Below are 57,223 nucleotides of genomic sequence, written 5' to 3'. Positions count from 1 at the left end.
TGCAGGTAATGTCGCCGTAACCGACGAAACGGATCAATGCTTGCTGGCCCACGGCGATGTCATGGATGCCGGTCGCATTGCCACTGGCGATCAGATCGCCGGCCTTCAACGGGCGGCCACGCTGCGCCGAGCGGCCCAGGGCGAACGCATAGGCGGTGCGCAGGCCACCGGGCAGCAGGGTCGCGCCACCGGTGCCGACCACCTGGCCTTCGATGCGGGTTTCCGCGCGCAGGTCGGCGTCATCCAGGCGCGTCCAGTCCGGGATTTCCGGGCCGAGCACCAGGCCGTTGTTGTTGCCGAAGTCCGACACCACCACGCGCGGGCCGAGCTTGTTGATCGTTGCCAACGGGCTGCTGGCCACTTCAACGCCGATGAAAAGCTTGGCGGCCAGCGCCTCGGCTTCTTCCGGGGTCCAGTGCAGCTTGTCGGCCGGGGCGTCTTCCTGCAGCTGGATCACGTACTCGGCCTCGACCGCGCCGAACCCGCCGACAAACACCGGAATCTCTACTGTTCCACCGGTAGCATTCCAGAGCTGACGCGAGAAGATCGGCCCCAGCAGACGGTCGTCGCCGGAGACATCGCGGCGCTCGGCAGCGATGTAGCCGACCTTCCAGCCCACCACCTGGTCATCCCACAGCGCGATGGCCTGGTCCTGTACCTGGTAGGCGGTAACGAGATCTTCCGGGATGTTTCCCGGGAAGTCCGGCAGGGATTGGCCTTGTTGGCGGGCGCTGACGAAGTGGCGGGCGATCTCGCCCAAACCCTGGTCTGGCAGGTCCTGTTTGCCGTGTTCGTTGCTCAAGCGGGTCTCCCGGAAAAATTGTTGCACTGCCAATCGACAGTGGCTGGATGAGCTGTATATGGTAAACCGGTGTCATTGGCAATGTGCAGCGCATCAGAAGTGCTGCCGGTCGGGCACGATGGCCGTTCCCACCCAGCCTGGAAGGATCCTATGCGGATGCCCCGCACCGTGTTGATGCCCCTGTTGACCCTCGCATTGCTGGCCTGCAGCGTGGCCCATGCCGCCGACCGCGCCGTTCCGGATACCGAGCCGCTGCCCGGTGCGCCCGACCGCATCGCACTGTGGCCGGAGGGCCAGGTGCCCGGCGAAGCCGGCCAGGGCACCGCTCCCAACGTGATCGAGCGCAGCCCTGATCCAGCCCTGCCGGACCGCTACATCGACAACGTCAGTGCGCCCTATCTGGTGGTGTACCGTCCGACGCGCCCGAACGGGAGCGCCCTGCTGGTAGTACCCGGCGGCGGCTATCAGCGCATCGTGCTCGACAAGGAGGGCACCGCGCTGGTGCCGGCGTTCGTCGATGAGGGCGGGGTGACCCTGTTCGTACTGCGCTACCGGCTGCCGGCAGGCCGCAGCGATCGCCAGGCCGCCCTGGCCGATGCGCAGCGCGCGATGCGGGTGATCCGCGCCGATGCCGCGCGATGGCAGATTGATCCGCAGCGCATCGGGGTGATGGGCTTCTCGGCCGGCGGGCATGTCGCCGCGCGGTTGAGCAACGGCTTCGATGCACCGGTGTATCCGCACCGCGACGCGATCGATGCGCTCAGCGCACGGCCGGGTGTCGCACTGCTGATCTACCCGGTGATCGACATGGGTACGCATGCGCATAGCGGCTCGCGCGAGCGCCTGCTCGGACCGCGTCCGGATGCGGCGCTGCAGCAGCAGTTTTCCATGCAGGATCAGGTCCGCGCCGATGCGCCACCGACCTTCCTGGTGCATGCGCAGGACGACAACGTGGTCCCGGTGCACAACAGCCTGGTGTATTACCAGGCGCTGCTGCGCGCCGGTGTCACCACCGAAATGCATCTGTTCCCGTTCGGCGGCCACGGCTTCGGCGTGCGCATCCCGGCCGGTCTGACCGTCGCGCAGTGGCCCGAGCTGGCGCTGCGCTGGACTTCTTCGCGCCACACGGAGCCTGCGCGCCATGACTGATTCCCCCGGCGATCTGCAGCGGCGCCGTTTCCTGCGCGACAGCGCGCGCTATGCGCTGATGCTCGGTGCGACCAGCCTGCCGCTGCTGCCCGCCTTCGCCGGCGTGCCCGGCCCGCGTCACGATGCCGCGCCGCTGGCGCGCGTGCGCAGTGGCCGCGTGCGCGGGCAGCTGGAGCAGGGCATCCACGTGTTCCGCGGCCTTCCCTACGGCGCCGATACCGCGCCCCGGCGCTTCCAGCCGGCCGCGCACGAATCGGCCTGGCGCGGCGTGCGTGATGCACTGGCGTACGGCAATGCCGCACCGCAGGGCGGCAGCGAAGGGCCGGGCAGCGAAGACTGCCTCTACCTCAATGTGTGGACCTCGGCACTGCGCGATGGCGGCAAGCGCCCGATCGTGTTCTACATCCATGGCGGTGCCTACAACAACGGCTCGGGCAGCGACCCGCTGTACGACGGCAGTGCCTTGTGCCGGCGCGGTGACGTGGTGGTGGTCACGGTCAACCATCGCCTCAATGTGTTCGGCTATCTGTACCTGGCGCAGCTGGGCGATGCGCGTTTCGCCGATTCGGGCAACGTCGGCCAGCTCGATCTGGTCCAGGCGCTGCAGTGGGTCCGCCAGCATGCACACGAGTTCGGTGGCGATGCGGGCAACATCACCGTGGTGGGGCAATCCGGCGGCGGCGCGAAGATCGCCACGCTGATGGCCATGCCCGCCGCGCGTGGCCTGTTCCAGCGGGCGTGGACCATGAGCGGGCAGCAGGTGACCGCGGCCGGCCCGCGGGCGGCCACCCAGCGCGCGCAGATCGCGATGCAGGCGGTCGGGGCGGCCGATGCCGAGGCGCTGCGCACGATGCCGATGGAAGCACTGCTGGCCGCCACCCGTGCGCGCGACCCTTCGCGCGTGGAGAACAGCAGCCTGTATGTCGGGCCGGTGCTCGACGGGCGTTCGTTGCCGGTGCATCCGTTCTGGCCGGAGGCGCCCGCGCAGTCCGCCGGGATTCCGATGGTGATCGGCAACACCCGCGATGAAACCCGCGCCTTCCTCGGCAACGACCCGGCCAACTTCGCCCTCACCTGGCAGACGCTGCCGGCCAAGCTGGAGAAAGAACAGTACGTGGACCTGCTGCCCTCGGTGGTGATCGCCGAGTACCGCCGCCTGTATCCGCACTACACGCCATCGGAGGTGTTCTTCGCGGCTACCACCGCCGGTCGCTCATGGCGCGGTGCGGTGGAGGAACTGGAGGCGCGTGCGCGCCAGGGCGCACCCACCTGGGCCTATCAACTCGATTGGGGCTCGCCGCTGGACGGCGGCAAGTTCGGTGCGTTCCACACGCTGGATATCCCGCTGGTGTTCGATACCACCGATCGCCCCGGCTCACGCACCGGTGACGGCGAAGCGGCGACCCGCGTGGCGGCGACGATGAGCGAGGCCTTGATCGCCTTCGCCCGTCATGGCGATCCGAATCATGGCGGACTGCCACGCTGGCAGACCTATTCGCTGGCCCGCCGCGAAACGATGCTGTTCGATACCACCCCGCAGCAGGCCGACGACCCGCGCGGTGGCGAGCGTCGTCTGTATCAGCAGGCCCCCTTCATTCAACGAGGTACGTTCTGATGCGGTGTACGTCCTGGCTGCTGGGCAGCGCGCTGTTCGGCCTGATGAGCGCGGCGCAGGCCGCCGTGGATCCGGCGGTGATGGACCGCCCGGCACCGACCCCGATCCGGGCCAGCAAGATCGTGCTGGTCGGTGATTCCACCACGGCCGTGCAGGGCGGCTGGGGCCCGGCGTTCTGCGCACGGCACGTGACCTCGTTCCTGACCTGCACCAACCTGGCCCGTGGCGGCCGCAGCACTTACAACTACCGGGCCGAAGGCTCGTGGGCGTTGGCCGACGCGGAGATGCGCACGCCCGGCTATGCCACCACCTGGGTGCTGGTCCAGTTCGGCCACAACGACCAGCCCGGCAAGCCGGGCCGTTCCACCGATCTGCAGCGCGAGTTCCCGGACAATCTGCGCCGCTATGTGCATGAGATCCGTGCCGCCGGTGCGCAGCCGGTGCTGCTGACCCCGTTGACCCGCCGCCAGTTCGCCGATGGCGTGCTGATCGATGACCTGGCGCCGTGGGCCGAGGCGGTGCGGACCGTGGCGCGCGAGATGAAGGTCCCGCTGGTCGATCTGCACGCGCGCAGCCGCGCGGTGGTGCAGGCACTGGGGCCGGTGGCTTCGATGCCGCTGGCGCAGGCGGCCGCCACGCCCGCCCAGGTCAGCGCGGCGCTGGGCGGCACGACTGTGGGCGCAGCGCCCGTGGCTGGCGTACCGGCTGCGCAGAACAACGCCGTCACCGAGCCCATGGGGCAAGCCAAGGTCGCCTTCGATTACACCCACCTGGGCCCGGATGGCGCGGCGCTGTTTGCCACGCTGGTCACCGAGGAACTGGCCCGGCAGGTCCCGTCGTTGCGGCCGATGCTGATTCCCTGATCGATAGGAAGACCATTCGAACACTCGCGAATGGATTGCTACGTCGGGGATTGTGGGTCGATTGGATGTGATTCAGGTCAAACACGCTGTTCACCGGGATCGCCTAGACTCGGGGTATGCAAGAGCAATGCAACCCGTTTCCTCCGTTCCATGGCCGTGATCGATTGATCGCCGCCGTCGACCATGCCGTCCAGCACGAGCACGCGCACCAGATCGCCGCAACGCTGCGCGCGGCGTTGCGCGAAGCGATCGCCGACAGCCGCATCCAGCTGCCGGCCTGCGTGCACCATCCGATCGAGGATCACTACGCCCGCCGCGAGCTGTACCGCAGCCCGGTGCACGGCTACAGCATCGTCGCGATGAGCTGGGGGCCGGGGCAGGGCACGCCGCTGCACGACCACAGCGGGCTGTGGTGCGTGGAGGGGGTCTGGCTGGGCCAGCTGGAGATCACCCAGTACCAGCTGCTGGAGCGCGACGGCGAGCGTTTTCGTTTCCGCCCGGAGCCACCCGTGCTGGGCGACTGCGGCAGTGCCGGCAGCCTGATCCCGCCGCACGAGTACCACACCATCCGCAACACCAGCGACGATGAGCTGGCGATCTCGGTGCACGTCTATCAGGGCGAGATGACCCGCAGCGCCGTCTTCGAGCCCGAGGCCGACGGCTGGTACCAACGCCGCGTGCAGGTGATGGAAACCGACGCGGCCTAGCGCCGGCGGGGTGCCGGCGCGACAGCAGCCCTGCATGGCATGGCGCTACTGGTCGAGCGCCACCACGTTGTTGCGCTGGGTCACTTCCGCCGCACCATCGGCCTGCATGACACGCACGCGCAGGCCACGCTGATCCCCAGCCGGCAGCGGCAGGTTGACGGTCGTGGTCTTCGGCACCAGATCGCTTGGCGCGGCCAGGCTGGGGATCTCGACGCGGGCCAGCTCACGGCCCTTGGCGTCTTCCAGCACCGCCGCGCCCACACCGGTCGCGACATGGCCCAGGCTGTGCACGGTCACCTGCACCTGACGCCCGTCCACACGCACATCGCCGCGCCCGATGCCGAGGTCGGCACGCTGTTCGACCGGCGTGCCGGCCTGCACCAGCTCGAACTCGAACACTTGGCTCTGGCCCGGCACGAACCGCAGCGTGGTCGAGGCACTGCGCTCCAGGGTGAGCTCACGCGTGGTGGCCTTGCCGTCGATGGTGTCATCGCCGTCGCGGTCCACCCCGCTGGTCATCCGCCATTGCCCGGCGGTGACGTTCCAGGTGCTCATCTCCGCATCCACTGCGTGCTTGCCCAGGTTGTAGGCGATCACCTTGAAGCGGTCCGGCGAGGGTGCATGTACCAGCAGCGCGACCTGCTCGGCCGCCTCCGGCTGGACGAAGCGCCAGCTGACGGTGTGGCCCGGCCAGCTCTGGTTTCGCTTCAGCGCGATGCCGCCCAGGCGCGCACGCTGCAGGAACTCGCTCGGCGCTTCGACACGGTCGGACCACCAGTGGCCTTCGGTGTTCATGTATTCGCGCTGCGCCTTGGCCTGGATGCCATCGGCATGCAGCGCCTCCAGGTACTTCTTGTCGCCGGTGGCCTGCCACGCCATCAGGCTGGCGAAGCCGGTGCTGCCGCCGTCGGCATCGCTGATGAAGCGCGGGTTCCACTCGGCGCCGCGGCCGAGGGCCTCGACATAGTTCTCGCCCAGGTTGGACAAAGCGCCCGGGCCACCCCGCTCGACGCGGTAGTCCAAGGCCTTGAGGTACTTGTCATCGCCGGTCCAGCGCCATGCCGCCCAGAAGGTGTGCATGATGTCGCCGCTGCCCGAGCCGTTGTTGAGCTCGCCGCCACGGGTCTTGCCGGTGGCCCAGTTGATCTCGTTCGGCAGTGCCCAGCGGCCCTTGTCGTCGGTGTAGGCGTGGGCGAGGTAGCCATCGGCCAGACCGGTGACCAGCTTGCGGCCGGTCGGATCGGCGTTGTACTGGCCGATCAGGAACGCTGGGTGCAGCACCGGGAAGGAATACGGCTTCTGCCATTGCCAGTTCGGTTCGCGGTAGACCTTGTTGCCGCCGAACCAGTTGCTGGAGAACAGCAGATGGCCCTGCGGGTTGGGCAGGATGATGCGCTCGTCGAAGGCCTTCACCGTCTCCATCAGGCGCTCGACGGTGAGCGGATCGCCCCAGTTGAGGTAGAGCATCGCGCTGTTGGTGTTGATGCCTTCCTCGTAGGCGTGCAGCTCATCGGTTTCGATGGTGCTCAAGCCGTTGCTGAACATGCCATTGCGGTACACCGCATCGGACAGCGCGGTCAGCGAGGCATTGAGCTTGTCCGGCTGCACGCCCATCAGCGCAAGACCGGGCCACTGCTGGGTCAGATCGGAATCGTCGGAAATGCCGCCGCCGAAATCACCGTAGGCGATCTGCCGATGGTCGATCCACCACTCGATGAAGCGGCGCACGTAGGTGAGGTCTTCGGTCTGCCGGAACGCCCACAGCGGTACGTCCTTGGGCGCCTCGGGCTGGGTGAACGGCGGTTTGCCCTGGCTGTTGTAGCTGATGTAGTTCCAGTACAGGCGGCCGAGCTCGTGGTCCGGGTCCACCCGCAGCAGATCACTGAGATCGGCATACACGCGCGCGTACAGACGCTGGCGCTTGGAGGTGGTGTGCTCTTCGACCAGGAAGCCCCAGTTGTCGCGCACCTGGTTGAAGCGGTCGGCGATGTGTTCTTTCTTCGCCTCGTCGCGGTCCTTGTAGACCATGCGGATTTCTGCGCCGTCCAGCGAGGTGGCATTGAACCCCGGTGCGGCCGACGCGACGGAGATCCACAGGCTGTCGGCGGTCAGGATGCGATCGCGCAGGTCCAGCCACAGCGTGCGCTTCTGGCCCGGCTTGACCGAAACCGACACGTCGATCATGTCGCGCGCCGGCCACAGCGGGTCCTTGATGCGGATGTTGAGCGGGATCAGGCCGTCATGGGTCGCCGGCAGGTCCAGCTTGGGCAGATCGATCGCGATGCCGTCCAGGCCGTCATACATGTTCTCCCAGCTGTGCGCCCAGCTGCGGATCAGCGGCTGCGCGGCCGGTGCGTCGCTCACGCCGGAGGGAATCAGCACGTGCACGATCGGCATCGGCTGCGCGGGCAGCGTGTCGGCCGTGCGCTTGCGTGAGCCGGCACCCTTGGGCAGCGCCATCACCGTGCTGCGTTCGGCCGCCGGGTAGCGGCCGTCGATGTACTCGCGCAGCGCGGCGATGTTGGTGTAGTCCGGCAGGGCCTGGCTGTCGATCAGGTAACGCTGCTTGACCGTGCCCTCCGGCTCGGCGGCATCGCTTACCTGGTAGGCCCAGATCTCCTGGATCGGGGTTTCCTGCGCCGTGTTGCGGAAATGCAGCACGCCACCGTCCTTCGCGGGAATCGGGTTGACGCTGCGCACCACACCCTGCGGACGCTCGAACAGCGCCTGCGCTGGCTGGCCGTCCACGCTGTGGCTCAACCCGCCGAAGGCGGCGCCGCGTACTTCGATGCGGTTGACGGTCTCGCCGGCCGGCAGGGTCAGGTCGAGCTGCTGGCCACCGTCGACGTACGTATTCCAATCGGGCAGCTGGAAGTAATCATCGCGCCCGGCCAGCCGCGAGCGGTTGTACACGCCAGGCCAGGTGGTCTCGGCGATGCCGTCGGTCGCCTTCCACATCCACTGCTTGTGGTCCTTGGTATCGGCGAACTCGATCTTGCGGATCGTGGTGGTCGGCGCGGTCAGCGCCGGCGGCGGCGCAGCGTCCCAGCCGTGGCGATGGCGCCAGGCGCGCATCGGGTCCGGCTCAGCCACTGCAGTGCGGGGGGCCGCGTTGCGGGCCAGCGCGGCCATGCCGGCCGGGTCGAGCAGGCGGTCATAGACGCGGATCTCGTCGAAATCGCTGCCGCGCAGGAAGTTGTAGCGGCTCTGCACCTGGTAGGGCGCCATCACGCGACCGGCCAGGCCGAGCTGATCGAGTGCGGCGTCGTAGTCGGCGGTGGTCTCCTGGCGGGCGACCTCCTTGCCATCCACGTACAGCCGTACGCCGTGGTTCTCATCCCAGCCGAAGGCGATGTGCTGCCACTGTTGGGGCGAGGGGTTCTGGTCGAGTTTGAACGACACGCGCGTGCGCGCCAGGTTGGCATCGGTGACAAAGGCATCGAAGCCGTGGCCATTCCAGTCGATGCGCAGCCAGGCCATGTCCCAGCTGCTGTGGTCGGCATAGCCAACCCGGAAGATCACGAACGGCGCTTCACCCACCGCATACCGCGAGCGCCAGAAGAAGCCGAGTGTGCCGCGCTGGGCCTGGATGTTGCCCGGTGCGTTCCACGACAACACGCCGTCATCGGCCCATTCGATCGCGCTGCCGTGCGCGCCGTTGGGCACCCGCTTCACCTTGTCCTGGAAATTCGGGACCGGATCACCCGCGGCGGTATCGGCCTGCAGACTCTGGTCGGCCGACACGTGGAACAGCAGCTGCGGCGCGGTCTGCGCCCAGGCGGTGCCACTGCCCGCGAGCAGCAGCGCCAGCAGGCTGGCGGACAGGCGGGAGGGGCGGATCGAGGCGGCGACAACGCGATGCATGAGACCTTCCTTTCGACAGCAGAAACAGTACAGCGGAACCAGCAGCGGAGGTCAGCCGCTCACGGTGGCCTCCCGCCCCGGCACCGCGCCCGCCATCCCGGAGAGAAGGACGGGGACGGGCGCGATAGCGGTGGCGGAAGGCGCAGCACGGTCAGAACTTGTAGCGCAGGCCGAGGTAGTACTGGCGGCCGGTGTGGGTGTAGCGGTCCGGCAGCGACAACGCCGAATCGACATAGCGCTCATCGGCGGTGTCGAGCAGGTTGATCGCCTCGAAGGTCAGCGAGAGATTCTTGTTGACCTTGTAGGACATGTTGAAATCCACGTTCTCCACGCTGTACTTGCCCTGCACATCGGCCGTGGCGAACTGGTTGCCGTCCAGGTCCCACACGTTCTCCTGCGACAGGATGGTGCTGATGTAAGCGTCGCGGTAGCTGGTGGAGACGCGGGCGCTGAAACGGCCGTCGTCGTAGTACAGCGTGGCGTTGTACGAGTTCGGCGAGAGGTTCAGCAGGTCGTTCTCGGTGTACGTGGTGACGATCGTGCTGCCGGTTCCGGAGCTGAACATGTACTTGATCTTGGACTCGACGTGCGTGTAGTTCAGCTGCACGCCGAAGTTCTTCCAGAAGCCGGGCAGGAAGCTGAAGGGCTGCTGGTAGGACACCTCATAGCCCTTGAGCGGGCCGCCCGGGGTGTTGAAGTAGCTCTGCACGTTGAACACGGTGTCCGGGCTGAAGCCGGTCGGCAGCAGGTCCAGCGAGTAGCCCATGTCCGCCCAGGTGGTGAGCAGGCGGGTGCGCTGCACGTAGCTCTCGATGTCCTTGTAGAACACCGCGGCCGACAGCAGCGCGCCTTCGTCGAAGTACCACTCCGCGCTCAGGTCGTAGTTGGTCGAGCGGAACGGATCGAGCTTGGGGTTGCCCAGGTTGATCGAGTAGCTGCGGTCATCATCGAAGTAGGCGGTGGGACCACCGCTGACGCTCGGCGACAGGTTGGACAGGGTCGGGCGGGCCATGGTCTTGGCCGCGCCGAAGCGCAGCACGAAGGTGTCGCTCAGGTCCCAGGCCAGGTTCAACGAGGGCAGCCAGTCGTCGTACTTGTGGCCGACCCGGGTGCCGACCTGCAGGCGCTCGCCCGGATCGGCGGTGGCGCTGGCCACCCCGAAGAACGGTTCGCACGCCGAGGACAGATCGTTCGCGTTGGTGGCGGTACACGGCGCATAGCCATCGGCGGTGATGCGGGTCTGCACGTAGCGCACGCCCAGGTTGCCGCGGAACGCGCGGCCCAGCAGGTCGGTGTTGAAGTCCAGCTGCAGGTAGCTGCCGTAGCTCTTCTCGTTGACGTCGAAGTTGTTGTTGGACGCCCCGAAGTGACCGACGCTGGCCAGGCGGTAGTCACCGCCGAGCGTGCCGGTGTTGCAGTTGCAGTAGATGTCCAGCAGCTTGGCGATCTGGTTGAAGTCCGGCACCAGCCAGGCGTTGGGCAGGTTGCCGTCCATGCCCTTGCCGAAGCCGCTCAGCGTGTCGCTCAGGTCGCCCACGCCCACACCGGCCGGCAGTGCCTGCGACAGGCGCCCGTAGCTGATGTTGCGGTACTCCTGCGTGCTCATGTCGTAGTCCTTGTAGGCCAGACCGCCGCGCAGGGTGAAGGTGGGATTGATGTTGAACGTGAGGTCGACCTTGGCCGTGTCGAAGGCGTTGTCGACGTACTGCGGGTTCAAACGCACTTCGCTGATGTTGCCGCCACGCGCCGTGCCGTTGGCATTGACCGGCGTGCTGCCGTAGCCCAGCCACTTCCAGTTGTCCACGGCGTTGAGATCGAACGGGAAGGACATCGCCGGCACCTTGCCGTTGCGCATGTCCAGCACGAAGCCATCCAGGTTGCTGTTGTCGAAGCTGACCATCGAGAAGATCGGCCGCTCGTAGTTCGACTCGGAGTGACCGACCACCGCATCCAGGCGCACCGCGTCGTTGAAGCGGTGTTCCAGGTTCAGGCTGAACTGCTTGAACTCGGTGCTCTCTTCGATCGCGGTGGATTCGGTGCGGAAGTCCACGTTGTCGAACACGCCGTAGGTCAGGCGGTTCTGTTCATCGGCCTGCGCCTCGCGGACCACGATCTGGGTCTTGCCGCCGTACTGCGCGGTGCGGTGCAGGTTGGCGCCGATGGAATCTTCGCGCACGTTCTTGTCGAGCTTGGAGTACAGCATGTCCAGGTTCAGCTGCGTGTCGTCGCTGACCTTGAACTGCAGCGCGCCGGTGACGCCCAGGCGCTCGATCTCGTGTTCGGTGCGGATGTAGCGCGGGTAACGCGGAATCCAGGCGTTGGTCGCGGTCTCGTAGGCGTCGATGTTCGCGGCCGTCGCCGTCGGGCGGAGCAGGCCGGGGCCGCAGTGGGTCGCGCTGATGCCGTAGCTGCCCCAGCCGTTGCTGCGCGCCTGGTTGGCGGCGCTGCCGACACCCGCGGCGGTCTCATTGGCCAGCGGATTGCGCGGGGTCTGCGGGTTGTAGCCGGCCGGGCTGCAGAAGCCGTAGGTACCGTTGTTGGCCGCGGTGCTCTGGTTGGAGTTGCGGTAGTTGCCGTGCTCCCAGCGGACCGGGTTGTAGCCTTCCTCGAAGATGGTGCGCTTGCTGTAGGCCACCGACATCAACGCGCCCACCCGGCCGTCGGCCCAAGTGTTGCTGATCAGCCCGGAGATGCGCGGGTCCTTGTTCTTTGAAAGCTCGTTGTAACCATACTGGCCACCGAGCGAGGCCTGGAAGCCCTCGAAATCGAACGGGCGCGAACCGCGCAGATCGACCGTGGCACCAAGCGAGCCCTCGTCGGTCTGCGCCGACTGGGTCTTGTTGATCTTGACCCGGCTGAACAGCTCCGAAGCGAAGGTATTGAAGTCGAAGCCGCGGCTGCGGTTGACGCCGGTGGTGCCGCTGCCGGCGGTGGACAGCGCTTCCAGACCGTTGATGCGCACGCGGGTGAAATCCGAGCCCAGGCCGCGCACGGAGATCTGCTGGCCTTCGCCACCTTCGCGATCGATCGAGACGCCGGCGATGCGCTGCATCGACTCGGCCAGGTTCAGATCCGGGAATTTGCCGATGTCTTCGGCGTAGATCGCATCGACCTGTTCGACGCTGTAGCGTTTTTCATCCAGCGACTGCTGCAGGCTTTCGCGGTAGGTCGCCTTGACCTCGACCTTGTCCAGATCCACTGCGTTGAGCGAGGCGGCCGCTTCGGGCGTCTGCTGGGCCGCGGCGATGCCGGCTGCGCTCTGCAGCGCGAAGGCGATCGAGACCGCGAGCAAGGTAACCGGTGTCTTTTTACGGGTGGTGAGTCGTTCCATCGTGTGTAAGCCCCTCCCAGGGTTCGCCGCCATGCGACCGTGATGTAGATGAGTCATGGACGTCCGGCCTCCCCGGAACGTCTGTCGCGCATGTGCCGCAGTGATACCGCTGGTCATCCAGAACGTAACAAACCCTTCACGCGCCGGCATCTTGCGCCGCAGCAGCGTGCCCCGGAGGGTGAGGGTGGTGGATGGCAACGCCGGCGGCGCGCGCGCAGCCGGCGGCGTGATCGCTCACGCCGCCGGTGGGTACTGCCGTTGAATCAGAACTTGTAGCGCACGCCGAGCAGGAACTGGCGGCCGGTTTCGGTGTACTGCAGCGGCAGCTGACCGGTCGCCGGCGAGTAGACCCACTCGTCGGAGGCTTCGTTGGTCAGGTTGATGCCTTCCAGGCTCAGTTCGAGCTGGTCGCTGATCGTGTAGCGGATCGAGGCATCGATGACCGTGGTGCCGGTCATGCCGTGGTAACCGTCGAGGTTGAAGCCGGTTTCCGTACCCGGTGCCTGGGTCAGGTAGTCATCGCGGTTGGTCGCCGAGACGCGGCCGGAGAAGACCTTGCCTTCGTAGAACAGCGTGGCGTTCCAGGACGACTTGGACAGACCGGTCAGGTCGGTCTTCATCACCGGCTGGCCCGCGGCGTTGAGGTACTGGATCTGCGATTCCACCCAGGTGTAGTTCAACTGCACGCCGAGGTTGGACCACTTGCCCGGCAGGAAGGTGAACGGCTGGGTGTAGTTCGCTTCCACGCCGTGCAGTTCACCACCCGGGGTGTTGACCGGGCGGCTGTAGGTGAAGTCATCGGCGGGTGAGGCACCGGTGCCGATCAGCAGCGAGGCAGGCAGACCGCTGTCGGAGTACGGGCGCACTTCGCGGGTGGTCTGCACGAAGCTCTCGATGTCCTTGTAGAACAGACCGATACCGGCCATCGCGCCTTCGGAGAAGTACCACTCGAAGCCGAGGTCGACGTTGGTCGCGCGGATCGGTTCCAGATCCGGGTTGCCGCTGGAGATGGTGCGAGCACCACCGGCCACGGCCACCGTTGCGCCAGGTGTCAGGCTGCCCAGGCCCGGGCGGCTCATCACCTTGGCCGCGCCGAGGCGGATCAGGAAGTCCGGGCTGACTTCGGCCACCAGGTTGAACGAGGGCAGGGTGTCGTTGTAGGTGCGGTTCTCGGTGGTGGAGACCGTACCGGTGGCCAGCGTCGACAGGCCGGTGGAGCTCTGCTTGGTGCGCACGTAGCGCACACCCACGTTACCCGACAGCGGCAGCGCGCCGATCTCGGTGGAGAACTCGCCCATCAGGTAGGCACCGCGGTCCTTCTCTTCGACGCTGCGCACGTTGTTGGCGCGCGGGGCGACGGCGAAGATGCCGCTGTTGCTGTAGATGTCGAACTGATCGGCGATGGCGTTCAGATCCGGCACCACCCAGTTGGACGGGCTGCCGTTGATGCCCTTCAGGCCGGCCTGCTCGGTCATGTCCACCGGCACGATGCGGGTGCCACCCGGGAAGGTCGGTACCGCCAGTTCGCTGGCGCGACGCAGCTCGGTGGTCTTGAAGGTGTAGTCCTTGGCGAGCACGCCACCCTTCAGGCGGAAGCCCGGGCTGATGTTCCAGTTGAAATCCAGCTGGCCGGTGTCGAAGTCATTGTCCACGTACTGCGGGCGCAGACGGATCTCGGCCAGCTCCCAGCCAGCCGGGTTGGTCGGGTCGATGCCGTAGTTCAGCGTCGGGAACCGGCTGTTGCCCCGGTAGTCGTAGCTGTAATTGTCGACGTCGTACTTGTCCATGATGATCGTGGTCTGCACCGGGTTCTCGTGCTTGGAGCGCGAGATGCCGAGCTTGCCGGACAAGGTGAAATCATCGCCGAAGCGGTGCTGGCCGTTGAGGCTCAGCTGCTTGAATTCGGTGCTCCACTCGTCGTGACGGTTTTCCGAGCGGATGTCGACGTTGTCGAACTCACCGTAGACGAGCGCGTTGTTCTCGATCACGCCGTTCTTGACGACCATGGCCGGCTTGCCGACCAGGCGCGGCGTGGTGCTGGTGCCGCGGCTGAAGGAAATCGCTTCGATGTAGTGCTCGTCGCGGGTCGCGTCGATCTTGGAGTACAGCGCATCCAGCGAGAACTCGGTGGCGTCGCTCGGCTTCCACTGCAGGGTACCGGTCACGCCCAGGCGCTTCTGCTCATGCTCCATCTGCACGTAGCGCGGGAAGCGCGGGTGGTAGACGTTGGCCGAACGCGCCGCGGCGAACGGCGAGGCCGCATTGAAGTTGCCGTTGCTCGGGCCGTTGGCCCAGCGGCCGGTGTTGGAGCCTTCTTCCAGCGCCTGGCGCTCGGAATAGGCCACCGACAACAAGGCACCGAAGGTGCCGTCGGCGAAGGTGTTGGAGATCAGCGCGGCCATGCGCGGATCGGCTTTCTCGGCCATTGCGTTGTAGCCGGCCTGGCCGCTGGCGGCGAAGGTGAAGCCGTCATAGTCGAACGGGCGCGCGGTGCGCAGGTCGACGGTAGCGCCCAGCGAGCCTTCCTCGACATCGGCCGAGGCGGTCTTGCGCACCAGCAGCTGCGAGAACAGGTCCGAGGCGAACACGTTGAAATCGAAGCCGCGGCCGCGGTTGGTGCCGCCGCTCTGGTCGCCGGCGCCGACCGTGGTCAGCGCTTCCATGCCGTTGATGCGCACGCGGGTGAAATCCGGGCCGAGGCCACGCACCGAGATGTTGCGGCCTTCGCCGGCTTCACGGGTGATGACCACGCCGGGGATGCGCTGCAGCGATTCGGCCAGGTTCAGATCCGGGAACTTGCCGATGTCCTCGGCGACGATGGCATCGACCACGCCGGCTTCGCCGCGCTTGATGTCCAGCGCCTTCTCGACACTGGCGCGATAGCCGGTGACGGTGACGGTATCCAGGTCGGTGGGGTTGGTGCCCGCATCCTGGGCCAGCGCGGTACCACTCAGCGCCAGGCCGATCGACAATGCCAGCAAGGTAACCGGTGTCTTTTTCTGCGTGTTCTGGACTTGCATGTTTTCCCTCTCCCAAGGTGCTACATGAAACAGCTATCCAACGACATGTCAGTGCAATGACACCGCTGGTCAGGGCGGACGTTAACAGCCCGTTACTGATCCGGCATCTTGCACCGCAGCAGACTTTCAATGTCCCGTAGACGCTTGCAGGACAATGCTTCCGACATTGGGGACAGGTGGACGGGGCGGCGTCCATCGCTAGAATGACACCGCTAGCCATTGCTGCTGTGCGTCCCTGCGGCGTCTGCGGCCCTCACAAGGATCCAGGACCATGAGTCGTGTTGTCTGTTTCGGAGAGTTGTTGCTGCGCATGAGTGCGCCCGGCCGAGAGCTGCTGCTGCAGCAGCCACAGTTGGTGGTCCACGCCGGCGGCGCGGAAGCCAATGTCGGTGTCTCGCTGGCCCACCTCGGGCATGCGGTGGCGGCGGTCAGCACGGTGCCGGCGAACCCGCTGGGCGAGTTCGCGGTGGGCGAACTGCGCCGGCATGGCGTGGATACCTCGGCAGTTCGCCGTAGCGAGGGCCGGATGGGCCTGTACTTCCTGACCACCGGCGCCGTGCAGCGTGCCAGCGAAGTGGTCTACGACCGCGCCGATTCGGCCTTCGCCACCAGCAGCGCCACCGACTACGACTGGGACACACTGCTGGCCGGTGCCGACTGGCTGCACCTGTCCGGGGTCAGCCCGGCGCTCAACCCGGCCATGGCCCAGGCGACGCTGGCCGCGGCACGCGCGGCGTGCGCGCGTGGCGTGAAGGTGTCCTTCGACGGCAACTTCCGCCCGTCGCTGTGGGCGCGCTGGCAGGGCGATGCGCCGGGCATCCTGCGCGAACTGTTCGCCTGCGCCGATCTTGTCTTCGCTGACTACCGCGATATCGGCGTGGTGCTCGGGGGTGAATTCGAGCAGGCCGACGTGCGTGAGCGCGTCGATGCAGCCGCCGCACAGGCCTTTGCCGCGTTCCCGCGATTGCAGTGGATGGCCTGCACCCAGCGCACCCCGCACAGTGTGGACAACCATGCCCTCGGCGCGATGCTGATCGGCCGCGACGGCACCCGCGCGGTGGCGCCGACCCGCGAGATGCTTGGCATCGTGGACCGCATCGGCGGTGGCGACGCCTTCGCCGCCGGCATCCTGCATGGCATGATGCGCGGCTTCGCGCCGGACGCGATCGTGCGCTTCGGCCTGGCCGCAGGCTGCCTGAAGCACTCCATCCCCGGCGACTTCAACCCTGTCAGCGAGGCTGACATCATGGCCCTCACGGGCGAGGAGCGATTCGATGTCCGGCGCTGATCCACGCGTACGCGCAGTCCTGAAACTGGCCCCGGTGATTCCGGTGTTCACCCCGGAAAGCGTCGAGGATGCCGTCGAGGTCGCGCGGGCACTGTTCAACGGCGGCCTGCCGGTGATCGAAGTGACGCTGCGCACGCCGATGGCGATGGACGCGATCCAGGCCATGGTCGAAGCGGTGCCCGATGCCGTGATCGGCGCCGGCACCGTGCTGACCGCCGCGCAGATGGAGAAGGTCAAGCAGGTGGGCGGGCGCTTTGCGGTGTCGCCCGGCGCGACCGCGCGCCTGTACGCCGCCGCCCGCGATACCGATCTGCCGTTCCTGCCGGGCGTGGCGACCTCCTCGGAGCTGATGCTCGGCCTGGAGCACGGCCTGGATACCTTCAAGTTCTTCCCGGCGGTGCAGGCCGGCGGCGCGGCCATGCTGTCGGCCTGGAACGGCCCGTTCGGCGATGTGCGGTTCTGCCCGACCGGCGGCATCAGCGCACAGACCGCGCGCGATTTCCTGCACCTGCCCAACGTACTGTGCGTGGGCGGTTCCTGGCTCACCACGCGGGCCCTGCTGCAGGCCAAGGACTGGGCCGGCATCGAGCAGCTCGCACGCGATTCGGCGGCGCTGGTCGGCTGATCCCGCACGGCCTGCCGCCTCAGTGGCGGCGGGCTGTCGCACCAACCCGGCGGTACAGCGTGCTGCGGCTGATGCCCAGCGCGCGGGCCGCTTGGGCGACGTTGCCCTGACTGGCGCGCAGCGCATCGCGCATCGCGGTTTCGGTCATTGCCTCCAACCCTTCCGCGGTGGATGGCAGGGCCGGTGCGGGCGCGGTCTGCAGATAGGCCGGCAGCATGCCGTGCCGGATCACCTCACCCGGATCACTCAGCGCCACCAGCGTGCGCAGGCACGAGCACAGCTGCCGCACATTGCCGGGCCATGTGTAGCCGGCCAGCGCGGCCAACGCGGCGGACTCCAGTTGCCGGCCCTGGCCAAGGCGTTGCCACAGGCCCTGCACCAGTGCCGCACGGTCGGCATGCTCGCGCAGGGCGGGCAGACGCACGCTGTGATCGGCGATGCGGTAGTAAAGATCGCTGCGGAAGTCACCGGCGCTCATCGCCGCGTCGAGATCACGGTGGGTGGCGCAGATCAAGGCGAAATCCAGCTGCACCGGCTTGCCGCCGCCCAGCGGTGACAGCGTGCGCTCCTGCAACACCCGCAGCAGGCGCGGCTGCAGCGCCAGCGGCATGTCGCCGATCTCATCGAGGAACAGCACGCCGCCCTGGGCCTGGCGCAGCAGGCCGGTATTGCCGCTCTTGCGCGCACCGGTGAAGGCGCCTTCCTCGTAGCCGAACAGCTCGGCTTCGATCAGGCCTTCCGGCAGCGCCGCGCAGTTGACCGCCACGAACGGTTTGTCGGCACGCGTGCTGCGCCGATGCAGTTCGCGTGCGAACACCTCCTTGCCGGTGCCGGTCTCGCCCTGCAGCAGCACCGGCAGCTGCGCGTCCAGCACGCGGCAGGCGCGCTCGAGCACCTGCTGCTGGGCGGCGTCGAACAGGGGCGTGGTATCCACCCGCGCCGCTGCGGCGGCGGCTCGCGCGGGTGCGGCGGGGGCCGGACGCGCGGGCAGCGGCGAGCGGACCGTGGCGCCGCCGGCAGGGCTCACGTGGCCGTACAGCGCGCGTCCCTGGCGATCAACCAGCGCGCCATCATCGTGCAGCCGCGAGAGCGGACCATCGAACAGCGCCTCGTAGGACGCCCTGCCGATGTCGCCGTGGTCCAGCCCGAACAGGGTCAGCCCAGCACGGTTGGCGGCCACCAGGCGGCCATTGCGGAAGCCCAGCACGCCTTCGCGCGGGGTACCGAGCAGGCCGGCGTCGTGATGCAGGCGGACCACCTCGCAATCGCCCAGTCCCGCCTCGAAGTAGCGGTGCTCGATATGCGCCACCGCCTGCCGTGCCAGCACGCGGGCATGCAGGTGCTGCTGGCGCGCATCGCCGGAGATGTCGAGCACGCCCACACGCTGCCCGTACGGGTCGAAGATCGGCGTGGCCGAACAGGTCAGGATCGCGTGGGGGGCGAAGTAATGCTCGCCGCCACGCACCTCCACCGAGCGACCTTCGACGATGGCGGTGCCGATCGCGTTGGTGCCCACCGTGGTTTCATCCCAACGCACGCCTGGCATCAACGCCACCCGTCCGGCCTTGTCGAGGAAACCCGGGTTGCCCTCCGCATCCAGGATCCAACCGGCTTCGTCGGTCAGCAGCGCGATGCTGCCGGTCGCCGCGATGTCGGCAGCCAGGCCATCCAGCTCCGGCCGCGCCAACCGCCACAGCGTTTCCTGGCGCTGGCGCAGCTCGCGCAGGCGGGCGTCCGGCAGCGGCTCGACCTCCGGCTGTGCATCCACCGAGAGCCCGCCGCGCTGGCAGCGCTGCCACGACTGCAGGATGGTGTCGGGCACGCTGCCGACCGGCGCCGCGCCGCGCTCGAAAAACGAACGTCGCGCATTGCCGACACGGTGCTGGAGCGGGAGCTGGGACACCTGGATTCTCCAGTGTCGCAATCTGCGACAGTTGTAGCGGGGCCTGTTCCGATAAACACCACACCCGGCGTTACCGCGCAATGACCTGCCGTGGTGCACCGCATCAGTTTCCGAGCCCCTCTTCAACCGGTACACCGGGTGACGCCTTGCCGCACTGCACCACACGGAAGTTGGCATCGTCCTTGCGCCATCGAACAGACCCTTATCGGGCCTGTCCACCGCCATCCGGAGATGCACCATGAATGCCGTCACGTCCGCCAAGCCGCACGCCACCGACCCGCAGTCCATCTTCAAGCCGCGCTACGGCAACTACATCGGCGGGGAGTGGGTGGCCCCGCGCAGCGGCCAGTATTTCGAGAACACCACGCCGGTGACGGGCAAGGTGTTCACCGAGGTCGCCCGTTCCAACGCCGAGGACATCGAAGCGGCGCTGGACGCCGCCCACGCGGCCAAGACGGCCTGGGGCCAGACCTCGACCACCGAGCGCGCCAACATCCTCAACCGCATCGCCGACCGCATCGAAGAGAACCTCGAGCTGCTCGCCCATGCCGAAACCTGGGACAACGGCAAGCCGATCCGCGAAACGCTCAACGCCGACGTGCCGCTGATGGCCGATCACTTCCGCTACTTCGCCGGCGCGGTGCGCGCGCAGGAAGGCAGCCTGTCGGAGATCGACAAGGACACCATCGCCTACCACTTCCACGAGCCGCTCGGCGTGGTCGGGCAGATCATCCCGTGGAACTTCCCGATGCTGATGGCCGCCTGGAAGCTCGCGCCTGCGCTGGCCGCCGGCAACTGCGTGGTGCTCAAGCCGGCCGAGCAGACCCCGGCGTCGATCCTGGTGCTGATGGAGGTGATCGGCGATCTGCTGCCCAAGGGCGTGCTCAACGTGGTCAACGGCTTCGGCGTGGAGGCGGGCAAGCCGCTGGCCTCCAACCCGCGCATCGCCAAGATCGCCTTCACCGGCGAGACCACCACCGGCCGCCTGATCATGCAGTACGCCAGCCAGAACCTGATCCCGGTGACGCTGGAACTGGGCGGCAAGTCGCCGAACATCTTCTTCGCCGATGTCATGGCCGAGGACGATGACTTCCTCGACAAGGCCGTGGAAGGTTTCGTGCTGTTCGCCTTCAACCAGGGCGAGGTCTGCACCTGCCCCTCGCGCGCGCTGATCCAGGAATCGATCTATGAGACATTCATGGAACGTGCGCTCAAGCGCGTGGCCGCGATCAAGCAGGGCAATCCGCTCGATCCCAACACCATGGTCGGTGCGCAGGCCTCCTCCGAGCAGCTGGAGAAGATCCTTTCCTACTTCGACATCGGCCGGCAGGAAGGGGCGCAGGTGCTGATCGGCGGTGAGCAGGCCAAGCTCGAGGGCGACCTGGCCGGCGGCTTCTACGTGAAGCCGACCGTGTTCAAGGGCCACAACAAGATGCGCGTGTTCCAGGAAGAGATCTTCGGGCCGGTGGTCTCGGTGACCACCTTCAAGACCGAGGAAGAAGCACTGGAGCTGGCCAACGACACCCTGTACGGCCTCGGTGCCGGCGTGTGGAGCCGCGATGCCTCGCGCCTGTACCGCATGGGCCGCGGCATCCAGGCCGGGCGGGTGTGGACCAACTGCTACCACGCTTATCCGGCGCATGCCGCCTTCGGTGGCTACAAGCAGTCGGGCATCGGCCGGGAGAACCACAAGATGATGCTCGACCACTACCAGCAGACCAAGAACCTGCTGGTCAGCTACTCGCCCAAGAAGCTGGGCTTCTTCTGAGCCCGCCCCGGGCTTGATCCCGATCAAGGCGCCGGCATGAGGCCGGCGCCACAGTGCAGTCCTTGGCAATCCACGGAGATCCACGCATGAACAAGACCATGAAGGCCGCAGTCGTCCGCGAGTTCGGAAAGCCGTTGCGTATCGAGGAAGTCGAGGTGCCGCGTCCGGGGCCCGGCGATATCCTGGTGAAGATCGAAGCCTGTGGCGTGTGCCACACCGACCTGCATGCGGTGGACGGGGACTGGCCGGTCAAACCCAACCCGCCCTTCATTCCCGGCCACGAGGGCGTCGGCCACGTGGTCGCGGTGGGTGCGGGTGTCAGCCACATCCGCGAAGGCGACCGCGTCGGCATTCCGTGGCTGTACTCGGCCTGCGGCTACTGCGAACACTGCCTGGGCGGCTGGGAAACCCTGTGCGAAGCCCAGCAGAACACCGGTTACTCGGTGAACGGTGGTTTCGCCGAGTACGCCTTGGCCAATGCGGCCTACGTTGGCCTGCTGCCCAAGGGCGTGGGCTTCATCGAGGTCGCGCCGATCCTGTGCGCCGGCGTCACGGTCTACAAGGGGCTGAAGGTCACCGATACCAAACCCGGCCAGTGGGTGGTGATTTCCGGCATCGGCGGGCTCGGCCACATGGCCGTGCAGTACGCCAAGGCGATGGGCCTGAACGTGGCCGCAGTGGATATCGACGACGGCAAGCTCGCCCTGGCCGAGCGGCTGGGCGCGACGATCACCGTCAACGCGCGCAACACCGATCCGGCCGCGTTCCTGAAGAAGGAGATCGGCGGTGCGCATGGCGCACTGGTCACCGCTGTGTCGCCGAAGGCTTTCGAGCAGGCATTGGGCATGGTCCGCCGTGGTGGCACGGTCTCGTTGAACGGCCTGCCGCCGGGCAACTTCCCGCTGGACATCTTCGGGATGGTGCTCAATGGCATCACCGTGCGCGGCTCGATCGTCGGTACCCGTCTGGACCTGCAGGAATCGCTGGCGTTCGCCGAGCAGGGCAAGGTGGCCGCCACGGTCACCCGCGATTCGCTGGAGAACATCAACGACATCTTCGCGCGCATGCAGGCCGGCAAGATCGAAGGCCGCGTGGTGCTGGACATGAGCGCGTAAGCACACGGCGCGCTGCCGAGCCATCGGCAGCGCCTGTTTCACGGTAGTGCCGGCCGCTGGCCGGCTCGGAGAGCCCCGATCATGACCGACCTCCCGCTCCAGGTGATGGCCACCCTCCCGGCCCTGCAGCTGATCGAGACACTGCAGGCCCGCCACGGCGACCTGCTGTTCCACCAGTCCGGTGGCTGCTGCGACGGCTCCTCGCCGATGTGTTTCGCCCAGGGCGATTTCATCGTGGGCGACCGTGACGTGCGCATGGGCGAGATCGGCGGGGCGCCGTTCTACATCAGCCCCGCGCAGTTCGAGTACTGGAAGCACACCCAGCTGATCATCGACGTGGTGCCCGGCCGCGGCGGCATGTTCTCGCTGGAGAACGGCGAGGGCGTGCGCTTCCTGGTCCGCTCACGGCTGTTCAGTGATGACGAGTTCGCCCAGCTCAGGGCGGCCGGCCGGGTCTGAAATTCCCTGCGGCAACCCGTCCATAATGGCGGCTCTCCCGCCGTGACGCCCCTGCCATGCCTGTGTGGTCCGCCCTGAAGAATCCACTGCTGTCCGTGCTGGCCATCGTGTTCGCGTTCGCGGTGATGGTGCTGGTCAACAGCCTCGGCTCCTGGCTGGTGCCGCTGCTGCGCATTCCGCCGGGCGGCGAGCCGCAGCTGGCCTGGGACCTGGCCTGGACGATCCTCAGCGGCATCGCCGCGATCGCCTTTGCCAGCCGTTATGCGCCGACCTGGCCCCGTAGCCACGGCGGCGTGGTGTGGGCGGTGATCGCGGCCGCATCGATCTACACCGCCTGGGATTTCGGCAGCGATTTCCCGTTCTGGTTCGTGGTGATCCTGCTGGTCTCGCTGCCGGTGCAGGCATTCGTGGGTGTGTGGGTGGGCACGCGGTTCCGGCCAGCGCGCGCCTGATCAACTGCCGGGCAGCACCTGCTTCACCTGCTCGATGCCTTCCCACGGGTCCTGCTTCAACCGCTCCGCGCGCTGCAGCGCCTTCGCCATCGGGAAGGCGTCCGGCGTCGCGATGCGACCCAGTTCTTCCCAACGCAACGGCACCGCCACGCCGGCGCCCGGCCGCGCCCGCAGCGACCACGAGCTCACACTGGTGGCGCCGCGCGCATTGCGCAGCCAATCGATGAAGATCACCCCGTCGCGCTTGGCCTTGCTCATCGTCGCCACATAGCGCTCCGGTGCCTGCGTGGCCATGGCCTGCGCAAACGCCTCGCAGAAGTCCTTGGCATGCGCCCAGTCGGCCTTGGGCTGCAGCGGCACCACCACGTGCACGCCCTTGCCGCCGGAGAGCCTGACGAAGCTCTCCAGCCCGGCTTCCTGCAGGCGGGCGCGCACATCGCGTGCGGCGGCCTTGATCTGGGTCCAGTTCACGCCTTCGCCGGGATCCAGATCGAACACCAGTCGATCCGGGTGTTCGGGATCATCGACGGTGGCGCCCCAGGGATGAAGCTCCAGGGTGTTCATCTGCACCAGCTGCAGCAGGCCCTCCACATCCTCGATGTAGAGGTAATCCTCGCGCCCGCTCTTCTGCTCCAGTGGGATCGCCTTGACCGCACCGCCCAGCCCGGTGCCGTGGTGCTTCTGGAAGAAGCAGGGCTTGTCCACGCCGTCCGGGCAGCGCAGCACCGACAGCGGACGGTGCGCCACCTCGGGCAGGATCCAGCGCGCCATGCGCCGGTAGTAATCGGCCACTTCGCCCTTGGTGATCTTCGCCTTGGCGAACACCACGCGTTCGGGATGGCTGATCGCTACGGTGCTCTCTTCCTGCGCAGCCGCGGCCTTCTTCCGGCCGCTGGTTTTCGCCGCCGGGGCGGAGGCGGACGCAGCGGCGGTAGTGACGTTGGCTGCCGCGCCCAGATCCTTCGGCTGTTTGTCTTCGCGCAGCCGCTTGAAGCTGGCCTGGCGCAGCAATCCTTCCTTGGCCCACCCACGGAAGGCGACCTCTGCCACCAGCACCGGCCTCACCCAGTGCACGCTGCGCGCGGTGAACGGCACATGCGCGGGCAGCTCCACCACCGCATCCTTCACGGTCAGCGGTGTCAGTTGCTTGGTCAGCGCGCGCAGCGCGGCATCATCGAAGCCCGTGCCGACGCGGCCGACATAACGCAACCCGCCCTTGTCCGGTGTGGCCATCAGCAGCGAGCCGAAGCCGCTGCGCGATCCCTTGGGCTCGGTATAGCCGACGATGAGGAACTCATCGGTGTTCTCGTGCTTGATCTTGATCCAGTCGCGCGAGCGTGCGTTGACGTAGGGCGCGTCGATCCGCTTGCTGATGATGCCTTCGAACCCGGCCTCGCCACTGGCGGCGAACACCGCCGGGCCGTGGTCGCGCACGTGATCGCTGTAGGCCAGGGTGTCCGGCTTGCTGCCCAGCAGATCCTTGAGCAGCACCTTGCGCTCCAGCAGCGACACCCGGCTGACATCCACACCGGCGATGCCCGGCATATCGAACACCACATAGCGCAGTGGCTGCTTCGCGGTGCCGTCGATGACCTTCTGCAACGCGGTGAAGTCACTGCGGCCCTGCGCATCCAGCACCACCAGTTCACCGTCCAGGCGCAGATCGCGCACCGGCAGCCGTTCGATCGCCTGCACCACCTCGGGGAAATCGTCGGTCCAGTTCAACCCGCCGCGCGAGCGCAGCGCAACCACGCCCTCGCGTACGTCGGCGAGCAGGCGATAGCCGTCCCATTTGATCTCGTGCAGCCACTGCTCGCCGTCCGGCGCGGTGGCACGGTGGTCAGTCAGTTGCGGCTTGAAATCATGCGGGTAGGGCCTCTCGCGTGCGCCTTCAAGCGCCAGCGCGCGTTTGGACCAGCGCGCATCGGCCTTGCGTGCGGCACGGGTCGTCACCGCCTTGGCGGGGGCGGTTTTCCTGGCCGGGGCGGCCTTCGGTGCCGCCTCCAACAGATCATCGGCCTCCATATCCCTTGCCTCATCGTCATCGCGTTTTATCAGCAGCCACTGGTGCTGCTTGCCCTTCATGGCGGTGCGCACCAGTTTCCAGCCACCTTTGAGCCGCTCACCGTGCAGCACGAAGTCCACCTTGCCAGCCGCGATCGCCTCCAGCGGATCGCCATCGCAGGCCCAGGTACCGTGGTCGTAGACGTCCACATGCCCGGCACCGTAGTGGCCGCTGGGGATATCGCCGGCGAACGTCGCATAGGACAGCGGGTGATCCTCCACCTCCACGGCGAGCCGTTTTTCGCCGACACGCAGCGAGGGGCCTTTCGGTACCGCCCAACTCTTGAGCACGCCGTCAGCTTCGAGCCGGACGTCGTAATGGCGCGAACTGGCATGGTGCAGCTGCACCACGAAGATCGGTCGCCGCGCCGGCGCCCCGCGGCGCTCGGCGTCCGGCTCGGGGGTGCCGTCAAAGCGGCGTTTACGGCGGTATTCCTGCAGGGACACGTGGGCTTACCCGGCTTTGCGCGCAGGCGCACGCTTGGTGGCTTTCTTGGTCGCTTTGCCCGCAGTCTTGGTCGCTTTTTTGGCAGCCGTGGGTTTGGCGACCTTGGCCGTGGCCTTCTTGGCCGCTGTCCTGGTGGCGGCCGGCGTGCGCTTCTTGGCATCCAGGCTCTTCTGCAGCAACGACATGAAGTCGACCACGTTGGTCGCATCGTCGTCGCGCGGGACCGGCTCTTCCTCCACCTTGGTGGTGCCGCCCTTGGCCTTGATCCGCTTCTTCAGCAACGTGTGCAGGCGCTCGCGGAATTCATCGTGGTACTCATCCGGCTTCCACTCGCCGGACATCGACTCGATCAGCTGCTCGGCCATGGCGGTTTCCTTGCTGTTGATGCGGTACTCGGCCAGGCTGCCGCTGGGCAGCTTGTAGTCTTCCGGGTCCACCAGCTCCTGCGGATAGCGCAGGATCATCAGCACCAGTGCATCGCCATGCGGCATCACCGCGCACAGGTACTCGCGGGTGCGCACCACGACCCGCGCGATGCCGACCTTGCCGGTGCTGCGCAGCGTTTCGCGCAGCAGCACGTAGCCTTTCTCGGCTTTCTTGGCGGGCACCAGCAGGTAGGGCTTTTCGTAGTAGCGCGGGTCGATGGTGCCGGCATCGACAAACGTCTCCACCTCCACCGCCTCATGGCTTTCCGGCGCGGCCGAGCGGATGTCGTCCTCTTCCAGTACGACGTAGCTGCCCTTGTCGTACTCGTAGGCCTTGACGATGTCCTTCCACGGCACTTCCTCGCCGGTATCGGCGTTGACCCGCTCGAAGCGGATCGGTTTGCGGTCGCGCGAATCGAGCATCCGGAAGTGAAGATCCACATTGCGTTCGCCGGACATCAGCGACACCGGGACATTGAGCAGCCCGAATGACAGCGTGCCGGTCCAGATTGGTCGGGCCATGGTGGCGCCACTCCAACACCTCAGGGAGGGCAGCTGTACCGCGCAGCACGTGAAACGCCTGTGTCCGGGCTGTGCAGGCCGGCTGCACGCCGCCGCTACTGGAGCAGGCCGTGCACCGCCGCCGCCGGCATGTGGTCCAGCGCCAGCCACGCGTCTTCGACCACGGCGCGGGCCTGATGCCAGCCCAGTCGCGACTGCCCGCGCATCTGTTCCCAGTGCTCGGCCAGCTCGCCATCGGTGTCATCGGCACCGCGCGGCCAGTCCGCGTAGTGCGTGGTCAGTGCGAACGCGTAAGCGGGATAGAGATCGCGCCAGCTGCGCCGGCCATGACTGCGGCGCTGCTCGTAATCGCTGCGCATGTACTGCAGGTAGTCCTGTGCAACCGCCTGCGCGTCCTCGGCACGGTCACGGCGCGCGCGGCGCCCGCTCCGTTCCGGCTGCAGGTAGGCGTTGAACAACGCGGGTGCGGCACGGCGGTCCAGGCGGGGCATGACACGACTCCGACAGCGGCGGGGCAGGCAGGAATAGACCGGCCGCCGTTATCCAGCCGTGACAAATTCGTTGATGCAAAGGGATTCGCAGCGACTTCACCCGCCGCGCGCTGTAGTGGAGGGCACCGCTACTGGAGAACTCCCATGCCCCGCGATCCCCTGCGCGACGCCACCGCCCCGGTCCCCGGCGAGCAGCGCGCCAAACATGACAACCAGGACGCCGAAGACCGCGGCGCCGGCATGTCCGTGCCCGACGACGCACCCGATCACCTGCCGGTGGCGGTCACGCCCGATCCCGTCCCGCGCGACCGCAAGGATTCAGCGGCCGGCGAGAAAGGCCCGGCCGGTCATCATCGCCGCGAAGATGAATACCAGCGCCGCCAGCGCAAGGAACACGCCAGCGACAACCAGGACGAGGCGCTGGAAGAGACATTCCCGGCCAGCGACCCGACCTCACCCTTCGTGCCGGCCAAGCCGCCGCGCTAGATCAGGGCGCCCACTGCCACTGCAGCCCGACGTTGTAGCGGCGGTCCGGGCCGGGTTCGAAGAAGCGCTGGTTGCCGTCGTTGACGATCACCGAGCCGATGTAGCGCTGGTCCAGCGCATTGTCGACCCGGGCGAAAGCACGCAGCGTGCCCTGCGCGGTAGTCCAGCGCCGCGATACCTCCAGGTTCAGCAGGGCATAGCCCGGCGCGCTGTCGGTGGCCAGATCGTTGACCACGGTGTCGCTGGAGGCCACCACCTCGGCGGCCCACTGCCACGGGCCCGGGCGGTACTGCACCCGCGCGTTCCACTGCTGCCTGGGTACACCCGGCAGGCGTGAGCCGGAGGTCACCGTGTTGCATCCAGCGGCCGCGCACAGCGCATACGGATCACGCACGGTGGCTTCGATCCAGGTGTAGGCCAGCGAAAGATCCGCCTGCGCCCCCAGCGGCTGCACATAGCTGGCCTCCGCGCCCTGGCGGCGCGTGCGGCCGATGTTGCGGTAGGTGCTGCGGCCACCGCTGTTGCTCGCCACGGCCAGCTCGTCATCGGTATCGGCGCGGAACAGCGCCGCCTCGACCTGCGCGCCACGTTGCCCGTGCCACTTGCTGCCGACTTCCAGGTTGCGGCTGCGGGCGGCCGAGAGATCCAGCGCCAGCCCGGCCTGGCCATCGGCGCGATAGCCCAGCTCGTTGAAGGTCGGCGTTTCGAAGCCACGTCCGGCCGAGGCATACAGCCGCCAGGCATCGCTGGCGCGGAACACCACCCCGGCCACCGGGGTGGTCGCTTCGTAGCGACGCGAACCGCTGTCGTCCGGATTACCGGCGGTGATGTACTGGTCATTGGAGCGGAAACGGACCGTGCTGTGGCGCACCCCCAGCAGCAACGACCAGCGCGGCGCCCACTGCCACCACGCCTGCGCGAACTGGTCCACGTTCTCGACCCGGTCGCTCTGGTCGCGGCGCAGGCGGCCCTTGATGCCGACCTGATCCCCGACGAAGTTCTCGTAACCACGACGATCCTGCTGCTGACGGTCGGCATTGCCGCCAATCACGATGTCCAGAGGGCGTCCGGCCCAGTCACCGTGCCACGCCCAGCGCGCGTCGAGACCGCCATAGGCCCCGTCCAGATCGATCACCCCACCGGCGTGCAGCGGGTTGGCCTGCGGCCCCGGCGGGATCGCCAAATACTGCTCCACGCTGCGCTGGCCGGCATAGCCCATCGCACGCCAGGTCTGCGCGCCCTCCGTTCGGGTGAACACCAGCCCGGCCTGGGCCTGGCGCACGGATTTGCGCGTGTTGTACTGGGTAGCCACCGCGGTCGCCTGGCGCGGGTTCTCGCGCACCTGGGCGCGGGTGAGACCGAGCGGATCCTGTGCGTCGGGCGCATCGAAGTAGTTCAGGACCAGATCCAGCTGGCCGCCGCCGGCATCCGTACCCAAGCGGGCGTTGACCGATTCCCGTCGGGCCTGGCTGTGATCGCGCCAGCCATCGGTGCGGAAGTGGTTGGCGGCGACGTTGTAGCGGATCGACCCCTGCACGCCACGCAGCTGGGCGCCGGCGCTGAGGGTGTTGTCGCTGCCGGTATCCAGCCGCAGGCGCCACGGGTCGCCTTCGGCGCCGTCCGCGCTCCACACCTGGACCACGCCGCCGGAAGAGTTGCCGTACAGCGCCGAGAACGGCCCGCGCAGCACCTCCACGCGCTGCGCTGAGAGCAGGCTGGCGTGGGAGAGCTGGCCCTGGCCGTCGGGCATGGTGGCCGGCACACCGTCCACCAGCACCCGCACGCCGCGCACGCCAAACGTCGAGCGCGCGCCGAAGCCACGGATCGAGAGCTGGGTGTCCTGCGCATAGTTCTGGCGATCACGGGCAACCACCCCGGGGATGCCGTTGAGGGCCTCGGAGAGCTGGGCCAGCGGCCCGGTGCGGTCCTCGTCCACCCAGACCGTGGTCAGCGAGGCCGGCAGGTCGATATCGGCCACCTGCGCCACGCGCGCAGCCTGGACCTGGACCGTGGGCAGCCGCTCGATCGAGGCAGTGGGGTCGGGGGTGTTCTGGGCCTGCGCCAGCGATGGCAGCAACACGGCCGAGGCCAGCGCACAGTGGCGGGCCAGCGGGGTAAGACGGAGCATGTGGGGCGGGATCCTCGGTAAATGGGCGTGCCGCACGCCATGGTACGGAACGGGACGTGACGACGGCCTCGGCGCCCTCGGCAGGGCTTTGTTACGATGGGTCGGATTTGGCTGATTCTGCCGCCAACTCCGCGTCGCGCCACCCTCCCCCTTCCGTCATCCGAATGAGTACCGCCGTGTCCTTCTTTGCAAATGTGGAACTGGTCCCAGGCGACCCGATCCTGGGCCTGACCGAGGCTTACAACGCCGACAGCCGCCCGATCAAGGTCAACCTGGGCGTGGGCATCTATTACGACGAGAGCGGCCGCATCCCGCTGCTCCGCGCCGTGAACAAGATCGAACAGCAGCTGGCCACTGACGCCAAACCGCGCGGCTACCTGCCGATCGACGGCCTGCCGGCCTACACCCAGGCCACCCGCGAGCTGGTCTTCGGCAAGGACTCGCCGCTGCTGGCTGCTGGCCGCGTGGCCACCTCGCAGACCATCGGCGGCAGCGGTGCGCTGCGCGTCGGCGCGGACCTGCTGCACAAGCTGCTGCCGCACGCCACCATCGCGATCAGCAACCCGAGCTGGGAAAACCATCGCGCGGTGTTCGGCGCGGCCGGCTTCGACGTGGTCGATTACACCTACTTCGATGCCGCCACCCATGGCGTGGACTTCGACGGCATGCTGGCCGACCTGGGCAAGCTGCAGCCGGGCACCGTGGTGCTGCTGCACGCGTGCTGCCACAACCCGACCGGTGCCGACCTCACCGTCGCGCAGTGGAAGCAGGTGGCCGAGCTGCTGAAGGATCGCCAACTGTTCCCGTTCATCGACATGGCCTACCAGGGCTTCGACAAGGGCATCAGCGAAGATGGCGCCGCCGTGCGCATCATCGCCGAGGCCGGCATCGACAGCTTCGTGGTCGCCAACTCGTACTCCAAGTCGTTCTCGCTGTATGGCGAGCGTATTGGCGCGCTGTCGGTGGTCGCCCCGGACGCGAACGCGGCCAAGGCCGTGCAGTCGCAGGTCAAGCGCATCATCCGCACGATCTACTCCAGCCCGTCCAACCACGGCGCTGCGCTGGTGGCCGGCGTGCTCAACAGCGTTGAGCTGCGCCAGGTGTGGGAAGCGGAACTGACCGAGATGCGTGAACGCATCCACGCCCTGCGTCATGGCCTGGTGGAGAACCTGGTTGCCGCCGGCGCACCGGAATACGCCTTCATCAACGACCAGGCCGGCATGTTCTCCTACTCGGGCCTGAGCCGCGCCCAGGTGGACCGCCTGCGCGACGAGTTCGCGATCTACGCCGTCGGTACCGGCCGCATCTGCGTGGCCGCACTCAACCAGGGCAACCTGGCATACGTGGCCAAGGCGGTGGCGACCGTCAGCAAGGGCTGAGCAGTGTTGCCCCTGTGAAGCAGAACGGCCGCCATGCGCGGCCGTTCTGCTATGCGATGCCGCCCGCGCCTCGTAATGGCTCCGGCGAAGGGCGACAATAGGCGCTTCCCCTCTGAAGGCCGCCTGATTCCATGTCCCAGACGTCGCTGACCCGCTATCTGATCGAAGAGCAACATGCCGGCCGCATCAACGCCGATCTGCGCCAGCTGATCGCTGTCGTCGCCCGCGCCTGCACCAGCATCTCCATCGCGGTCAGCAAGGGCGCGCTGGGCGGTGTGCTCGGCGAAGCCGGTACCGGCAACGTGCAGGGCGAAGCGCAGAAGAAGCTGGACGTGATCAGCAACGAGATCCTGCTGGAAGCCAACGCCTGGGGCGGCCACCTCGCCGCCTGCGCCTCGGAAGAAATGGATCACTGCCAGCCGGTGCCCGACACCTACCCGCGCGGTGACTTCCTGCTGCTGTTCGATCCCCTCGATGGCAGCTCCAACATCGACGTCAACGTGTCGGTCGGCACCATCTTCTCGGTGCTGCGCTGCCCGCCGGGCACCGAGCAGCCCAGCGATGCCAGCTTCCTGCAGCCGGGCACCGCGCAGGTCGCGGCCGGCTACTGCATCTACGGGCCGAGCACGCAGATGGTGCTTACCGTCGGCCACGGCACGCACGCGTTCACCCTGGACCGCGAGAAGGGCGAGTTCGTGCTGACCACGCCGGACATGCAGATCCCGGCGGACACCCAGGAATTCGCGATCAACATGTCCAACCAGCGGCATTGGGAAACCCCGATGCAGGGCTACGTGCAGGACCTGCTGGCCGGCAAGGAAGGCGCGCGCGGCAAGAACTTCAACATGCGCTGGATCGCCAGCATGGTCGCCGACGTGCATCGCATCCTGACCCGCGGCGGCATCTTCATCTACCCGTGGGACACGAAGGATCCGTCCAAGGCCGGCAAGCTGCGCCTGATGTACGAAGCCAACCCGATGGGCCTGCTGGTCGAACAGGCCGGCGGCGCCGCCACCACCGGTCGCGTGCGCATTCTCGACATCCAGCCCGATCAGCTGCACCAGCGCGTGCCGGTGTTCCTCGGCTCGCGCAATGAAGTGGAAGAAGCCACCCGTTACCACCGCGAACACGACAGCGCAGCGGGTTGATTCCTGACACAGGGCTGGCCGCTTGGTCAGCCCTGTTGCTACGTGGCAACGGCGTGACATCGGCCACGGCAGCGGTCACCATCGGCCATTCGTGCCCACGGATGACCCCATGACTGCCGACGCACCGCTCGATTTCATCGAAGTAATCCACAACGCCGTCCCCAACAAGGTCTGCGCGGCCCTGCAGGCCCAGATGCGATCCAGTGCGCAGTTGCAGCCGGGCGAAGTGGGCAGCGGTGTGTTCCCGGAACTCAAGCACAGCAAGGATCTTCGCATCAGCGGGCGCCCCGAGTGGCGGCAGGCCGAAGCGGTGCTGCAGCAGGCGGTTTTCAAGGGTTTGCTGACTTATCTACGCCGTTATCCACAGGCCCTGATCTCGCCACTGATGTTGCAGATCCAGGACAGCGACGGCCAACCGCGCCGGTTGGCGGCCGAGGATTTTCCCGACATGGACGACGCCACGCTGTCCGACCTGGCCCGCACCTGCCTGCGGCCCGGTGCCATCAATCTGCAATGGTATGCCGCGGGCGAGGGTGGCTATCCGTACTGGCACTGCGAGCTGTACCCACGCGATCCGGCTGGCGAAACGCTGCACCGCCACCTGCTGTGGACGCTCTACCTCAATGACGATTTCGACGCCGGCGAAACCGAGTTCCTGTTCCAAGGCCGCAAGGTTGCGCCGCGCACGGGCAGCCTGTTGATCGCACCGACGTCGTTCACCCACACGCATCGGGGCAACCGGCCGCAGGGTGGGGACAAGTTCATTGCGACGAGCTGGGTTCTTTTCCAGAGTGCGCAGAAATTGTTTGGTGGGAATTGAGCGGCCTGCCTGGTGATCGCCTCTTGCCGCGTTCAATCATCACGTGAGCGGACAGAACCGGTGCGAAAGGGCGAGCCGCGCGTAGTTGCCGATATCAGTAGATATCGACAGACAGCTCCAACGAAAGACTGGCCAACTCGATCATCACGTGCGGCTCAAGGGTGAACCCGACCGAATCCTCTTTGAAGACACCGACAAAGAGTTCCGTGCGGCCACCGTCGAGCGCGGTCTGCGCGAAGAATCCGCGATACTGCTCAATGCGCCTCAGCAGCTCACTCAGCCCATCCGTAAAGACACCCGGTGTCTTCTCGACGAGCGGAAAACTCCAGTAGGTGCAGCGGTAGAGGCCCTCAAGGGGATCGCCAAACGGAGTCGTCCTCTGCGTTCCAACGCTGTGACTGACCTCTGGTGTCAAGCATAGCGCCCCGGTAATCGCGTCACCCAACAGTGTCGGATGCCATATCCGGAGCGACACGGTGAAGTACTCGTCAACCACGGATTGACCTGTCCTTATCTATTAGTTCCAGCCTCCAAACCAATCGGATCACTCTGCACATACCTGGCAATACTTGCGTCGTAGTCCCGGAAGCCGTTATACCAAAGCCCCGTCTCGGCATCGTAGTACTGCCCTGGGAAACCAATGCACTCGAAGCAGCTATGTCTCGTGAGCCGCAGCGATCTTTGGATTCGAGTAGAACAGGGGCAATCCCTGTTCACCGCTCAACGTGCCAAGACAAGCAGCACAGCACCGACAACCACCACCACGGCCAACACCATCACCGTGATCAGCACATTGCGTCCGGTGCGCTTCGCTTTCGCCTTCAACCCGGCCAGCACGTCCAGATCCAGATAGAGACGATCAGCGCCCGCATCGCGGATGACGCCATTGTCGCGGTAGTACGTCAGCGGCGCATGGAGTGCAGGGTCGATGCTGTCCGCCGCGATCGCGCTCTGCGGAGACAGCGCCTGATGGCCGGTGAAGTGTGCGATCAACGCGTCGCGCTGCTGCTGCACCGCTGCGGTGATGGCGGCATTGATCGCGATGTTGGCCGCGTTCGACGCGGCCGAGGTGGCTGCCGATGACATGTGGTTCCCCTGGATATCCGATGTGGACCTCAGGCCACCGCGGCGCGGCGCCTTGCCCCGATTGTTGGTCGGGCGCGCCCCGATGTCCACCGGTGGCTGATCAGAACAACGAGCCCTGCGGTGACTCCGCCCGCGGCGGCAACGGCCGCAGGAAGCGGGTGCAGTCCAGCTTCGGCCAGTGGCTGTGCTGCGCATCGAAGCCGAGGCGCTTGCGGGCCAGCTTGAAGCGGTTGGACAGCAGATCGGCGTAAACCCCTTCGCCGCGCATGCGCGTGCCGAACTGGCTGTTGTAGTCCTTGCCGCCGCGCAGCTGGTTGATGGTGCTCATCACGTGCGTGGCGCGGTCCGGATGGTGGGTGTCGAGCCAATCGCGGAACAGCGGCGCCACTTCCAGCGGCAGGCGCAGCAGCACGTAGCCGGCGGTGGTGGCACCGGCATCGTGGGCGGCCTCGAGCACGGCTTCCAGTTCGGCATCGTTGATCCACGGGATCACCGGCGCGACCATCACCCCGACCGGGATGCCGGCATCGCTCAGGCGACGCATCGCGCGCAGCCGTGCATGCGGGGCCGAGGCGCGTGGTTCCAGCCTGGCCGACAGGTGCGGGTCCAGCGAGGTTACTGAAAAGTGCACGCTGACCAGGTGCTTTTCCGCCAGCGGTGCGAGCAGGTCGATGTCGCGCTCGACCAGCGCGTTCTTGGTGATCAACGAGAACGGGTGCTGCGTTTCCAGCATCACCTCGATCAGCTGGCGGGTGAGTTTGAGCTTGCGCTCGATCGGCTGGTAGGCGTCGGTGTTGATGCCCAGCGCGATCGGCTGCGGCACGTAGCCGGGGCGCGAGAACTCCTTGCGCAGCAGCTGCGGCGCATTGGTCTTGGCGAACAGCTTGGTCTCGAAGTCCAGCCCGGGCGATAGATTGAGATAGGCGTGCGAGGGTCGGGCGAAGCAGTACGAGCACCCATGCTCGCAACCGCGGTACGGATTGACCGACTGGCTGAAGCCGACGTCCGGCGACTTGTTGCGGCTGATGATGCTGCGGGCGGTCTCGGCGCGCACTTCGGTGCGCAGCCGCGGCGCGGCGAACTCCTCGCTCTCGTCCGACGCCCAGCCGTCGTCCATCGCTTCGCTGACGGTGACCTCGAAGCGGCCCGCCAGGTGCGTGCGGGAGCCCCGGCCTTTGATCGCAATACCCATCGTCAAAGGCTATCGCCGGGAGGTCTCAGGGAATGAGACGTCATGGCGTGGTAACGGCGGGGATAGGGGATAGCCATGGTTAGTAGTATTACTAACCACAGGCGTAAAGGGAAGTGAAACCCTTGCGAGTCAAGGGCTGCAAGGGGAGGTGATCGGTTTGATCCCCTAGATTATCCACAGGGCTGGAGCGTGCGCCGGGAGTGCCATGTCATCGGGTCGAACGAGCCCACCAACGGTCGGCTCCTACCGGATCCCGGGCGCCTTGGCCGCAGGGTATGCGCCGCATCACAGCAGCCGCAGATATCCCTTCACCGTGGCATCCAGCCCGTCGTACAGCGCCTCGCTGATCAGCGCATGGCCGATCGAGACTTCCAGCACGTCCGGCACGGTCCGTAGGAAATCGGCCAGGTTGTCCTGCGACAGGTCGTGGCCTGCGTTGACGCCCAGGCCGGCCGCCTGGGCGCGGCGGGCGGCATCGGCAAACACCACCAGCATGGCGGTGGCATCGCCGGCGGCATGTGCCTCGGCGTAGGGGCCGGTGTAGAGCTCCACGCGGTCGGCACCGATGGCCGCGGCTTGGGCGATGTCGGGGTTGCCTGCGTCCACGAACAGGCTGACCCGGCAGCCGTACGTCTTCAACTCGGCGATCAGCGGGCGCAGGCGCTGTGCATCACGGCCGAAATCAAAGCCGTGGTCGGAGGTCAGCTGGCCGTCGCCATCCGGCACCAGGGTGGCCTGGGCGGGACGGGTCTGCGCGCACAGCGGCAGCAGACCGGGGTAACCCTCACGCGGGGGCGCGAACGGGTTGCCCTCGATGTTGAACTCCACGCCACGCTCCGCCGTCAGCGCGGACAGGGCCAGCACGTCCTCGGCATGGATGTGGCGGCGGTCCGGGCGCGGGTGCACGGTGATGCCGTGCGCGCCGGCATCCAGGCAGGCACGGGCGGCCTGCAGCACGTCCGGGTCGGTGCCACCCCGCGAGTTGCGCAGGACGGCGATCTTGTTCACGTTGACGCTGAGTTGAGTCATGGCACTACGAGGGGTCGGATTCACCCTGAGCGGCCGGGGTACGCGCCTGGAGGGCGAGCTCCCGCAGCCGACGGAGTTCGTTGGGATCGGTGATGGCTGCGCGGGTGGGCTGCACATCGCCGAAGCGGGCCACGTAGAGGCCGCGGACCCACGCCAGCAGGAACACCAGGGTGCCCAGCAGCGACAGCGCCATCAGCCCCATGTGGGGGGTCTTGAGCGCCATGCCGAAACAGGCCAGCGCGAACAGCAGGAACAGCCAGTACATGTCGTTCTCCCCGATTGACCGGGCCAGTGTAGCGCTGGCGCCCAGTGCGGTTCCACGGGAAGTGACGGCTACAGCAGCGGAGAGGCCAGGCGGGCGAACGCCTCGGGTACACGGTGTCGCCACAGCGAACGCTGACGATCGTTGTAGACCGGTGAGGCGCTGCTGTATTCGGCCAGCAGGATCTCGGCCAGCGCTGCCACCCGGCCGGTATCGCTGATCATCATCGACAGCTCGAAATTGAGCCGGAAGCTGCGGTGATCGAAGTTCGCACTGCCGACGATGCAGACGTCGTCATCGGCGATGAAGGCCTTGGTGTGCAGCATGCGCGGGCCGTACTCGTAGATCTTGACCCCGGCCTGCAGCAGCTCGTCGAAGTAGGAGCGCGCGGCCTGGGTGACGAACCAGGAGTCGCTCATCTTGGGCACCAGCAGGCGCACGTCCAGGCCACCGAGTGCGGCCGAGGTCAGTGCCATGCGCGCGGCTTCGCCCGGTACGAAGTAGGGCGTCACCAGCCAGACGCGCTCCTTGGCTTCGTGGATCGCCGCCACGTGCAGCCGGTGGATGGTCTCCCACGACGAATCCGGACCGGACACCAGCACCTGCGCATTGATGCTGCCTTCGCTGCGGCTGGGCATGGTCTCCGGCCAGAGCTGCGCGATGTTGAAGCGCGCCGGCTCCTGGCCGGTGGCGTAGATCCAATCCTCGATGAAGACCAGCTGCAGGCTGCGCACCACGTGGCCCCGCAGCCGCATGTGCAGGTCGCGATACGCATCCGGGCGGACGCTCTCGTCTTCCTCATCGGTGATGTTGATGCCACCGGTGAACGCCTGCAGGCCATCGATGATGACCAGCTTGCGGTGCGTGCGCAGGTTCAACCACGGCCGTTTGAATGGCTTGAGCAGCTGACGCGGATGGAACCAGACCACTTCGGCACCGGCATCCAGCAGCGGCTGCAGGAAGCGCTTGCGGATGGACGACGAGCCCACCGCATCCAGCAGCAGGCGCACGCGTACACCCGCCGCGGCACGCTCGGTCAGCGCATCACGCAGCGCGGTGCCGGCGTGGTCCGGGTTGAAGATGTAGTACTCCAGGTGCAGGTGATCCTGCGCCTTGGCAACTGCCGCGAGCAGCGCGCTGTAGGTGGCCGCACCGTCGACCAGCCACTCCACTTCGGTGGCCGAGCTTGGCGACAGGCCAGTCGTGGCTTGGGCGATCTTGGCCAGCTCGGTGCAGTCCGCATCCGGTGGGCAGACGCTGCTGTAGTGCTCCATGCCGGAGCGCGAACGGCCGCGGCGCAGGCGCTGCCGCTTCACCTTCTGCGGGCCGAGCAGGTAGTAGACGAAGAGGCCAAGGTAGGGCAGGGCGGCCAGCGACAGGATCCAGCTCAGCGTGGCGACCGGCTCGCGTTTCTGCAGCATGATCCAGCCGATCAGCCACAGCAGATAGAGAATGTAGGCCGCCACCATCAGGGGGCGCAGGTGGGGGATGGCATCGAGCCAGTCCCCGAAGACGTCGAAGGTTGCGAGCATGGCCGGATGATAGCGGGCGGGGTGCCAAAAAAAACGCCCCTGTTTCCAGGGGCGTTTTCCAGTCGCGTCATGACTGCGTCTTGCGTATTACTGCTGTACGAAGCCGATCTTCTTCATCTGAGCATTCTTCGCGGCAGCCAACACCTTGGCCATCACGTCGTACTCGGAGTCCGGGCTGGCATCAATGCGCAGTTCCGGCTGGTTGGTCGGATCGCGCTGCACTTCCTGTTCCATACGCTGCTGCAGTTCGCCCACAGCCACCGGGCTGTTGTTCCACGACACCTGGTTGCTGGCGTCCACCTTCAGCTCGATCGGCGGCGGCGGTTCGACCGTCACCGGCGGTGGGTTGAGCACGCGCTGCGGCAGGTCAACGGCGATCGGGTACGTCATGATCGGCGCGGTGACGATGAAGATGATCAGCAGCACCAGCATCACGTCCACCAGGGGCGTGACGTTGATGTCGGCCATGGGGCCTTTGTTACCACCAGTACTGAACGCCATGGCTTACTGCCCCTTTACTTTGGTGGCGACGAAGCCCACGTCGAGCATGCCCTGTTCCTGCGCGACCTTCGTCATCTCATTGATGACGCGCATCTTGGTGGTGCGATCACCACGCAGGTTGAGGGGCGGCTGCGGGGTCTGCTGGGCGGCGGTCGCCAAGCGCGACTCGAGAGTCTGCTTGTCGATTTCCTCGTCGTTCCAGTAGATCGAGCCGTCTTCCTTGACTGCCAAGGTGATCGGGCTCGCCCGCTTTTCAGCGTCTTCCGGATTCTGCACCAGGTTGGCCTCAGGCAGATCCACCTTGACCTTGTGGGACATCAGGGGCGCCGTGATGATGAAGATGATCAGCAGCACCAGCATCACGTCCACGAGGGGCGTAACGTTGATGTCGGCCATGGGGCCGCCGCTGTTACCACTACTGAAAGCCATAACGGGCTCCGTCTAGATCGTGTTGACTACGTTCTCGCTGGGTGACGCGCGTCGCTATTAGCGAACGCGCGAACCGGTGGCGAAGAAGTCGTGCAGGTCGTGAGCGAACGTATCGAACTTGCTGATCGTGGCGCTGTTGATCTTGCTGAAGAAGTTGAAGGCGAACACGGCCGGGATAGCCACGAACAGACCGATGGCGGTCATGATCAGTGCTTCACCCACCGGGCCGGCAACGGCGTCGATCGAGGCGGAACCGGTGGCACCGATCTTGATCAGCGCGCCGTAGATGCCCCACACGGTACCCAGCAGACCCACGAACGGAGCGGTTGCGCCGACGGTGGCCAGCAGGGTCATGCCCGACTGCAGGTTGTTGCTTTCGCGGGTCACGGCCTGACGCAGGGCGCGATCGACGAACTCCGAACGGCTCAGGTTCTCACCCAGGCCACCCGAGGTGCCGCCTTCCGAACGCTGGTGGTGCGCAGCAGCCTGTGCAGCGTCCAGAGCGATCTTGGAGAAGGGCTCCGAAGCCGGCTGTTCTTCCATCGCACGGATGGCGTCCTGAGCGTTCGGGGTATCCCAGAACAGGCTCACGACCTTGTCGGCAGCTGCCTTCAGGCGGGTGGCGCGGAAGATGTTGATGACGGTCCAGTACCAGGACATGGCCGACATGATGATCAGGGTCAGCAGCACGACCCAGGAGACGGCGAAGTCACCCGGCTGGGTGGTCATCTCGTGGATCAGGTGCTCGAAGCCCATCTGCGACAGGGCGTTGGAGTTGCCCCCGGCAGCAGCGGCGATGAAAAGTTCCTGCAGCATGACGCTTACCTTTGTTGTGTGTGGTGATAAAGGGTATTGCTAGAAATAACCGCTAGGGGCGGTGGCCGGCGGGCCACCGGCCACTATCAGTTCAGCGCAAAGTTGACCGGGACGCGAACGCGACCTGCGACCTTCTTCCCGCCCGATTCCGCGGAACGGAAGCTCCACTTGCGAGCTGCGTCCATGGCGGCGCGATCGAGGTCACGGTTACGGCTGGACTTCTCGACCGACACATTGGTGACGTTGCCATTGGCATCGACGTCAATGATCAGGATGACTTCACCCTGGATACCAGCACGGAACGCGGCCGGCGGGTAACGCGGGGGGTTCATGTTCTTCGACGAGATGTCGACGCTTGCCTCAATGGTGCTCGGCGGCTGCGGCGGCGAAGGCGGCGAAGGCGGCGTGACGATATCGGTCGGACGCGGGTCCGGGATATCGACCACAGGGGCCTGCGGCGGCGGCGGAACCGGGGACGGCTTCGGCGGCGACAGGTTTTTCACCGGCGGCGGCGGGGTGTCATCCGGCGGCGGCGGCGGCGGCGGCGGTGGGGGCGGCGGCGGAGCGTCGACCAGGGTCACCATGATGTTGCGTTCTTTCTCCGCAGCGGCCTTGGGAGCCACAGCCGGGATCAGAAGCATCATGAAGGCGGCGAGATGCAGTGCGATTACAAAAGCGATACCCACGATACGCGGCCAGGAGAGGCCGGTGTCATCGCGTTGTTCGTACCTGTGAACGACTAGTTGTTCCGTCATGCGCCAAGAGCTCATTAGTGGGGCCGGGTACCCGGGGACAGGTAGCCCATGATCAGCGGTGCATGACACCGCAGGAACCTCCAAGCTTATACCAATCCTGAGCGCCTGCGCATCACTTGTGCAGGCATTCAGGCGTTATTCCTACTTACTTCAGGTTGATGATTTTCTTGGCATCCGCCTGGTTCTTCACACCCTTCGCCAGCGCTTGCTGGGCGGCCTGCTTGGCCTCCGGAATGCGACCTTCCGAATGCAGCACGCGTGCCAGATTCAGGTAGGTCTCGCCGTCCTTGGAAAGCGGGGCAGCCTTCTGCCACGCTTCGATCGCCTTGTCCGCCTGCTGCGGCTCAGAGTAGTAGTACGCCTGAGCCAGCGCCAGGTACACCTGATAATCAGGCTTAAGGATGTTTTTCTGCAAGCCATCATTGATAACGGCAATGACGTCCTTTTCTTTGTTCTCGCTGTTGGCGTAGATCGAGTAGAGCTGCTTGTACTCGCGCTCGTCGGTCAGCTGGCCGGCGCTGTAGAGCTTGCCCATGATCGCGCCCGCCTGGTCCATCTGGTCGGCCTGCATGTACATGCTGGCCAGGTTCAGCTGGGCCTTCTTGTCGTTCGGGTTCTTGGCGGCGAGCGCCTCGGCCTGCTTGACTGCTTCACCGGTCTGGCCCGATTCGGCCATGGCGGCCATCAGCAGCTGGTTCCAGCTGTCCTTCGGCTCGGTGGCGCCGGCGATGGCCTGCTGCAGCACCGGGATCGCCTCGGCGTAGCGCTCGGCCTGGTACAGCGCCTGACCCTTGGCCACGAGCTCTTCCGGCTTGGTGGACTTGGTTTCGGCGAAGTACTTGTCCAGCGTCGCCAGGCCTTCGTTGATCTGGTCTTCCTGCAGCTGCAGCTGGCCCAGCATCAGCATCGACTGGTAGTGGCCGTTGTTGTCCAGGCCACCGAGCTGCAACACCTGCTCAAGGTACTTCTTGGCAGCGGCGACGTCGTCGAGCTGGTAGGCGGCCTGCGAGGCGAGCTGGGCGGCCAGCGACTTCTCGTAGGTGTTGGCGGCGGGATTGGCCAGGATCTCTTCAGCCTGCGCGCGCGTCTCCGGGAACTTCTGCTCGTTGTAGCTGTCAATCAGCTTCTGCAGCTTCGGGCCGAGTTTGGCCGACGACTTCTGCTCCGGCTCCTGACGGGTCGCGTTCGGGTAGAGCACTTCGGCCTTCGCCTGCTTGCCACCGCGGTTGCCACGCTCGGACGAGCGGGACTGGGCGAACGCATCGGTGACCATGGCGCCACCGATAGCGGTCGCGATGAGGACGGAAAGGACGGCTTGCTTGTGGTTGCTGAAAATCATCTTTCACCTCGATCGAACCGCCGCGGCGGCATCAAAACGGACTGTCAGAAAAATCTGAGCCGCCAAACGTATCAGAAACTGATGGCGTGAGAAATCGTTTCCGATGCTGCAATACAGCATCTTTTGGTCGTATCCGGACGCATCAACCGCACTTTGGCCTGCGCCCGGCCGCCTGGGCTTGTTGGTATACACCACTCAAGGACGGCGCGTCTCGCTGCAATTCACGGATGCGATTGGCGGGGTCAGGGTGGGTGGACAGCCATTGGGGCGAGCGCCCGCCGCTGGCGGCCATCATGTTCTGCCACAGATCCACCGCCTGGGCGGGGTTGAAGCCGGCCTCGGCCATCAACCGCTGACCGACGATATCCGCCTCGCTTTCCTGGGTCCGCGAGCCGGGCAGGAGGAAGGCGGCCTGGGCGCCAGCGCCACCGAGCTGGCTGACAGTACTGGCCGCGCCCTCACCGTACGCGGCGCCCGCCAGCGCACCCAGAACCGACAGGCCGGTCTGCGCGCCCATCTGACGGGTGAGGCGTTCTTCGTGGTGCCGCGAGATGACGTGGCCGATTTCATGGCCGATCACGGCAGCCAGCTGATCCTGGTTTTTGGCGACGGTGAAGATGCCCGTATTGACCCCGACCTTGCCGCCGGGCAGGGCGAACGCGTTGGGCTCCTTGTCGACCATCAACGCCGTTTCCCACCGTACGCCACGGTACTGAGCAGGCAGCTGGGCGACCAGCGCATTCACCACGCACTGAACGTAGGCGGTCTGCTTCGGATCGGTGCTGAGCGTGCCTTTGGATTTGGTTTCAGTGAACGCCTGCGCACCCAGCTGATCCAGCTCGGCCTGCGAGACACCGCCGACCATCTGACGACGGCCGGTTGGCGAGGTGGTGGTGGCGCACGCGCTCACCAGCATGGCAATGGCAATTCCCAACAGCACTGGTTTCATCTGCGCTCCCCCGTGTTCATGTAGGCAGTGTGGAACGTGGCGACGTAAATTTTCGTCAAGCCGCGTGATCGATCATTGCACGCCGAGAAACATCAGTGCTGCCAGGGCGATGCCGTTGTTCAGTGCATGCGCGGCGATCGGCGCCCACAGGGTGCCGGTGCGTTGGTAGAGCCAGGCAAAGGCGGCGCCCATGCCGCCGTAGACCAGCCACAACTGGGCGATTTCCCATGGGCCGTTGGCGCTGGTGCCGGGGATTTCATGGACCAGCGCAAAGGCCAGGCTGCTCAGCACGATGCCCAGCACGGGGCGACCGGCCTGCCAGAGGCGGCCGAACAGCACGCGGCGGAACAACAGCTCTTCGTATGCAGGGGCGAGCACCACAGCGAACAGCGCGAGAAACCATGGGAAGCGCGTCATCGCCTGTTCCATCAGCGCCAGGTTGGTCGGCACCGGTTCGATGCCCGCCTGCTTGGCCAGCCACGCGATCAGGTTGCTGCCGATGATCACACCGGTGGCGACCAACAACGTCCAGCCCCAGGTCGAGGGGCGGCCTGCGGCCTGGAAGGACAACGCACGTTCGGCGGGCGTGGCCCGGCGGCGGAAGAAGTACAGCACCAGTGCAGCGCCGCCCGTAGCGCTCAGCGCCATCAGGATCTGGGCGAGGGCACCGGGTTGGCCCAGCTGCTGGGTAAGACCGGCTACGGCGGAGGCATCGGCGCCTTCGCGAGCCGCCTGGTACCCGATGATCGCGCCGCGATACAGCCCCCAGACCAGGCCACCGATCAGACTCAGTGACAGCAGGACTGCGATGCCGATGCCCAGATCGATGAAAAATCCCGCGAGCGGGGAGCCCGGCTTACGCGGTGACGACGGAACGGCGGGGGGCAGCGGAGGCGTCATGGACGCCGGGGTGGTAGCGGACATCGGATTCCTGGCATCGGGGAGCGATGGCCGGCCGGATGCAGGTCGCATCCGGGCCGGCCCTTCCCCGATTGTGTCAGATATCCAGGTTGGCGACCTTCAGCGCATTGTCTTCGATGAAGTCGCGGCGCGGTTCGACCACATCGCCCATCAGCGTGCTGAAGATCTGATCGGCGGCCACGGCATCCTCGATCCGCACCTGGAGCAGGCGACGGGTGTCGGGATTGACGGTGGTGTCCCACAACTGCTCGGGATTCATTTCACCCAGACCCTTGAATCGCTGGATCTGGCGGCCCTTCTTGGCCTCATCCAGCAACCAGTTGCGCGCCTCGGCGAAGCTGCCGATCTCGGCCGACTTGGCACCACGGCTGATCTTCGCACCGGCACGGACCAGGCCGTGCAGCAGGAGGGAAGACTGGTGCAGGGCACGCAGTTCACCGGTTTCAAACGCACCCAGCGGCAGCATCTGGATCAGCTGTTCGCCCATATGGCGGCGCGTGACCAGCACAGCGGCGGGACGCTCGTCGGTGGGTTCCTGCAGTTCCAGCGTGTAGCGCGGCGAACCCAGGCTGCCCTGGTTGAGGCGGGTCGCCAGTGCGGCGAGGCCTTCGTTGGCGCCGGCCTTGCGCAGGTGCTCCAGATCCATCGGGGTGAAATCGATCAGTGCTTCGAGCACCTGGCGATCATAGCGATGGCCGTTGCGCGCAATGGTTTCCTGCGCCGAAGCATAGGAGAGCAACAGCTTCTCCAGCGCTACGCCTTCGATGCCCGGCTCGCTTTCGGCCGGGATCAACGAAGCGTTCTCCACCGCACTGCTGGCCAGGTACGCGTCCAGCGCCGGATCATCCTTCAGGTACAGCTCCTGCTTGCCCTGCTTGATCTTGTACAGCGGCGGCAGGCCGATGTAGATGTGGCCGCGCTCGATCAGCTCGGGCATCTGACGGTAGAAGAAGGTCAACAGCAGCGTACGGATGTGCGCGCCGTCGACGTCGGCATCGGTCATGATGATGATGCGGTGGTAGCGCAGCTTGTCCGGGTTGTACTCGTCCCGGCCGATGCCGGTGCCGAGCGCGGTGATCAGCGTACCGACCTGATCGGAGGCGAGCATACGGTCGAAGCGGGCACGTTCCACGTTGAGGATCTTGCCGCGCAGCGGAAGCACCGCCTGGTTCTTGCGGTTGCGGCCCTGCTTGGCCGAGCCACCTGCCGAGTCACCCTCGACGATGAACAGCTCGGACAGCGCCGGATCCTTTTCCTGGCAGTCCGCCAACTTGCCCGGCAGGCCGGCGATATCCAGCGCGCCCTTGCGGCGGGTCAGATCGCGCGCCTTGCGCGCCGCTTCACGTGCACGCGCCGCGTCCACGATCTTGCCGGCGATCGCCTTGGCTTCGTTCGGGTTTTCCTGCAGGAATTCTTCCAGGCGCTGGCCGAAGGCACTTTCCACCGCCGGGCGCACATCCGAACTGACCAGCTTTTCCTTGGTCTGGCTGGAGAAGCTGGGGTCCGGCACCTTCACCGACAGCACCGCGATCATGCCTTCGCGCATGTCATCGCCGGTCAGGTTGATCTTGGCCTGCTTGGCGATGCCGTTCTGCTCGATGTAGTTGTTGAGCACACGGGTCAGCGCGCCGCGGAAGCCGGCCAGGTGGGTGCCGCCGTCCTTCTGCGGAATGTTGTTGGTGAAGCAGTACATCGTTTCCTGATAGGAATCGGTCCACTGCAGCGCCACGTCCACCACGATGCCATTGGACTCGCCGGTCACCGAGATCACGTTCGGGTGCAGCGGCGTCTTCAGCTGTGCCAGATGCTCCACGAAACTGCGGATCCCGCCTTCGTAGTGGAAGTCATCGCGGCGGCCATCGCCGCGCTCGTCGACCAGCACGATCTTGACGCCGGAGTTGAGGAAGGACAGTTCGCGCAGGCGGCGGGCCAGGATGTCGTAGTGGAATTCCACGTTGTCGTGGAAGGCCTTCACCGACGGCCAGAAGCGCAGCGTGGTGCCGCGCTTGGTGCTGGCTTCGACCTGCTTCAGCGAGTTGACCGCGGCACCATCAGCGAATTCCTGCTGGTAGTGGAAGCCGCCCTGGTAGATATCCAGGACCAGCTTCTGCGACAGCGCATTGACCACGCTGACACCCACACCGTGCAGACCGCCGGAGACCTTGTAGCTGTTGTCGTCGAACTTGCCACCGGCATGCAGGACCGTCATCACGACCTCGGCCGCGGACACTTCGCGGTCGAGCTTCTTGCTCATCTGCTCGTGCTTGCCGGTCGGGATGCCGCGACCGTTGTCCGAGACCGACACCGAGCCATCGGCGTGGATCATGACCGAGACATTGTCGGCGTGGCCGGCCAAGGCTTCGTCGATGGAGTTGTCGACGACCTCGAACACCATATGGTGCAGACCGGTGCCGTCATGGACGTCGCCGATGTACATACCAGGACGCTTGCGGACAGCCTCGAGGCCTTCCAGGGCGGTGATGCTGTTGGCGTCGTAGTTGCCGCTGTTTGCGGGGATGTTCTGTTCTTCAGTCATTGCGCTTGCCGTAGGCTCCGCAGGTCGGGCCGCCGCGGTGAGGCGGGGCGCCGAGAAATAAGGGGTTGCAACAGCAATTATACCAGCCGGGCACCGTGGCCCCTGGGGGACCACTATGGCACACGCAGGACCTGTCCATGTTCCACGTGGAACCGGGTGATATCTGTCGCGTCAACAAGCGCCGCCGGCACCTCGGTAGCGGTGATGAATATCTGCGCCGGGCCGGCCTTCAGCCGTTCCAGCACCCGCGCCTGGTGGTGACGGTCCAACTCTGACGACAGATCGTCCAGCGCGATCACCGGCCATTCGCCACGCTGCTCGGCATAGTCCTCGGCCTGCGCCAGCAGGCAGGTAAGGGCGGTCAGCTTGGCTTGGCCACGCGAGAGTGCATCCCGGCCTGGAATGGTCTCGAATCCGACGCTCCAGTCCGCCCGGTGCGGGCCAACTGAGGTATACCCGGCCAGCCGGTCACGTTCGCGGGCCAACAGCAAGGCATCAGAGAGCGAAACCTCCTGCTTGCGCCACCCTGGACTCAAACTCAGCGACTGGATGCCCAGATTGGGCGCCAATACCGCGGCCAGTTCCACGGTGCGTTCCTGCAGCCGTTCCAGATAGTGCTGGCGGCGGGCGGTCAGCGGTTCACCGGCCTCGGCGAGCTCCCGGTCCCACGCATCCAGCGCGTGCGGGTGCCCACCTTGCTTGAGCAGGGCATTGCGCTGTTTGAGGGCCCGTGAGTACCGCCGCCACAAACCCATGAAGTCTGGTTCCACGTGGAACAAACCCCAATCAAGGAAGCGGCGACGGGGCTCACCGCCGCCGCTTACCAGTGCATGGCTGCCTGGCTCGAAGGTCACGACCGCCAGTGCAGCGCAAAGCGTCCCGAGCTGAGCGACATCTTCCCCGTCCAGTCGGCCTTTCCATTCCTGACCGCTGTGGCGAAGCCCGGCCTTGCGGCGGGTCGGGATATCGGCACCTTCGCGCTGCTCTTCCCATTCCACGAACACATCCAGCGCATCCCGGCCTTGGCGTACCAGACCATCCCGTACACGGCCGCGGAAACTGCGCCCGTATGCCATGACGTGCAGCGCTTCCAGGACACTGGTCTTGCCGGCGCCATTGTCACCGGTGATCAGGTTGATGCCTGGTTGAGGTGCCAGTTCGACGGTATCGAAGCGACGGACCTGGTGCAGGGACAAACGGCGGATGTGCATGCGGACGATCAACGCCGCTCGGGGCGGCAGACGGGTCGGGGGAATCGATCAGCTTACTGCATTGCCCAGGTTTCACGTGGCCGGATGCTTCTCGCGTCAGGTGAGGCCCTCGCCAGTTGCCGACGGCCGAGGACGTCGGTCGGTCACGACCCGCTGTTCTGCGCCATGGCGGCTTGGTCTGTGATGCGTGCATCTTGGGCGGGGGCCACGGTCATCGGGCAAGACAAGCGCGATGTTGGTCGCCAACGTCAGCGCCGAGGCCAACACCGCCACGTGAAACCTCCACTCCGCGCCGCAGGGCCCGTGGGAGTGGCCTGAATTTCTTCAAATCTGAAGCGCACTCAGCACTGAGGCCCTGCAGATTTCAACGATTTCGCACCGTTTTTTACCTCCACTGCGAGCGAGGAGGGGCCAGTGCTCTGTTTTTTTTTGAAATCTGGAGGTTGCGTCCAATCGATCCAACGTAGAACCCGACCGACGCACGCAGACCCAAACGAGACTGTCCACATCCCCTCTGTATGGCTTATGCACAGCCTATGGGCAATCTGTGGATAAAAAAGCCCTCTTGAACCGCCTCGAAAGATATCCACAGGATCACCCCCAGGCTCAGACCCTGTTTTACCGGGGGTTTCGAGCCTATATTTCTCTTTAAAACCAACCACTTAACCTACTTTTCAACCAAATCTGGCCCTACCACCACCACCAAGCTTTAGATTTATATACAGTTTTTAGAAGCATAGAGCTGTGATCCAGCGGTCAAAAAGCCGGGTACCGCAGCGCATCGGAGCGGACGAGCAATCCGCGCAGTTCGCTCGGGTGACGCATGCAGAATCCACAAGCGCGAGGACAGTCCATCGCGGTTCTTTCGCTAACCCGTCCGGCACCGCAGCAACCGAAGTGCCGGTAGCACACGTGGTCACCACCTCGTGAGGGTCATTGCCAAAGCCAGGCTCGCTGTTTGACGTTCGGCTCACGAGAGCTGGGCTGCGTCGGCAAAGGACCAGACGAACAGCACCGCCAAGCCAAGATCCTTAACCACAATCCAACTCCAACCCACCAAACAGACGCTCCACGTGGAACATCGCTCTCTCGCCCAAAAAGAAACCCGGCAATGCCGGGCTTCTCAGAACCACTCGGTTCCACGTGGAACCTGCGCGTCTCAGGTCACAGACGCAGCGGCATCACCACGTGACGCGACTTCTCGCTGCTGGCCTCACGGACCAGGGCTGAGGAGTTCGAATCGCGCAGCTGGATCACGACGTGCTCGTCGCGCAGTGCGGACAACGCGTCCAGCAGGTAGTTCACGTTGAAGCCAATCGCCAGATCGCTGACCGTGGTATCGGCCTCGATCTCTTCTTGGGCTTCTTCCTGCTCCGGGTTGTGCGCGCTGATCTTCAGGTTGCCCGGCGAGACTTCCACGCGAATGCCGCGGTACTTCTCGTTGGACAGGATCGCGGCGCGCTGCAGCGAGGCACGCAGGGCTTCGCGATCCACCTTCACTTCGCGGTCGGCACCGATCGGAATCACAGCCTCGTAATCCGGGAACCGGCCGTCGATCAGCTTGGAGGTGAAGGTCACATCGTCGCGTTTGACGCGGACGTGGCTGCGACCGACTTCCAGCTCGATCTCGCGATCGCCGCTTTCCAGCAGACGCTGCAGCTCGGTCACGCCCTTGCGCGGCACGATGATCTGGCGCTTGGCTCCGCTGGCTTTTTCCAGCTCGGTTTCGCACAGCGCCAGGCGGTGACCGTCGGTCGCCACGGTACGCAGGGCATCGCCGCGCAGGTCGAACAGCAGGCCGTTGAGGTAGTAGCGCACGTCCTGCTGGGCCATCGCGAACGCGGTGCGTTCGATCAGTTCCTTCAGGGTCGCTTCGCCGATGGCCACGCGCTCGGTGGCTTCGACTTCGTCGACAGACGGGAAGTCGTTGGCCGGCAACGTTGCCAGGGTGAAGCGGCTGCGCCCGGCCTGCACGGTGATCTTGTCACCGGTCTGCGAGACGGTGATCCGGCTGCCGTCGGGCAGGGCGCGGATGATCTCGAACAGCTTGCGGGCGGGGATGGTGGTCTCGCCGTCCTGGGCATCTTCCACCGCGATCCGCGACACCATTTCCACTTCCAGGTCCGTGCCGGTCAGCGACAGCTGTCCGTTCTGGACCTGAACCAGGAAATTAGCCAGAACCGGCAGGGTCTGGCGTCGTTCGACCACGTTGACGACTTGTGCCAACGGCTTGAGAAAGGCTTCGCGCTGCAGTGTGAAACGCATGTGGTTCCGTGCCCCTATGCTTTAAAAAAATGTGGAATAAATCAAAAGCTTGGTGGTGCTGGTAGGGCCAGAATCGCGGGAAAACACGACTAAGCCTTTGTAAACAATAGGGTTTTTGACCGCGAAACCCTCTGCATTACTAGCCCCCAAGGGGTGGGGAAAGGTGTGGATAACTTTACCGTCGACTCCGCCGGCTTTTTTATCCACAACCTATACCTCGCTTACTACCGGATTCTGCACCGTTTTATGCGATGACGCCTTAGCGGCGTACATGCATCATTCGCTCAACTTCCGGATCAGCTTGTCCCAGTCTTCCCGCAACTTGCCGTCCGCTTCCATCAACGTCCGGATCTGCCGGCAGGCATGCAGCACCGTGGTGTGGTCCCGGCCGGCAAAGGCGTCGCCGATTTCCGGCAGGCTGTGCTCGGTCAGTTCCTTGGTCAGGGCCATGGCGACCTGACGGGGACGGGCCAGCGACCGGGTCCGACGCTTGGACAGCAGATCCTTGATCTGCAGCCCGTAGTAGTCGGCCACGGTTTTCTGGATGTTGGGAATGCTGATCGCCTGCTGCTGGGCGCGAAGCAGGTCGCGCAGGGTTTCCTGGGCGAAATCAGTGGTGATCGCACGGCCGGTGAAGTTGGCGCGTGCGGCCAGGGTATTCAACGCACCTTCGAGGTCGCGGACATTGGAGCGCATCTTCTTGGCAATCAGAAACGCCACATCGTCTGGGATATCGGTGCCACGCTCGCGGGCCTTGGCCAGCACGATCGCTGCACGCGTCTCGAAGTCCGGCGGCTCGATCGCCACCGACAGGCCCCAGGCCAGGCGCGACTTCAGCCGTGCTTCCAGGCCCTCGACTTCGCGCGGGTACCGGTCGCAGGTCAGGATGATCTGCTGCTTGCCGTCGAACAGGGCGTTGAACGTGTGGAAGAACTCTTCCTGGGTGCGGTCTTTGCCGGCGAAGAACTGGATGTCATCGATCAGCAGCGCGTCCACCTGCTGGAACTGGCGCTTGAACTGGTCCATGGTTTTTTCCTGCAGCGCACGGATCATCGCGCTGAAGAACTGTTCCGAACGCAGGTACAGCACCTTGGCCGCCGGATTGGCCTGACGCATCGCATTGCCGGCCGCGAACATCAGGTGGGTCTTGCCCAGGCCCGTCCCGCCGTACAGCAGCAACGGGTTGTGGGCCCGGTCGCCCGGCTTCTGCGCCGCCTGGAACGCCGCGGCCAGCCCCAGCTGGTTGCTGCGGCCTTCCACGAAGTTGGCGAACGTGTAGTGCGAATCCATGTTGCCGGCGAACGGCACCAGGGGTTCGGCCGGCGCCGCCGGTGCGGACAGACCCGGAATCGGCGCGATCTGCGCCTCTACCGGACGCGGACGCGAGCCGATTTCAAGAAAAACGTCGCCGAAACCGGCGAAATGCGCCAGCAGCTCCTTGATGCGCGGCAGATACAGCTCGCGCACCTGGTCGACGATGAAGGCGTTTGGCGCATAAAGCACCAGGCTGTCCGCGCGCAGATCTGCCTGCAGCGGCTTCAACCAGGTGTGAACATCCTCGGGCGGAAACTCCGCTTCGAGGCGTTCGAGAGAACGAGACCAGGCATCCATCGGCAATAATCGTCTGGGGCCAGCGGATAGGCGAACAAAAGCGCCGCACCGCAGGCCGGAAGGGGGGAAGAATGGATGGCGCAGACTACCACCGACGAGGGGGGCCGGGAATGGTTGTCCCAAAGTTATTCACAAAACGATCCACAGCTATTGCACAGCCCGGTGAATTCCCGTAGTGACAGACACTTGACGGGACCTCGATGAGGTCTATAGAATTTCCGGTTCTTTCCGTCCCCTTCATATAGAGGCCCGCATGGCCACCAAGCGCACTTTCCAACCCAGCAACCTCAAGCGTAAGCGCGACCATGGCTTCCGTGCCCGTATGAAGACCGCTGACGGCCGCAAGATCCTGTCGCGTCGCCGCGCCAAGGGCCGTAAAGTCCTGAGCGCTTGATTGCAATGCCGCTTTCCGCGGCAGACGCAATCCTGACTGTGAGCAGTTCCGACCCGCGCAAGCGATTTCCTCGCTCTGCGCGGGTTCGTACGCGTGCCGAATATACAACGGTCTTCAACGGCGCCCGCCGTGTGTCCGATCCGCTGATGACCCTGCACTGGCTGAAGAGCGATACGCCAGCCAGGCTGGGTCTTGCGGTGTCGCGCAAAGTCGATCCCCGAGCCGTGGGTCGCAACCGAGTGAAGCGTGTGTTGCGCGATGCCACACGCCACGTACGGCCGTGGATGAGTGCCGGCGATTATGTCGTCGTTGCCCGCAGTGCCGCCCGTACCGCCAGCAATTCAGATATCCGCCAGGCCTTTGAACGCCTGCTGCGCCGCCTTGGCGCATTGCCCATGCCGGGCGCGGACGGCACAATGCCGCCGCCCCTGGGCGTTGCACCCCTTTCCCAGTCCGAGCCGGCATTGCGTGCCGGCCCCGTCGAGCCTGCACGCTGATGAACCAGACCCGCGTTTTCCTGATTTTTGCCTGGCTGATGGTGGCCGTGTTGCTGTGGATGGAGTGGGGCCGCGATAAAGCCGCGCCGCCAACCCCGGCCGTGGCCACCCAGACCACCCAGGCCAGCGTGCCGGGTGCGGCTGCCGGGTCCATCCCGGGTGCGCCCGTGCCCCAGGCTGACGGCTCCCTGCCGGCGGCACAGCCGGCCGCACAGACCGAGGCCGGTCCGGCCCGCGTGACCATCACCACCGACGTCCTGCGTCTGGTGCTGGACGGTGGCACGGTGCTGGATGCCGAGCTGCTGCAGTTCCCGCAGACCAAGGAAGAAGGCAGCCCGCCGGTCCGCCTGCTGACCGAGGAGGCGACCCACCCGTACCGCGCGGTGAGTGGCTGGATCAGCGAAGACAAGACCATGCCGGTGCCGGCCGCCAACGGCTTCAAGCTGGTCGGCGACAACCACGACTTCGTGCTGGCCAAGGGCCAGGATGAGGTCACGGTGCCTTTCGAATGGACCGGCCCGAACGGCGTGACCATCCGCCGCACCTACTCGCTGGGTCGCAACGAGTACGCGATCACGGTGAAGGATGAAGTGGTCAACGGCGGCAGCGCCCCGTGGAGCGGCTACGTGTTCCGCACCCTGGACCGCACCCCGACCATCCTCTCGCGCAGCATGACCAACCCGGACTCGTTCAGCTTCAACGGCGCGACCTGGTTCAGCCCGCAGGACGGTTACGAGCGTCGCGCGTTCAAGGATTACCTGGACGACGGCCACCTCAACCGCACCATCACCGGCGGCTGGCTGGCGATGCTGCAGCACCACTTCTTCACCGCGTGGATTCCGCAGGCCGACCAGGCCGCGCAGTACTCGCTGGCGCAGAACAACGGCCGCGACCAGATCGAAGCGCGTGGCCCGGCCTTTACCGTGGCCCCGGGCCAGCAGGTCAGCACCGAAGCCCGCCTGTGGGTCGGCCCGAAGCTGGTCAACCTGATCGCCAAGGAAGACGTGAAGGGCCTGGACCGCGTGGTCGACTACAGCCGCTTCTCGCTGATGGCGATCATCGGCCAGGGCCTGTTCTGGGTCCTCAACCAGGTCCACAAGGTCGTCAACAACTGGGGCTGGGCGATCGTCGGCCTGGTGGTGCTGTTGAAGCTGGTGCTGTATCCGCTCTCGGCGGTGCAGTACAAGTCCGGTGCCAAGATGCGTCGCTTCCAGCCGCGCATCGCGCAGCTCAAGGAACGCTATGGCGATGACCGCCAGAAGTTCCAGACCGCGATGATGGAGCTCTACAAGAAAGAGAAGATCAACCCGATGGGCGGCTGTCTGCCGATCCTCATCCAGATGCCGATCTTCTTCGCGCTGTACTGGGTGCTGGTGGAATCGGTGGAACTGCGCCAGGCCCCGTGGCTGGGCTGGATCCAGGATCTGACCGCACGTGACCCGTACTTCATCCTGCCGGTGATCAACGTGGCGGTGATGTGGGCCACCCAGAAGCTGACCCCGGCGCCGGGCATGGACCCGATGCAGGCCAAGATGATGCAGCTGATGCCGCTGGTGTTCGGCGTCATGATGGCCTTCATGCCGTCCGGTCTGGTGCTGTACTGGGTCGTCAACGGTGGCCTGGGCCTGCTCCAGCAGTGGTGGATGACCAAGCGTCATGGCAGCGATCCGCTGCCGGTCGTCACCGCCAAGAAGTAAGCCACACAGGAGACCCGCCGCAAGGCGGGTTTCCTGCATCTGCGGCCCGGCCAACCGTGCGGTCCGTAGAATGCCCCCTGATTCCCCGCACGCTGCAGTGAGCCCGACATGACCCATGCCCCCGACACCATCGTGGCCATCGCCACCGCGCCCGGCGCGGGCGGCGTCGGCATGCTGCGGCTGTCCGGCCCCCAGGCGCGGCCCATCGCCGAGGCGATCGGCGTGCGCGCGATGCGGCCGCGGCACGCGCATTACGCGCGCTTCCGCGATGCGGGCGGCGAGGTGATCGATGACGGTATCGCGCTGTGGTTTCCCGCCCCGAACAGCTTCACCGGCGAAGAAGTGGTGGAACTGCAGGGGCATGGCAGCCCGGTGGTGCTCCAGCAACTGGTCGCGCGCTGCATTGCACTGGGGGCTCGGCAGGCGCGGCCGGGTGAGTTCAGCGAGCGGGCCTTCCTCAACGGCAAGCTCGATCTGGCCCAGGCCGAGGCGATTGCCGATCTGATTGCTGCCAGCGATACCCGCGCAGCGCGCGCGGCACGCCGCTCGCTGGACGGCGTGTTCTCGCGCCGCGTGGACGAGGTCGCAGAACAGCTTGTTCTGCTGCGGATCCACGTGGAAGCGGCGATCGATTTCGCCGACGAACCACTCGATACCCTCGGCGGCGCGCAGGTCCGCAGTGGCCTGGTCACCGCGCTGCAGGCGCTGATCCGGCTGCGCGAGGATGCCGAACGCGGGCGCAAACTGCGCGACGGTCTGCACGCCGTCCTGGTGGGGCCGCCGAACGCGGGCAAGAGTTCGCTGCTCAATGCGCTGGCCGGTAGTGAACGGGCGATCGTCACCGACATCGCCGGCACCACGCGCGACACCCTGCGCGAGACCATCCGCATCGATGGCCTGGAACTGACCCTGGTCGACACCGCCGGTCTGCGCGAAGGCGGCGATGCGATCGAGCGGGAAGGCATGCGCCGGGCGCGCGCGGAGATGCAGCGCACCGACCTGGCCATCGTGGTGGTCGATGCGCGCGATCCGCAGGCCGGCCGCGACGCGGTGGGCGACAGCATCGCCGACGTGCCGCAGCAGCTGTGGATCCACAACAAGAGTGACCTGCTGGACGCGATGCCGATCGACGACCCAGCGGACGTGGTGCATGTCTCGGCCGCGACCGGCCTCGGCCTGGATCAGCTGCACGCACGCCTGCGCGCACTGGCCAGCGGCAGTGCCGGCGACAGCGTGGACGGTGAGTTCTCCGCGCGGGCCCGCCACGTCGAGGCGATCGGCCAGGCCATCGGCCATGCCGAGCGCGCCGAATCGGAGCTGGTCCACGAGCACCTGGAGTTGGCGGCGGAGGAACTGCGCCTGGCCCATGAGGCGCTGGGCGAAATCACCGGACGGATGAGCGCCGATGACCTGTTGGGGCGTATTTTCTCGAGCTTCTGTATCGGGAAGTAGGTGCACGGCCTTTCTTCGCGCTGTCACAGCCTTGCAGCAGACTGACCGGGTTCTTTATCGACAGGGATTTGCAGTGTCCAAGCAGTTGTGGGGATGTGTGTTGCTGGTGTCGCTGGCCGTGGCACCATCGGTGGCCATGAGCGCTGAATCGTCTTCCTCCACGCCGGCCAAGGCCGCCGTCTACGGCCACCGCGGCGCCAGTGCGCTGCTGCCCGAGCACACGCTCGCCGCGTATGCGCAGGCCATCGCCGATGGCGCCGACTACATCGAGCCGGACCTGGTGATGACCAAGGACGGCGTGCTGGTATCGCGCCACGAGAACGAGATCGGCGGCACCACCGATGTGGCTGCGCATCCCGAGTTCGCCAGCCGCAGGACCGTCAAGACCATCGACGGCGAGCGCATCGAAGGCTGGTTCACCGAAGACTTCACCTTGGCCGAGCTGAAGACGCTGTACGCCCGCGAGCGCCTGCCGCAGCTGCGCAGCACCGCCTTCGACGGCCAGTTCCGCATCGCCACGCTGGACGAGATCATCGCCTTCCTGGTGCAGCAGGCCGGGCGCGCCAACCGCGGCATCGGGCTGGTGCCGGAGATCAAGCACGGCACCTACTTCACGCGCATCGGCCTGCCGATGGAAGACAAGGTGGTCGCCGCGCTGCAGGGCAACGCCTACACGCGCGTGGCACCGGTGACGATCCAGTCCTTCGAGGTCGGCAACCTGCGTTACCTGCGCGGCAAGCTCGGCCGCGACAGCAACATCCGCCTCCTGCAGTTGCTCGGCGATCCCAAGCAGCAGCCCGGTGACGTGCTGGCCGCCAAGGGCAGCCAGCGCTATGCCGACCTGATCACACCGGTGGGACTGCGCGAGGTCGCGACCTACGCCGACGGCATCGGCCCGAGCCTGCGCATGGTCATTCCACTGGATGCGCAGGGGAAGCTGGACACCCCGACCTCGCTGGTGCGTGATGCGCATGCGGCCGGGTTGATGGTGGTGCCGTATACGTTCCGGCCGGAGAACTACTTCCAGGCCGCGGAGTTCCGCAGCGGCGAGCCGAATGCCCGCAATGCCGAAGGCTCGGTCGCCGAGATGCGCGCCTACCTGGCCACCGGCATCGATGCGTTCTTCACCGATGACCCGGCGCTGGGCCGGCGTGCGGTGGATGGGGATGGGACACCGGCGACCCGGTAGGTACCGACCGTTGGTCGGTACGATCGTGATCGGCGCGCTATCGGACTATCCGGCGCACGGCAGCCACGCATGGCGTGGCTCTACCGTGGCATGCCATCAGATGGCGCTGCCGGTCAGTCCAGCGATGACCCTTCATCGCGCCGCCGGAACGGCAGCACCACGAAGTCGCGGCCCTCGCGCGGCTGCCACAGCACCGGCACGCGGGTCGGGGAGGGCGGTTCCAGATCGGCGTCGCGCGCAGCGTCGATGTCGTCCTCTTCCTCATCCTCCCAGCTGTAGCGCTTGCGCGGCGCCATCGGGTCGGACAAGCGGAACAGCAGCGCGCTGATGATGCCGGCGAAGGCACCGCCCATATGCGATTGCCAGGACACGCCCGGCTCGTGCGGGAGGATGGTCAGCAGCATGCTGCCGTAGAACAGGAAGGCGATCAGCCCGGCGGCGATCGCTGGCCGGTCGCGGCGCAGCAGGCCGAGCACGAACACCAGGAACATCAGGCCGTGGGTGATGCCACTGGCGCCCAGATGGCGGCTGCCCAGATCGCCGAGCAGCCAGGCACCGAGCCCCGAACCCACCCACAACAGGGGCAGCGCGCGCACGGTGGCCTTGGGATAGACGCTGCCGGCCAGGGTGCCGAGGATCAGCAGGGCTGCCGCATTGGCACCCAGATGCTGGATCGAGCCGTGCAGCA

At 66.1% G+C, this 57,223-nt stretch carries 47 protein-coding genes (2 of these 47 only partly in view); 19 read left to right on the top strand and 28 right to left on the bottom strand.

Annotated features, from left to right (window positions below; genetic code table 11):
- Window positions 1-802: the 5' portion of a 2-keto-4-pentenoate hydratase gene (locus K4043_RS15600; RefSeq protein WP_265309870.1), read on the bottom strand. 20 nt of this gene lie to the left of the window's left edge; 802 of the gene's 822 nt are visible here — the first part of the coding sequence; its start codon is at window positions 800-802; its stop codon lies beyond the left edge, outside the window.
- A gap of 156 nt (window positions 803-958) precedes the next feature.
- On the opposite strand from K4043_RS15600, the gene K4043_RS15595 reads away from it, so the two are divergent.
- The 4 genes from K4043_RS15595 (at window position 959) to K4043_RS15580 (ending at window position 5,136) form a co-directional block, all read left to right on the top strand.
- A complete protein-coding gene (locus K4043_RS15595) occupies window positions 959-1,951 on the top strand; it encodes an alpha/beta hydrolase (protein WP_265309869.1) in 993 nt (330 codons plus the stop codon).
- Window positions 1,944-3,566 (top strand): carboxylesterase/lipase family protein, encoded by a 1,623-nt coding sequence (locus K4043_RS15590; protein ID WP_265309868.1) that lies wholly within the window; start codon window positions 1,944-1,946, stop codon window positions 3,564-3,566. The genes K4043_RS15595 and K4043_RS15590 overlap by 8 nt, the downstream gene beginning before the upstream one ends.
- 44 nt (window positions 3,567-3,610) lie before the next feature.
- Window positions 3,611-4,429 (top strand): rhamnogalacturonan acetylesterase, encoded by an 819-nt coding sequence (locus K4043_RS15585; protein WP_265310025.1) that lies wholly within the window; start codon window positions 3,611-3,613, stop codon window positions 4,427-4,429.
- Between the two features lie 116 nt (window positions 4,430-4,545).
- Entirely contained in the window at window positions 4,546-5,136 is a 591-nt protein-coding gene (locus tag K4043_RS15580) for a cysteine dioxygenase family protein (protein ID WP_123730970.1), read from the top strand.
- Window positions 5,137-5,181: 45 nt separating this feature from the next.
- Here the strand turns inward: K4043_RS15580 and K4043_RS15575 are convergent, their stop codons facing one another.
- The 3 genes from K4043_RS15575 to K4043_RS15565 form a co-directional block, all read right to left on the bottom strand.
- Entirely contained in the window at window positions 5,182-9,000 is a 3,819-nt protein-coding gene (locus tag K4043_RS15575) for a LamG domain-containing protein (protein WP_265309867.1), read from the bottom strand.
- Window positions 9,001-9,151: 151 nt separating this feature from the next.
- Window positions 9,152-12,331: a TonB-dependent receptor gene (locus tag K4043_RS15570; protein ID WP_265309866.1), complete on the bottom strand. Its 3,180-nt coding sequence runs from the start codon at window positions 12,329-12,331 to the stop codon at window positions 9,152-9,154.
- 263 nt (window positions 12,332-12,594) lie between these two features.
- Window positions 12,595-15,351 carry a TonB-dependent receptor gene (locus K4043_RS15565; protein WP_123730968.1) on the bottom strand — a complete coding sequence of 919 codons (2,757 nt, stop codon included), beginning with the start codon at window positions 15,349-15,351 and terminating at the stop codon, window positions 12,595-12,597.
- Between the two features lie 271 nt (window positions 15,352-15,622).
- Between K4043_RS15565 and K4043_RS15560 the strand changes: the two genes are divergently transcribed.
- Together K4043_RS15560 and eda are read left to right on the top strand one after the other, a co-directional pair.
- On the top strand, window positions 15,623-16,639 hold the full coding sequence (locus K4043_RS15560) for a sugar kinase (RefSeq protein WP_265309865.1): 1,017 nt from the start codon (window positions 15,623-15,625) through the stop codon (window positions 16,637-16,639).
- Window positions 16,626-17,264 (top strand): bifunctional 4-hydroxy-2-oxoglutarate aldolase/2-dehydro-3-deoxy-phosphogluconate aldolase, encoded by a 639-nt coding sequence (gene eda, locus K4043_RS15555; RefSeq protein ID WP_123730966.1) that lies wholly within the window; start codon window positions 16,626-16,628, stop codon window positions 17,262-17,264. The genes K4043_RS15560 and eda overlap by 14 nt, the downstream gene beginning before the upstream one ends.
- 19 nt (window positions 17,265-17,283) lie before the next feature.
- Here the strand turns inward: eda and K4043_RS15550 are convergent, their stop codons facing one another.
- Window positions 17,284-19,167, bottom strand: a complete 1,884-nt coding sequence (locus K4043_RS15550) for a sigma-54-dependent Fis family transcriptional regulator (protein WP_265309864.1) — start codon at window positions 19,165-19,167, stop codon at window positions 17,284-17,286.
- A gap of 238 nt (window positions 19,168-19,405) precedes the next feature.
- On the opposite strand from K4043_RS15550, the gene adh reads away from it, so the two are divergent.
- From adh to K4043_RS15530, 4 genes are all read left to right on the top strand, one after another.
- Window positions 19,406-20,935: an aldehyde dehydrogenase gene (adh, locus tag K4043_RS15545; RefSeq protein WP_123730964.1), complete on the top strand. Its 1,530-nt coding sequence runs from the start codon at window positions 19,406-19,408 to the stop codon at window positions 20,933-20,935.
- Between the two features lie 86 nt (window positions 20,936-21,021).
- A complete protein-coding gene (gene adhP / locus K4043_RS15540; protein WP_123730963.1) occupies window positions 21,022-22,050 on the top strand; it encodes an alcohol dehydrogenase AdhP in 1,029 nt (342 codons plus the stop codon).
- An 81-nt stretch (window positions 22,051-22,131) separates the two neighbouring features.
- Window positions 22,132-22,509 (top strand): DUF779 domain-containing protein, encoded by a 378-nt coding sequence (locus tag K4043_RS15535; RefSeq protein WP_265309863.1) that lies wholly within the window; start codon window positions 22,132-22,134, stop codon window positions 22,507-22,509.
- A gap of 56 nt (window positions 22,510-22,565) precedes the next feature.
- Window positions 22,566-22,961, top strand: a complete 396-nt coding sequence (locus K4043_RS15530; protein ID WP_265309862.1) for a hypothetical protein — start codon at window positions 22,566-22,568, stop codon at window positions 22,959-22,961.
- Here the strand turns inward: K4043_RS15530 and ligD are convergent, their stop codons facing one another.
- From ligD to K4043_RS15515, 3 genes are all read right to left on the bottom strand, one after another.
- Window positions 22,962-25,472 carry a DNA ligase D gene (gene ligD / locus K4043_RS15525; RefSeq protein ID WP_265309861.1) on the bottom strand — a complete coding sequence of 837 codons (2,511 nt, stop codon included), beginning with the start codon at window positions 25,470-25,472 and terminating at the stop codon, window positions 22,962-22,964.
- 6 nt (window positions 25,473-25,478) lie between these two features.
- The gene (locus tag K4043_RS15520) at window positions 25,479-26,420 is read right to left on the bottom strand and encodes a Ku protein (protein ID WP_123730959.1); all 942 of its coding nucleotides are present in this window, start codon (window positions 26,418-26,420) and stop codon (window positions 25,479-25,481) included.
- Between the two features lie 95 nt (window positions 26,421-26,515).
- A complete protein-coding gene (locus K4043_RS15515) occupies window positions 26,516-26,911 on the bottom strand; it encodes a hypothetical protein (RefSeq protein ID WP_121043771.1) in 396 nt (131 codons plus the stop codon).
- A gap of 144 nt (window positions 26,912-27,055) precedes the next feature.
- Between K4043_RS15515 and K4043_RS15510 the strand changes: the two genes are divergently transcribed.
- Window positions 27,056-27,397, top strand: coding sequence for a hypothetical protein (locus K4043_RS15510; RefSeq protein ID WP_102788774.1), 342 nt, complete (start codon window positions 27,056-27,058; stop codon window positions 27,395-27,397).
- 1 nt (window position 27,398) lies between these two features.
- Here K4043_RS15510 and K4043_RS15505 read toward each other — a convergent pair whose 3' ends face one another.
- Window positions 27,399-29,525, bottom strand: a complete 2,127-nt coding sequence (locus K4043_RS15505) for a TonB-dependent receptor (RefSeq protein WP_265309860.1) — start codon at window positions 29,523-29,525, stop codon at window positions 27,399-27,401.
- A 176-nt stretch (window positions 29,526-29,701) separates the two neighbouring features.
- Here K4043_RS15505 and K4043_RS15500 point away from each other — a divergent pair, with 176 nt between their 5' ends.
- From K4043_RS15500 to K4043_RS15490, 3 genes are all read left to right on the top strand, one after another.
- The gene (locus tag K4043_RS15500) at window positions 29,702-30,904 is read left to right on the top strand and encodes an amino acid aminotransferase (protein WP_265309859.1); all 1,203 of its coding nucleotides are present in this window, start codon (window positions 29,702-29,704) and stop codon (window positions 30,902-30,904) included.
- A gap of 131 nt (window positions 30,905-31,035) precedes the next feature.
- Window positions 31,036-32,052, top strand: coding sequence for a class 1 fructose-bisphosphatase (locus K4043_RS15495; protein ID WP_265309858.1), 1,017 nt, complete (start codon window positions 31,036-31,038; stop codon window positions 32,050-32,052).
- 109 nt (window positions 32,053-32,161) lie between these two features.
- Window positions 32,162-32,872, top strand: coding sequence for a 2OG-Fe(II) oxygenase (locus tag K4043_RS15490; protein WP_265309857.1), 711 nt, complete (start codon window positions 32,162-32,164; stop codon window positions 32,870-32,872).
- A 94-nt stretch (window positions 32,873-32,966) separates the two neighbouring features.
- Here the strand turns inward: K4043_RS15490 and K4043_RS15485 are convergent, their stop codons facing one another.
- The 18 genes from K4043_RS15485 to dnaA all read right to left on the bottom strand — a co-directional run bounded on the left by K4043_RS15485 (window position 32,967) and on the right by dnaA (window position 51,306).
- Window positions 32,967-33,368: a hypothetical protein gene (locus K4043_RS15485; RefSeq protein ID WP_265309856.1), complete on the bottom strand. Its 402-nt coding sequence runs from the start codon at window positions 33,366-33,368 to the stop codon at window positions 32,967-32,969.
- Window positions 33,369-33,382: 14 nt separating this feature from the next.
- Entirely contained in the window at window positions 33,383-33,589 is a 207-nt protein-coding gene (locus tag K4043_RS15480; RefSeq protein WP_265309855.1) for an RHS repeat-associated core domain-containing protein, read from the bottom strand.
- A 3-nt stretch (window positions 33,590-33,592) separates the two neighbouring features.
- Entirely contained in the window at window positions 33,593-34,048 is a 456-nt protein-coding gene (locus tag K4043_RS15475; RefSeq protein ID WP_265309854.1) for a hypothetical protein, read from the bottom strand.
- Between the two features lie 10 nt (window positions 34,049-34,058).
- Window positions 34,059-35,150 (bottom strand): PA0069 family radical SAM protein, encoded by a 1,092-nt coding sequence (locus tag K4043_RS15470; RefSeq protein ID WP_265309853.1) that lies wholly within the window; start codon window positions 35,148-35,150, stop codon window positions 34,059-34,061.
- Window positions 35,151-35,435: 285 nt separating this feature from the next.
- Entirely contained in the window at window positions 35,436-36,179 is a 744-nt protein-coding gene (locus K4043_RS15465) for a pyridoxine 5'-phosphate synthase (protein ID WP_265309852.1), read from the bottom strand.
- Window positions 36,180-36,183: 4 nt separating this feature from the next.
- Window positions 36,184-36,444 (bottom strand): hypothetical protein, encoded by a 261-nt coding sequence (locus K4043_RS15460; protein ID WP_070474188.1) that lies wholly within the window; start codon window positions 36,442-36,444, stop codon window positions 36,184-36,186.
- 68 nt (window positions 36,445-36,512) lie between these two features.
- Window positions 36,513-37,973, bottom strand: coding sequence for a cardiolipin synthase (gene cls / locus K4043_RS15455; protein ID WP_265309851.1), 1,461 nt, complete (start codon window positions 37,971-37,973; stop codon window positions 36,513-36,515).
- An 87-nt stretch (window positions 37,974-38,060) separates the two neighbouring features.
- Window positions 38,061-38,474, bottom strand: a complete 414-nt coding sequence (locus K4043_RS15450; protein ID WP_046272258.1) for a biopolymer transporter ExbD — start codon at window positions 38,472-38,474, stop codon at window positions 38,061-38,063.
- Window positions 38,475-38,477: 3 nt separating this feature from the next.
- A complete protein-coding gene (locus tag K4043_RS15445) occupies window positions 38,478-38,903 on the bottom strand; it encodes a biopolymer transporter ExbD (protein ID WP_046272259.1) in 426 nt (141 codons plus the stop codon).
- A gap of 57 nt (window positions 38,904-38,960) precedes the next feature.
- Window positions 38,961-39,719, bottom strand: a complete 759-nt coding sequence (gene exbB / locus K4043_RS15440) for a TonB-system energizer ExbB (protein WP_019184055.1) — start codon at window positions 39,717-39,719, stop codon at window positions 38,961-38,963.
- A gap of 86 nt (window positions 39,720-39,805) precedes the next feature.
- Complete coding sequence (locus K4043_RS15435) at window positions 39,806-40,363, bottom strand: energy transducer TonB (protein WP_184997344.1); 558 nt, start codon at window positions 40,361-40,363, stop codon at window positions 39,806-39,808.
- Window positions 40,364-40,619: 256 nt separating this feature from the next.
- Window positions 40,620-41,813 (bottom strand): DUF4032 domain-containing protein, encoded by a 1,194-nt coding sequence (locus tag K4043_RS15430; protein WP_123730948.1) that lies wholly within the window; start codon window positions 41,811-41,813, stop codon window positions 40,620-40,622.
- 142 nt (window positions 41,814-41,955) lie between these two features.
- On the bottom strand, window positions 41,956-42,762 hold the full coding sequence (locus K4043_RS15425) for a M48 family metallopeptidase (RefSeq protein WP_123730947.1): 807 nt from the start codon (window positions 42,760-42,762) through the stop codon (window positions 41,956-41,958).
- A gap of 72 nt (window positions 42,763-42,834) precedes the next feature.
- Window positions 42,835-43,686, bottom strand: a complete 852-nt coding sequence (locus tag K4043_RS15420; protein ID WP_265309850.1) for a CPBP family intramembrane glutamic endopeptidase — start codon at window positions 43,684-43,686, stop codon at window positions 42,835-42,837.
- A 73-nt stretch (window positions 43,687-43,759) separates the two neighbouring features.
- A complete protein-coding gene (gene gyrB / locus K4043_RS15415) occupies window positions 43,760-46,219 on the bottom strand; it encodes a DNA topoisomerase (ATP-hydrolyzing) subunit B (RefSeq protein ID WP_265309849.1) in 2,460 nt (819 codons plus the stop codon).
- Between the two features lie 113 nt (window positions 46,220-46,332).
- The gene (gene recF / locus K4043_RS15410; protein WP_265309848.1) at window positions 46,333-47,430 is read right to left on the bottom strand and encodes a DNA replication/repair protein RecF; all 1,098 of its coding nucleotides are present in this window, start codon (window positions 47,428-47,430) and stop codon (window positions 46,333-46,335) included.
- 1,164 nt (window positions 47,431-48,594) lie between these two features.
- Complete coding sequence (gene dnaN, locus K4043_RS15405) at window positions 48,595-49,695, bottom strand: DNA polymerase III subunit beta (RefSeq protein WP_019184048.1); 1,101 nt, start codon at window positions 49,693-49,695, stop codon at window positions 48,595-48,597.
- 276 nt (window positions 49,696-49,971) lie between these two features.
- Entirely contained in the window at window positions 49,972-51,306 is a 1,335-nt protein-coding gene (dnaA, locus tag K4043_RS15400; RefSeq protein WP_046272260.1) for a chromosomal replication initiator protein DnaA, read from the bottom strand.
- A gap of 253 nt (window positions 51,307-51,559) precedes the next feature.
- Here dnaA and rpmH point away from each other — a divergent pair, with 253 nt between their 5' ends.
- The 5 genes from rpmH (at window position 51,560) to K4043_RS15375 (ending at window position 56,535) form a co-directional block, all read left to right on the top strand.
- The gene (rpmH, locus tag K4043_RS15395; protein WP_006404565.1) at window positions 51,560-51,700 is read left to right on the top strand and encodes a 50S ribosomal protein L34; all 141 of its coding nucleotides are present in this window, start codon (window positions 51,560-51,562) and stop codon (window positions 51,698-51,700) included.
- Between the two features lie 5 nt (window positions 51,701-51,705).
- Window positions 51,706-52,197 carry a ribonuclease P protein component gene (gene rnpA, locus K4043_RS15390; protein WP_121043725.1) on the top strand — a complete coding sequence of 164 codons (492 nt, stop codon included), beginning with the start codon at window positions 51,706-51,708 and terminating at the stop codon, window positions 52,195-52,197.
- Window positions 52,197-53,894: a membrane protein insertase YidC gene (yidC, locus tag K4043_RS15385; protein WP_088435262.1), complete on the top strand. Its 1,698-nt coding sequence runs from the start codon at window positions 52,197-52,199 to the stop codon at window positions 53,892-53,894. Before rnpA ends, yidC begins: the two co-directional genes overlap by 1 nt.
- A gap of 108 nt (window positions 53,895-54,002) precedes the next feature.
- Window positions 54,003-55,346 carry a tRNA uridine-5-carboxymethylaminomethyl(34) synthesis GTPase MnmE gene (gene mnmE, locus K4043_RS15380; RefSeq protein ID WP_265309847.1) on the top strand — a complete coding sequence of 448 codons (1,344 nt, stop codon included), beginning with the start codon at window positions 54,003-54,005 and terminating at the stop codon, window positions 55,344-55,346.
- Window positions 55,347-55,482: 136 nt separating this feature from the next.
- Entirely contained in the window at window positions 55,483-56,535 is a 1,053-nt protein-coding gene (locus K4043_RS15375; RefSeq protein ID WP_265310024.1) for a glycerophosphodiester phosphodiesterase, read from the top strand.
- A 113-nt stretch (window positions 56,536-56,648) separates the two neighbouring features.
- Here the strand turns inward: K4043_RS15375 and K4043_RS15370 are convergent, their stop codons facing one another.
- A protein-coding gene (locus tag K4043_RS15370; protein ID WP_265309846.1) for a rhomboid family intramembrane serine protease crosses the window boundary here: on the bottom strand, window positions 56,649-57,223 show its 3' portion. 208 nt of this gene lie beyond the right edge of the window; the window shows 575 of its 783 coding nt (coding positions 209-783); the start codon falls outside the window, past its right edge; it ends in the stop codon at window positions 56,649-56,651.

This window comes from Stenotrophomonas sp. SRS1 (genome assembly GCF_026130205.1).
GTDB classification, from domain to species: Bacteria; Pseudomonadota; Gammaproteobacteria; order Xanthomonadales; family Xanthomonadaceae; genus Stenotrophomonas; species Stenotrophomonas rhizophila_B.
The sequence above is the reverse complement of the archived record's forward strand: the minus strand, read 5'-3'. Positions and strand labels throughout refer to the sequence as shown.

What these genes read in the sequence shown, in the direction of transcription:
- exbB (WP_019184055.1), bottom strand. Translation starts at nt 39,719, where the DNA reads ATGCTGCAGGAACTTTTCATCGCCGCTGCTGCCGGGGGCAACTCCAAC.
- K4043_RS15565 (WP_123730968.1), bottom strand. Translation starts at nt 15,351, where the DNA reads ATGCAAGTCCAGAACACGCAGAAAAAGACACCGGTTACCTTGCTGGCA.
- mnmE (WP_265309847.1), top strand. Translation starts at nt 54,003, where the DNA reads ATGACCCATGCCCCCGACACCATCGTGGCCATCGCCACCGCGCCCGGC.
- recF (WP_265309848.1), bottom strand. Translation starts at nt 47,430, where the DNA reads ATGCACATCCGCCGTTTGTCCCTGCACCAGGTCCGTCGCTTCGATACC.
- cls (WP_265309851.1), bottom strand. Translation starts at nt 37,973, where the DNA reads ATGCTCGCAACCTTCGACGTCTTCGGGGACTGGCTCGATGCCATCCCC.
- K4043_RS15505 (WP_265309860.1), bottom strand. Translation starts at nt 29,525, where the DNA reads ATGCTCCGTCTTACCCCGCTGGCCCGCCACTGTGCGCTGGCCTCGGCC.
- K4043_RS15560 (WP_265309865.1), top strand. Translation starts at nt 15,623, where the DNA reads ATGAGTCGTGTTGTCTGTTTCGGAGAGTTGTTGCTGCGCATGAGTGCG.
- dnaN (WP_019184048.1), bottom strand. Translation starts at nt 49,695, where the DNA reads ATGCGTTTCACACTGCAGCGCGAAGCCTTTCTCAAGCCGTTGGCACAA.
- K4043_RS15585 (WP_265310025.1), top strand. Translation starts at nt 3,611, where the DNA reads ATGAGCGCGGCGCAGGCCGCCGTGGATCCGGCGGTGATGGACCGCCCG.
- K4043_RS15520 (WP_123730959.1), bottom strand. Translation starts at nt 26,420, where the DNA reads ATGGCCCGACCAATCTGGACCGGCACGCTGTCATTCGGGCTGCTCAAT.
- K4043_RS15430 (WP_123730948.1), bottom strand. Translation starts at nt 41,813, where the DNA reads ATGATTTTCAGCAACCACAAGCAAGCCGTCCTTTCCGTCCTCATCGCG.
- K4043_RS15375 (WP_265310024.1), top strand. Translation starts at nt 55,483, where the DNA reads ATGAGCGCTGAATCGTCTTCCTCCACGCCGGCCAAGGCCGCCGTCTAC.
- K4043_RS15595 (WP_265309869.1), top strand. Translation starts at nt 959, where the DNA reads ATGCCCCGCACCGTGTTGATGCCCCTGTTGACCCTCGCATTGCTGGCC.
- gyrB (WP_265309849.1), bottom strand. Translation starts at nt 46,219, where the DNA reads ATGACTGAAGAACAGAACATCCCCGCAAACAGCGGCAACTACGACGCC.
- K4043_RS15460 (WP_070474188.1), bottom strand. Translation starts at nt 36,444, where the DNA reads ATGTACTGGCTGTTCCTGCTGTTCGCGCTGGCCTGTTTCGGCATGGCG.
- K4043_RS15580 (WP_123730970.1), top strand. Translation starts at nt 4,546, where the DNA reads ATGCAAGAGCAATGCAACCCGTTTCCTCCGTTCCATGGCCGTGATCGA.
- rnpA (WP_121043725.1), top strand. Translation starts at nt 51,706, where the DNA reads ATGCCGCTTTCCGCGGCAGACGCAATCCTGACTGTGAGCAGTTCCGAC.
- adh (WP_123730964.1), top strand. Translation starts at nt 19,406, where the DNA reads ATGAATGCCGTCACGTCCGCCAAGCCGCACGCCACCGACCCGCAGTCC.
- yidC (WP_088435262.1), top strand. Translation starts at nt 52,197, where the DNA reads ATGAACCAGACCCGCGTTTTCCTGATTTTTGCCTGGCTGATGGTGGCC.
- adhP (WP_123730963.1), top strand. Translation starts at nt 21,022, where the DNA reads ATGAACAAGACCATGAAGGCCGCAGTCGTCCGCGAGTTCGGAAAGCCG.
- K4043_RS15535 (WP_265309863.1), top strand. Translation starts at nt 22,132, where the DNA reads ATGACCGACCTCCCGCTCCAGGTGATGGCCACCCTCCCGGCCCTGCAG.
- K4043_RS15470 (WP_265309853.1), bottom strand. Translation starts at nt 35,150, where the DNA reads ATGGGTATTGCGATCAAAGGCCGGGGCTCCCGCACGCACCTGGCGGGC.
- K4043_RS15495 (WP_265309858.1), top strand. Translation starts at nt 31,036, where the DNA reads ATGTCCCAGACGTCGCTGACCCGCTATCTGATCGAAGAGCAACATGCC.
- K4043_RS15530 (WP_265309862.1), top strand. Translation starts at nt 22,566, where the DNA reads ATGCCTGTGTGGTCCGCCCTGAAGAATCCACTGCTGTCCGTGCTGGCC.
- K4043_RS15425 (WP_123730947.1), bottom strand. Translation starts at nt 42,762, where the DNA reads ATGAAACCAGTGCTGTTGGGAATTGCCATTGCCATGCTGGTGAGCGCG.
- K4043_RS15445 (WP_046272259.1), bottom strand. Translation starts at nt 38,903, where the DNA reads ATGGCTTTCAGTAGTGGTAACAGCGGCGGCCCCATGGCCGACATCAAC.
- K4043_RS15515 (WP_121043771.1), bottom strand. Translation starts at nt 26,911, where the DNA reads ATGCCCCGCCTGGACCGCCGTGCCGCACCCGCGTTGTTCAACGCCTAC.
- K4043_RS15435 (WP_184997344.1), bottom strand. Translation starts at nt 40,363, where the DNA reads ATGATGCTTCTGATCCCGGCTGTGGCTCCCAAGGCCGCTGCGGAGAAA.
- K4043_RS15575 (WP_265309867.1), bottom strand. Translation starts at nt 9,000, where the DNA reads ATGCATCGCGTTGTCGCCGCCTCGATCCGCCCCTCCCGCCTGTCCGCC.
- K4043_RS15510 (WP_102788774.1), top strand. Translation starts at nt 27,056, where the DNA reads ATGCCCCGCGATCCCCTGCGCGACGCCACCGCCCCGGTCCCCGGCGAG.
- dnaA (WP_046272260.1), bottom strand. Translation starts at nt 51,306, where the DNA reads ATGGATGCCTGGTCTCGTTCTCTCGAACGCCTCGAAGCGGAGTTTCCG.
- K4043_RS15490 (WP_265309857.1), top strand. Translation starts at nt 32,162, where the DNA reads ATGACTGCCGACGCACCGCTCGATTTCATCGAAGTAATCCACAACGCC.
- K4043_RS15420 (WP_265309850.1), bottom strand. Translation starts at nt 43,686, where the DNA reads ATGTCCGCTACCACCCCGGCGTCCATGACGCCTCCGCTGCCCCCCGCC.
- K4043_RS15590 (WP_265309868.1), top strand. Translation starts at nt 1,944, where the DNA reads ATGACTGATTCCCCCGGCGATCTGCAGCGGCGCCGTTTCCTGCGCGAC.
- K4043_RS15450 (WP_046272258.1), bottom strand. Translation starts at nt 38,474, where the DNA reads ATGGCGTTCAGTACTGGTGGTAACAAAGGCCCCATGGCCGACATCAAC.
- eda (WP_123730966.1), top strand. Translation starts at nt 16,626, where the DNA reads ATGTCCGGCGCTGATCCACGCGTACGCGCAGTCCTGAAACTGGCCCCG.
- K4043_RS15465 (WP_265309852.1), bottom strand. Translation starts at nt 36,179, where the DNA reads ATGACTCAACTCAGCGTCAACGTGAACAAGATCGCCGTCCTGCGCAAC.
- rpmH (WP_006404565.1), top strand. Translation starts at nt 51,560, where the DNA reads ATGGCCACCAAGCGCACTTTCCAACCCAGCAACCTCAAGCGTAAGCGC.
- K4043_RS15570 (WP_265309866.1), bottom strand. Translation starts at nt 12,331, where the DNA reads ATGGAACGACTCACCACCCGTAAAAAGACACCGGTTACCTTGCTCGCG.